42 protein-coding genes and 2 pseudogenes (2 of these 44 only partly in view) are annotated in these 57,671 nt (G+C 53.0%); 18 read left to right on the forward strand and 26 right to left on the reverse strand.

All coding sequences use genetic code 11. The features are described from left to right. Positions 1-459: the 5' end (the start) of a BapA/Bap/LapF family large adhesin gene (locus tag HV213_RS18280; protein WP_228288554.1), read on the reverse strand. Its footprint begins 2,445 nt before the window's first position; 459 of the gene's 2,904 nt are visible here — the first part of the coding sequence; the start codon lies at positions 457-459; its stop codon lies off the left edge, out of view. A gap of 928 nt (positions 460-1,387) precedes the next feature. On the opposite strand from HV213_RS18280, the gene HV213_RS18285 reads away from it, so the two are divergent. Together HV213_RS18285 and HV213_RS18290 are read left to right on the forward strand one after the other, a co-directional pair. Continuing rightward, positions 1,388-2,616, forward strand: a protein-coding gene (locus tag HV213_RS18285; RefSeq protein WP_110129298.1) for an IS3-like element ISEc36 family transposase whose coding sequence is annotated in 2 segments (ribosomal slippage) — positions 1,388-1,703 and positions 1,703-2,616 — 1,230 coding nt in all. Because the reading frame shifts where the segments join, the coding sequence is not laid out codon by codon here. A 9-nt stretch (positions 2,617-2,625) separates the two neighbouring features. Beyond that, a pseudogene (locus tag HV213_RS18290) lies at positions 2,626-3,330 on the forward strand (IS3-like element ISEc27 family transposase); the annotation flags it as partial. Between the two features lie 275 nt (positions 3,331-3,605). Here the strand turns inward: HV213_RS18290 and HV213_RS18295 are convergent. The 4 genes from HV213_RS18295 to HV213_RS18310 all read right to left on the reverse strand — a co-directional run bounded on the left by HV213_RS18295 (position 3,606) and on the right by HV213_RS18310 (position 10,911). Beyond that, positions 3,606-4,834, reverse strand: a protein-coding gene (locus tag HV213_RS18295; protein WP_110129298.1) for an IS3-like element ISEc36 family transposase whose coding sequence is annotated in 2 segments (ribosomal slippage) — positions 3,606-4,519 and positions 4,519-4,834 — 1,230 coding nt in all. Because the reading frame shifts where the segments join, the coding sequence is not laid out codon by codon here. Positions 4,835-4,909: 75 nt separating this feature from the next. After that, positions 4,910-9,085 (reverse strand): Ig-like domain-containing protein, encoded by a 4,176-nt coding sequence (locus HV213_RS18300; protein WP_181485151.1) that lies wholly within the window; start codon positions 9,083-9,085, stop codon positions 4,910-4,912. Between the two features lie 708 nt (positions 9,086-9,793). Continuing rightward, positions 9,794-10,252 carry an IS200/IS605-like element IS1541B family transposase gene (gene tnpA, locus HV213_RS18305; protein ID WP_141132629.1) on the reverse strand — a complete coding sequence of 153 codons (459 nt, stop codon included), beginning with the start codon at positions 10,250-10,252 and terminating at the stop codon, positions 9,794-9,796. Between the two features lie 245 nt (positions 10,253-10,497). Then, a complete protein-coding gene (locus tag HV213_RS18310) occupies positions 10,498-10,911 on the reverse strand; it encodes a CoA-binding protein (protein WP_014228669.1) in 414 nt (137 codons plus the stop codon). A 155-nt stretch (positions 10,912-11,066) separates the two neighbouring features. Between HV213_RS18310 and mgsA the strand changes: the two genes are divergently transcribed. Continuing rightward, positions 11,067-11,525 (forward strand): methylglyoxal synthase, encoded by a 459-nt coding sequence (gene mgsA, locus HV213_RS18315; RefSeq protein WP_181482794.1) that lies wholly within the window; start codon positions 11,067-11,069, stop codon positions 11,523-11,525. A 28-nt stretch (positions 11,526-11,553) separates the two neighbouring features. On the opposite strand, the gene helD is transcribed toward mgsA, so the two are convergent. Further along, positions 11,554-13,608: a DNA helicase IV gene (helD, locus tag HV213_RS18320; RefSeq protein ID WP_181482795.1), complete on the reverse strand. Its 2,055-nt coding sequence runs from the start codon at positions 13,606-13,608 to the stop codon at positions 11,554-11,556. Positions 13,609-13,730: 122 nt separating this feature from the next. Between helD and HV213_RS18325 the strand changes: the two genes are divergently transcribed. Next, the gene (locus HV213_RS18325) at positions 13,731-14,177 is read left to right on the forward strand and encodes a YccF domain-containing protein (protein ID WP_110275078.1); all 447 of its coding nucleotides are present in this window, start codon (positions 13,731-13,733) and stop codon (positions 14,175-14,177) included. A gap of 17 nt (positions 14,178-14,194) precedes the next feature. Next, positions 14,195-16,330, forward strand: coding sequence for a YccS family putative transporter (gene yccS / locus HV213_RS18330; RefSeq protein ID WP_181482796.1), 2,136 nt, complete (start codon positions 14,195-14,197; stop codon positions 16,328-16,330). Here the strand turns inward: yccS and HV213_RS18335 are convergent. Then, positions 16,318-16,941, reverse strand: a complete 624-nt coding sequence (locus HV213_RS18335; protein WP_181482797.1) for a TfoX/Sxy family DNA transformation protein — start codon at positions 16,939-16,941, stop codon at positions 16,318-16,320. The genes yccS and HV213_RS18335 overlap by 13 nt on opposite strands. A gap of 472 nt (positions 16,942-17,413) precedes the next feature. On the opposite strand from HV213_RS18335, the gene sulA reads away from it, so the two are divergent. Continuing rightward, positions 17,414-17,923, forward strand: coding sequence for an SOS-induced cell division inhibitor SulA (sulA, locus tag HV213_RS18340; RefSeq protein WP_181482798.1), 510 nt, complete (start codon positions 17,414-17,416; stop codon positions 17,921-17,923). Positions 17,924-18,276: 353 nt separating this feature from the next. Continuing rightward, entirely contained in the window at positions 18,277-19,347 is a 1,071-nt protein-coding gene (gene ompA / locus HV213_RS18345; RefSeq protein WP_181482799.1) for a porin OmpA, read from the forward strand. 118 nt (positions 19,348-19,465) lie between these two features. Here the strand turns inward: ompA and matP are convergent, their stop codons facing one another. Then, positions 19,466-19,918: a macrodomain Ter protein MatP gene (gene matP / locus HV213_RS18350; RefSeq protein WP_110275084.1), complete on the reverse strand. Its 453-nt coding sequence runs from the start codon at positions 19,916-19,918 to the stop codon at positions 19,466-19,468. Positions 19,919-20,103: 185 nt separating this feature from the next. On the opposite strand from matP, the gene HV213_RS18355 reads away from it, so the two are divergent. Together HV213_RS18355 and fabA are read left to right on the forward strand one after the other, a co-directional pair. Further along, positions 20,104-21,861: an AAA family ATPase gene (locus tag HV213_RS18355; RefSeq protein WP_181482800.1), complete on the forward strand. Its 1,758-nt coding sequence runs from the start codon at positions 20,104-20,106 to the stop codon at positions 21,859-21,861. 69 nt (positions 21,862-21,930) lie between these two features. Continuing rightward, positions 21,931-22,449, forward strand: a complete 519-nt coding sequence (gene fabA / locus HV213_RS18360) for a bifunctional 3-hydroxydecanoyl-ACP dehydratase/trans-2-decenoyl-ACP isomerase (RefSeq protein ID WP_100685616.1) — start codon at positions 21,931-21,933, stop codon at positions 22,447-22,449. Between the two features lie 65 nt (positions 22,450-22,514). Here fabA and rmf read toward each other — a convergent pair whose 3' ends face one another. From rmf to rlmKL, 6 genes are all read right to left on the reverse strand, one after another. Next, positions 22,515-22,682 (reverse strand): ribosome modulation factor, encoded by a 168-nt coding sequence (rmf, locus tag HV213_RS18365; RefSeq protein ID WP_110275088.1) that lies wholly within the window; start codon positions 22,680-22,682, stop codon positions 22,515-22,517. A gap of 257 nt (positions 22,683-22,939) precedes the next feature. After that, positions 22,940-23,503 carry a membrane integrity-associated transporter subunit PqiC gene (pqiC, locus tag HV213_RS18370; protein WP_181482801.1) on the reverse strand — a complete coding sequence of 188 codons (564 nt, stop codon included), beginning with the start codon at positions 23,501-23,503 and terminating at the stop codon, positions 22,940-22,942. After that, positions 23,503-25,140, reverse strand: a complete 1,638-nt coding sequence (gene pqiB / locus HV213_RS18375; protein WP_181482802.1) for an intermembrane transport protein PqiB — start codon at positions 25,138-25,140, stop codon at positions 23,503-23,505. The genes pqiC and pqiB overlap by 1 nt, the downstream gene beginning before the upstream one ends. Then, positions 25,130-26,398, reverse strand: a complete 1,269-nt coding sequence (pqiA, locus tag HV213_RS18380; protein ID WP_181482803.1) for a membrane integrity-associated transporter subunit PqiA — start codon at positions 26,396-26,398, stop codon at positions 25,130-25,132. Before pqiA ends, pqiB begins: the two co-directional genes overlap by 11 nt. A gap of 14 nt (positions 26,399-26,412) precedes the next feature. After that, positions 26,413-28,320, reverse strand: a complete 1,908-nt coding sequence (locus HV213_RS18385; RefSeq protein ID WP_112214606.1) for an ABC transporter ATP-binding protein — start codon at positions 28,318-28,320, stop codon at positions 26,413-26,415. Between the two features lie 12 nt (positions 28,321-28,332). Next, a complete protein-coding gene (rlmKL, locus tag HV213_RS18390; protein WP_181482804.1) occupies positions 28,333-30,438 on the reverse strand; it encodes a bifunctional 23S rRNA (guanine(2069)-N(7))-methyltransferase RlmK/23S rRNA (guanine(2445)-N(2))-methyltransferase RlmL in 2,106 nt (701 codons plus the stop codon). Positions 30,439-30,536: 98 nt separating this feature from the next. Here rlmKL and HV213_RS18395 point away from each other — a divergent pair, with 98 nt between their 5' ends. Further along, complete coding sequence (locus HV213_RS18395) at positions 30,537-31,646, forward strand: YcbX family protein (RefSeq protein WP_181482805.1); 1,110 nt, start codon at positions 30,537-30,539, stop codon at positions 31,644-31,646. On the opposite strand, the gene zapC is transcribed toward HV213_RS18395, so the two are convergent. Together zapC and pyrD are read right to left on the reverse strand one after the other, a co-directional pair. Next, positions 31,643-32,185 carry a cell division protein ZapC gene (gene zapC / locus HV213_RS18400; RefSeq protein WP_181482806.1) on the reverse strand — a complete coding sequence of 181 codons (543 nt, stop codon included), beginning with the start codon at positions 32,183-32,185 and terminating at the stop codon, positions 31,643-31,645. The two genes, HV213_RS18395 and zapC, sit on opposite strands and share 4 nt — an antisense overlap. 167 nt (positions 32,186-32,352) lie before the next feature. Further along, the gene (gene pyrD, locus HV213_RS18405; protein WP_112214610.1) at positions 32,353-33,363 is read right to left on the reverse strand and encodes a quinone-dependent dihydroorotate dehydrogenase; all 1,011 of its coding nucleotides are present in this window, start codon (positions 33,361-33,363) and stop codon (positions 32,353-32,355) included. A 248-nt stretch (positions 33,364-33,611) separates the two neighbouring features. Between pyrD and ssuE the strand changes: the two genes are divergently transcribed. Genes ssuE through ssuB form a run of 3 tightly spaced genes read left to right on the forward strand, consistent with a single transcriptional unit; the run spans position 33,612 to position 35,791 of the window. Beyond that, on the forward strand, positions 33,612-34,187 hold the full coding sequence (gene ssuE, locus HV213_RS18410; protein WP_181482807.1) for an NADPH-dependent FMN reductase: 576 nt from the start codon (positions 33,612-33,614) through the stop codon (positions 34,185-34,187). Positions 34,188-34,229: 42 nt separating this feature from the next. After that, on the forward strand, positions 34,230-35,021 hold the full coding sequence (gene ssuC / locus HV213_RS18415) for an aliphatic sulfonate ABC transporter permease SsuC (RefSeq protein WP_112214612.1): 792 nt from the start codon (positions 34,230-34,232) through the stop codon (positions 35,019-35,021). After that, positions 35,018-35,791 carry an aliphatic sulfonates ABC transporter ATP-binding protein gene (ssuB, locus tag HV213_RS18420; protein ID WP_181482808.1) on the forward strand — a complete coding sequence of 258 codons (774 nt, stop codon included), beginning with the start codon at positions 35,018-35,020 and terminating at the stop codon, positions 35,789-35,791. Before ssuC ends, ssuB begins: the two co-directional genes overlap by 4 nt. A gap of 65 nt (positions 35,792-35,856) precedes the next feature. On the opposite strand, the gene pepN is transcribed toward ssuB, so the two are convergent. Continuing rightward, entirely contained in the window at positions 35,857-38,472 is a 2,616-nt protein-coding gene (gene pepN, locus HV213_RS18425) for an aminopeptidase N (protein WP_181482809.1), read from the reverse strand. A gap of 328 nt (positions 38,473-38,800) precedes the next feature. Between pepN and pncB the strand changes: the two genes are divergently transcribed. The 3 genes from pncB (at position 38,801) to HV213_RS18440 (ending at position 42,728) form a co-directional block, all read left to right on the forward strand. Next, positions 38,801-40,003: a nicotinate phosphoribosyltransferase gene (pncB, locus tag HV213_RS18430; RefSeq protein ID WP_181482810.1), complete on the forward strand. Its 1,203-nt coding sequence runs from the start codon at positions 38,801-38,803 to the stop codon at positions 40,001-40,003. 311 nt (positions 40,004-40,314) lie between these two features. Beyond that, entirely contained in the window at positions 40,315-41,715 is a 1,401-nt protein-coding gene (gene asnS / locus HV213_RS18435; protein ID WP_181482811.1) for an asparagine--tRNA ligase, read from the forward strand. Between the two features lie 158 nt (positions 41,716-41,873). Next, the gene (locus HV213_RS18440; RefSeq protein WP_181482812.1) at positions 41,874-42,728 is read left to right on the forward strand and encodes an AraC family transcriptional regulator; all 855 of its coding nucleotides are present in this window, start codon (positions 41,874-41,876) and stop codon (positions 42,726-42,728) included. Between the two features lie 105 nt (positions 42,729-42,833). On the opposite strand, the pseudogene ptsP reads toward HV213_RS18440, so the two are convergent. From ptsP to HV213_RS18465, 5 genes and pseudogenes are all read right to left on the reverse strand, one after another. After that, positions 42,834-45,334: pseudogene (gene ptsP / locus HV213_RS18445) on the reverse strand (phosphoenolpyruvate--protein phosphotransferase). A 26-nt stretch (positions 45,335-45,360) separates the two neighbouring features. Further along, the gene (gene ypdE, locus HV213_RS18450; RefSeq protein ID WP_181482813.1) at positions 45,361-46,398 is read right to left on the reverse strand and encodes an aminopeptidase; all 1,038 of its coding nucleotides are present in this window, start codon (positions 46,396-46,398) and stop codon (positions 45,361-45,363) included. Then, positions 46,398-47,480, reverse strand: a complete 1,083-nt coding sequence (gene ypdF, locus HV213_RS18455) for an aminopeptidase (RefSeq protein ID WP_181482814.1) — start codon at positions 47,478-47,480, stop codon at positions 46,398-46,400. The genes ypdE and ypdF overlap by 1 nt, the downstream gene beginning before the upstream one ends. An 18-nt stretch (positions 47,481-47,498) precedes the next feature. Then, the gene (locus HV213_RS18460; RefSeq protein ID WP_110275126.1) at positions 47,499-48,746 is read right to left on the reverse strand and encodes a PTS fructose transporter subunit IIC; all 1,248 of its coding nucleotides are present in this window, start codon (positions 48,744-48,746) and stop codon (positions 47,499-47,501) included. 20 nt (positions 48,747-48,766) lie between these two features. Further along, entirely contained in the window at positions 48,767-49,093 is a 327-nt protein-coding gene (locus HV213_RS18465) for a PTS fructose transporter subunit IIB (protein ID WP_181482815.1), read from the reverse strand. A gap of 767 nt (positions 49,094-49,860) precedes the next feature. Between HV213_RS18465 and HV213_RS18470 the strand changes: the two genes are divergently transcribed. Both HV213_RS18470 and HV213_RS18475 read left to right on the forward strand, forming a co-directional pair. Continuing rightward, positions 49,861-50,943, forward strand: a complete 1,083-nt coding sequence (locus HV213_RS18470; protein ID WP_275944287.1) for a porin — start codon at positions 49,861-49,863, stop codon at positions 50,941-50,943. Positions 50,944-51,130: 187 nt separating this feature from the next. Next, positions 51,131-52,321: an amino acid aminotransferase gene (locus HV213_RS18475; protein WP_181482816.1), complete on the forward strand. Its 1,191-nt coding sequence runs from the start codon at positions 51,131-51,133 to the stop codon at positions 52,319-52,321. 64 nt (positions 52,322-52,385) lie between these two features. On the opposite strand, the gene HV213_RS18480 is transcribed toward HV213_RS18475, so the two are convergent. The 4 genes from HV213_RS18480 to mukB form a co-directional block, all read right to left on the reverse strand. Then, positions 52,386-53,033, reverse strand: a complete 648-nt coding sequence (locus HV213_RS18480; protein WP_112214626.1) for an MBL fold metallo-hydrolase — start codon at positions 53,031-53,033, stop codon at positions 52,386-52,388. 13 nt (positions 53,034-53,046) lie between these two features. Next, the gene (locus HV213_RS18485) at positions 53,047-53,598 is read right to left on the reverse strand and encodes a YcbK family protein (RefSeq protein ID WP_181482817.1); all 552 of its coding nucleotides are present in this window, start codon (positions 53,596-53,598) and stop codon (positions 53,047-53,049) included. Between the two features lie 300 nt (positions 53,599-53,898). After that, on the reverse strand, positions 53,899-55,692 hold the full coding sequence (ldtD, locus tag HV213_RS18490) for a L,D-transpeptidase (RefSeq protein ID WP_181482818.1): 1,794 nt from the start codon (positions 55,690-55,692) through the stop codon (positions 53,899-53,901). Between the two features lie 183 nt (positions 55,693-55,875). After that, a protein-coding gene (mukB, locus tag HV213_RS18495; protein ID WP_181482819.1) for a chromosome partition protein MukB crosses the window boundary here: on the reverse strand, positions 55,876-57,671 show its 3' end. The gene runs 2,653 nt beyond the window's last position; the window shows 1,796 of its 4,449 coding nt (coding positions 2,654-4,449); its start codon lies off the right edge, out of view; the stop codon is at positions 55,876-55,878.

The following is a 57,671-nucleotide window of genomic DNA, read 5'->3' on the forward strand; positions in this document are numbered from 1 at the left end:
GAAGGTTGCCACCTGAGCCGCGGCCAGCGCGTTTATCAGCGATACCAGGGTGCCGGTACTATTCGGCGAAGAGATGACCATGGTGTAATCGCCCGCCGGCAGGTTCGCGAAGGACGCCGTGCCGCTATAGGTGAGCCCACCAAGCAGGCTCGCCGAGATAGACACGCTATTTGCCGCAATCGCTACCACTTCACCGGTAGCGGTATTAACAACCGAGAGATCGGCGTTCAGCGTGTTTCCGGCCCCCAGCAGGTTGACGATCGAGGTCAGTAATCCGCTAGCCGTCAGCAGCGAGTTGCCGTTCACCGATACCGTCATATCTTCGACGGTTCCAGAGCCGACGCTGAAGCGGAAGTCACTACCCGACAGCAGTGAGACATTCACGGAGCTGAGTAACGTCACGCCAACCAGTTGGCCGCTGGTGCCGCTGTAACTGTTCAGGTTACCTTCCAGTGCCACAACGTCCGGGCTGTTGCTATCCGGGATAGCCTCGACATCGCTGTCGGAGTCACTGTCAGAGTCCGAATCGCTGTCGGAGTCCGAATCACTATCAGAATCGGAGTCGCTGTCTGAATCCGAGTCGCTGTCAGAGTCCGAATCACTGTCGGAATCCGAGTCGCTGTCGGAATCAGAATCGCTGTCGCTATCCGAGTCGCTGTCAGAATCCGCATCGCTGTCAGAGTCCGAATCACTGTCAGAGTCCGCATCGCTGTCCGAGTCGGAGTCACTGTCAGAATCAGAGTCGCTGTCAGAGTCCGAGTCGCTGTCAGAGTCCGAGTCGCTGTCAGAGTCCGCATCGCTGTCCGAATCCGAATCGCTGTCGGAGTCGGAATCGCTGTCTGAATCCGAGTCACTGTCTGAATCCGAGTCGCTGTCAGAGTCAGAATCACTGTCAGAGTCAGAATCGCTGTCCGAATCCGAATCGCTGTCGGAGTCCGAGTCGCTGTCCGAATCCGAATCGCTGTCGGAGTCCGAGTCGCTGTCCGAATCAGAATCGCTATCGGAGTCCGAATCGCTGTCAGAATCCGAATCGCTGTCAGAATCCGAGTCACTGTCGGAATCCGAATCGCTGTCAGAGTCGGAATCACTGTCAGAGTCCGAATCACTGTCCGAATCCGAGTCGCTGTCAGAGTCCGAATCGCTGTCTGAATCCGAGTCGCTGTCAGAGTCCGCATCGCTGTCAGAGTCGGAATCACTGTCCGAATCCGAGTCACTGTCAGAGTCAGAATCGCTGTCTGAATCCGAATCGCTGTCGCTATCCGAGTCACTGTCAGAATCCGAGTCGCTGTCGGAATCTAGACTGGCCCCCTGAATCTCCAGACAGTTGGTATCACTTAAGTTAGTGATAGTCTTAATACTAGTTTTTAGACTAGTCGTTGGAGTCCGAATGATTGATGTTTTAGGTCCAGAGAAGCGCAGACGGCGAAGTGTTCAGGAAAAAATCGCCATTGTTCAGCAGAGTTTTGAGCCCGGAATGACCGTGTCGCTGGTCGCCCGTCAGCATGGCGTTGCTGCCAGTCAGCTGTTCCTGTGGCGTAAGCAGTATCAGGAAGGCAGCCTTACAGCCGTTGCCGCAGGAGAACAGGTTGTGCCCGCGTCGGAGCTGGCATCTGCGATGAAGCAAATTAAAGAGCTGCAGCGCCTGTTGGGCAAGAAAACCATGGAAAACGAGCTGCTAAAAGAAGCCGTTGAATATGGCCGACAAAAAAAGTGGATAGCGCACGTGCCCTTGTTGCCGGAGGATGGCGAATAAGCCTTGTCAGTCGTTGCCTCCGGGTCTCACGTGCGCAACTGCATGCCATGGCCCGTCGGTCGAAGGACTGGCAGGATCGTCGGTGCAAGCGCAAGCCTGATGATACTGACGCGCTGGCCCGTATCCATACCGTTATCGGCGATCTGCCCACCTATGGTTATCGTCGGGTATGGGCACTGCTGCGCAGACAATCAGAAACTGACGACATGGCGGTGATCAATGCCAAACGCGTATACCGCATCATGCGTCAGAATGCGCTGCTGCTTGAGCGTAAACCGGAAATACCGCCATCGAAGCGGGCGCATACAGGGAAAGTGGCCGTTGGAGAAAGTAACCAGCGGTGGTGCTCTGACGGCTTCGAGTTCAGCTGTGATAACGGTGAAAAACTGCGGGTCACGTTCGCTCTGGACTGTTGCGATCGCGAGGCACTTTACTGGGCGGCCAGTAACGGTGGATATGACAGTGAAACCGTGCAGGACGTCATGCTGGGTGCCGTGGAGCGTCGCTTCGGTAACAGCCTGCCGACATCCCCAGTTGAGTGGCTGACAGACAACGGTTCAGCCTACCGTTCTTATCAGACGCGTCAGTTCGCCAGAATGGTAGGACTGGAGCCTAAACATACGGCGGTACGTAGCCCGGAAAGCAACGGGATGGCAGAGAGCTTCGTGAAAACGATGAAGCGCGATTACATCAGCATCATGCCGAAACCCGACGGGTTAACAGCGGTAAAGAACCTTGCGGAGGCCTTCGAACATTACAACGAATGGCATCCGCATAGTGCACTGGGGTATCGTTCGCCACGGGAATATCTGCGGCGACGAACCAGTCATGGGTTAAGTGATAAAAAGTGTATGGAAATATAGGGGCCAATCCATCGTCGGGTATGGGCACTGCTGCGCAGACAATCAGAAACTGACGACATGGCGGTGATCAATGCCAAACGCGTATACCGCATCATGCGTCAGAATGCGCTGCTGCTTGAGCGTAAACCGGAAATACCGCCATCGAAGCGGGCGCATACAGGGAAAGTGGCCGTTGGAGAAAGTAACCAGCGGTGGTGCTCTGACGGCTTCGAGTTCAGCTGTGATAACGGTGAAAAACTGCGGGTCACGTTCGCTCTGGACTGTTGCGATCGCGAGGCACTTTACTGGGCGGCCAGTAACGGTGGATATGACAGTGAAACCGTGCAGGACGTCATGCTGGGTGCCGTGGAGCGTCGCTTCGGTAACAGCCTGCCGACATCCCCAGTTGAGTGGCTGACAGACAACGGTTCAGCCTACCGTTCTTATCAGACGCGTCAGTTCGCCAGAATGGTAGGACTGGAGCCTAAACATACGGCGGTACGTAGCCCGGAAAGCAACGGGATGGCAGAGAGCTTCGTGAAAACGATGAAGCGCGATTACATCAGCATCATGCCGAAACCCGACGGGTTAACAGCGGTAAAGAACCTTGCGGAGGCCTTCGAACATTACAACGAATGGCATCCGCATAGTGCACTGGGGTATCGTTCGCCACGGGAATATCTGCGGCGACGAACCAGTCATGGGTTAAGTGATAAAAAGTGTATGGAAATATAGGGGCCAATCCACAGAGTCAGAATCACTATCCGAATCCGAGTCGCTGTCGGAATCCGAATCGCTGTCAGAATCGGAATCGCTATCGGAATCGGAATCGCTGTCGGAATCTGAGTCGCTGTCGGAATCTGAGTCGCTGTCGGAATCCGAGTCGCTGTCGGAATCCGAGTCGCTGTCCGAATCACTGTCTGAATCGGAGTCACTGTCAGAGTCGGAATCGCTGTCACTATCCGAGTCGCTGTCAGAGTCGGAATCGCTGTCGCTATCTGGATTGGCCCCTATATTTCCATACACTTTTTATCACTTAACCCATGACTGGTTCGTCGCCGCAGATATTCCCGTGGCGAACGATACCCCAGTGCACTATGCGGATGCCATTCGTTGTAATGTTCGAAGGCCTCCGCAAGGTTCTTTACCGCTGTTAACCCGTCGGGTTTCGGCATGATGCTGATGTAATCGCGCTTCATCGTTTTCACGAAGCTCTCTGCCATCCCGTTGCTTTCCGGGCTACGTACCGCCGTATGTTTAGGCTCCAGTCCTACCATTCTGGCGAACTGACGCGTCTGATAAGAACGGTAGGCTGAACCGTTGTCTGTCAGCCACTCAACTGGGGATGTCGGCAGGCTGTTACCGAAGCGACGCTCCACGGCACCCAGCATGACGTCCTGCACGGTTTCACTGTCATATCCACCGTTACTGGCCGCCCAGTAAAGTGCCTCGCGATCGCAACAGTCCAGAGCGAACGTGACCCGCAGTTTTTCACCGTTATCACAGCTGAACTCGAAGCCGTCAGAGCACCACCGCTGGTTACTTTCTCCAACGGCCACTTTCCCTGTATGCGCCCGCTTCGATGGCGGTATTTCCGGTTTACGCTCAAGCAGCAGCGCATTCTGACGCATGATGCGGTATACGCGTTTGGCATTGATCACCGCCATGTCGTCAGTTTCTGATTGTCTGCGCAGCAGTGCCCATACCCGACGATAACCATAGGTGGGCAGATCGCCGATAACGGTATGGATACGGGCCAGCGCGTCAGTATCATCAGGCTTGCGCTTGCACCGACGATCCTGCCAGTCCTTCGACCGACGGGCCATGGCATGCAGTTGCGCACGTGAGACCCGGAGGCAACGACTGACAAGGCTTATTCGCCATCCTCCGGCAACAAGGGCACGTGCGCTATCCACTTTTTTTGTCGGCCATATTCAACGGCTTCTTTTAGCAGCTCGTTTTCCATGGTTTTCTTGCCCAACAGGCGCTGCAGCTCTTTAATTTGCTTCATCGCAGATGCCAGCTCCGACGCGGGCACAACCTGTTCTCCTGCGGCAACGGCTGTAAGGCTGCCTTCCTGATACTGCTTACGCCACAGGAACAGCTGACTGGCAGCAACGCCATGCTGACGGGCGACCAGCGACACGGTCATTCCGGGCTCAAAACTCTGCTGAACAATGGCGATTTTTTCCTGAACACTTCGCCGTCTGCGCTTCTCTGGACCTAAAACATCAATCATTCGGACTCCAACGACTAGTCTAAAAACTAGTATTAAGACTATCACTAACTTAAGTGATACCAACTGTCTGGAGATTCAGGGGGCCAGTCTACTATCCGAGTCGCTGTCAGAGTCCGAGTCGCTGTCGGAGTCCGAGTCGCTGTCAGAGTCCGAATCACTGTCAGAATCGGAGTCGCTGTCAGAGTCCGAATCGCTGTCAGAGTCCGAATCACTGTCTGAATCAGAATCACTGTCGGAATCAGAGTCGGAATCGCTGTCACTATCCGAGTCGCTGTCAGAGTCAGAATCACTGTCCGAATCCGAGTCGCTGTCAGAGTCCGAGTCATCGCTGAGATCGACTGTCAATTCAAATATCGGAGAATGCTCACTCACGTTCCCGGCCAGGTCAGTCACTGTGGTGCTCAGGTTGTGAGTACCCTCACCCAGCGCGTCCGGGGTAAAACTCCAGTGACCGTCCTCACCTGCCACGACCGTGCCCAGCACAGTATCGCCGTCGTAAATTGTGACGGTACTACCGGCTTCTGCCGTGCCGCTCAGCGTCGGCGTGTCATCATCAGTGACGTTACCATTGTTCAAAATACCTGTTTCTTCGCCTACATTATCAGATACCTGCAGATCGCTGACCGGGGCCACCACCGTGTCCACCGTCAGCTCAAAGGCCGGCGAACGCTCGCTGGTATTCCCGGCCGGGTCAGTCACCGTGGTACTGAAACTGTGGGTACCTTCACTCAGCGCATCCGGGGTAAAGCTCCAGTGGCCGTCTTCACCCGCAATCACTGTGCCCAGTACGGTGTCGCCATCGTAGATCGTCACCGTGCTGCCCGCTTCCGCCGTGCCGCTCAGGGTCGGCGTGGCGTCGTTGGTCAGATCCCCGCTGCTCAGCGGGCCGGTGTGCGGGTTAACATCGTCGGTTACCTGAAGATCGCTGGTATCCGGCGCAGTCGTGTCTATCGTCAGCACAAAAGCCGGCGAGTGCCCGCTGGTGTTCCCGGCTTTATCCGTCACCGTGGTGCTCAGGCTGTGGGCACCGTCCCCCAGCGCTGCCGGGGTATAGCTCCAGTGGCCGTCTTCGCCCGCAATCACGGTGCCCAGTACGGTGTCGCCATCGTAGATCGTCACAGTGGAACCCGCTTCCGCCGCGCCGCTCAGGGTCGGTGTCGCATCGTTGGTCAGATCCCCACTGACCAGCGGACCGGTGTGCTGGTTAACGTCGTCGGTCACCACCAGGTCGCTGACCGGGGCCGCCACCGTGTCCACCGTCAGCTCAAAGGCCGGCGAGTGCCCGCTGGTATTCCCGGCCTTGTCAGTTACCGTGGTGCTCAGGCTGTGGGCACCTTCACCCAGCGCGTCCGGAGTATAGCTCCAGTGGCCATCTTCGCCCGCAATCACGGTGCCCAGCACGGTGTCGCCGTCGTAAATTGTGACGGTGCTACCGGCTTCCGCCGTGCCGCTCAGGGTCGGCGTGGCGTCGTTGGTCAGATCCCCGCTGCTCAGCGGGCCGGTGTGCTGGTTAACATCGTCGGTTACCTGAAGATCGCTGGCATCCGGCGCAGTCGTGTCTATCGTCAGCTCAAAGGCCGGCGAGTGCCCGCTGGTGTTCCCGGCTTTATCGGTCACCGTGGTGCTCAGGCTGTGCGCACCGTCCCCCAGCGCCGCCGGGGTATAGCTCCAGTGACCGTCTTCGCCCGCAATCACGGTGCCCAGCACGGTATCGCCATCGTAGATCGTCACCGTGCTGCCCGCTTCCGCCGTGCCGCTCAGGGTCGGTGTCGCGTCATTGGTCAGATCCCCGCTGCTCAGCGGGCCGGTGTGCTGGTTAACATCGTCGGTTACCTGAAGATCGCTGGCATCCGGCGCAGTCGTGTCTATCGTCAGCTCAAAAGCCGGCGAGTGCCCGCTGGTGTTCCCGGCCTTATCGGTCACCGTGGTGCTCAGGCTGTGCGCACCGTCCCCCAGCGCGTCCGGGGTATAACTCCAGTGACCGTCTTCGCCCGCAACCACGGTGCCCAGCACGGTGTCGCCGTCGTAAATTGTGACGGTACTGCCCGCTTCCGCCGTGCCGCTCAGAGTCGGCGTGGCGTCGTTGGTCAGATCCCCGCTGCTCAGCGGGCCGGTGTGCTGGTTAACATCGTCGGTCACCACCAGGTCGCTGACCGGGGCCACCACCGTGTCCACCGTCAGCTCAAAGGCCGGCGAGTGCCCGCTGGTGTTCCCGGCTTTATCCGTCACCGTGGTGCTCAGGCTGTGCGCACCGTCCCCCAGCGCGTCCGGGGTATAGCTCCAGTGACCGTCTTCGCCCGCAATCACGGTGCCCAGCACGGTATCGCCATCGTAGATCGTCACCGTGCTGCCCGCTTCCGCCGTGCCGCTCAGGGTCGGTGTCGCGTCATTGGTCAGATCCCCGCTGCTCAGCGGGCCGGTGTGCGGGTTAACATCGTCGGTCACCACCAGGTCGCTGACCGGGGCCACCACCGTGTCCACCGTCAGCTCAAAGGCCGGCGAGTGCCCGCTGGTGTTCCCGGCTTTATCCGTCACCGTGGTGCTCAGGCTGTGCGCACCGTCCCCCAGCGCTGCCGGGGTATAGCTCCAGTGACCGTCGTCACCCGCAATCACGGTGCCCAGCACGGTATCGCCATCGTAGATCGTCACCGTGCTGCCCGCTTCCGCCGTGCCGCTCAGGGTCGGTGTCGCGTCATTGGTCAGATCCCCGCTGCTCAGCGGGCCGGTGTGCGGGTTAACATCGTCGGTTACCTGAAGATCGCTGGTATCCGGCGCGGTCGTGTCTATCGTCAGCTCAAAAGCCGGCGAGTGCCCGCTGGTGTTCCCGGCCTTGTCCGTTACCGTGGTGCTCAGGCTGTGCGCACCGTCCCCCAGCGCGTCCGGAGTATAGCTCCAGTGGCCGTCGTCACCCACAATCACGGTGCCCAGCACGGTATCGCCGTCGTAAATTGTGACGGTACTGCCCGCTTCCGCCGTGCCGCTCAGGGTCGGCGTGGCGTCATTGGTCAGATCCCCGCTGCTCAGCGGGCCAGTGTGCTGGTTAACGTCGTCTGTCACCACAAGATCGCTGACCGGGGCCGCCACCGTGTCCACCGTCAGCTCAAAGGCTGGCGAACGCTCGCTAACGTTTCCGGCTTTATCGGTCACCGTAGCGCTCAGGCTGTGAGTACCCTCGCTCAGTTCCGGCAAAGTGAAACTCCAGTGCCCATCTTCACCTACAACGACAGAACCTAGTACGGTATCACCGTCATAAATCGTTATCGTGGTGCCAGCTTCCGCCGTCCCTTTAATCTCCGGGGTTGTATCATCGGTGACATCACCGGAATGCAGCACGCCGGTGATAGGCCCCACATTGTCATTGACCGTTATGTTCTGGGCTGCGGTAGGTAATTCTGTATCTGAGTCGCTATCCGAATCTGCATCGCTGTCAGAATCCGAGTCACTATCGGAGTCAGAGTCGCTGTCAGAGTCAGAATCGCTGTCGGAATCGGAGTCACTGTCAGAATCCGAATCGCTGTCAGAGTCCGAATCGCTGTCAGAATCTGAATCACTATCGGAGTCCGAGTCGCTGTCAGAATCCGAGTCACTGTCAGAATCCGAGTCGCTGTCCGAATCCGAGTCACTGTCCGAATCCGAGTCACTGTCGGAATCCGAATCGCTGTCAGAGTCAGAATCACTGTCTGAATCGGAGTCGCTGTCAGAATCCGAGTCACTGTCCGAGTCCGAGTCACTATCGGAGTCAGCATCGCTATCGGCATCGGAGTCGCTGTCAGAGTCCGAGTCACTATCAGAATCTGAATCATCAGGAGAAATTGAGGAGTGGTGATCTTTATTTGAAGTACCGGCAAACATCGCCGCAATGCCCAGTAGAGCCGCACCCGCCATGGCCCAACCGGCAATGCTTTGCCCTGCGCCACCGGTAGCAATGACTTCTGAAAGATCGCTAATCAGGGAATAATGGGCACCATCAGTACCAGCGCCCTCTAGCCACCATAATGCGCCCGTCTCATCGTCCATAAGAACCAGGTCACTGTGCTGTCCATGCTCATCCACAACGAAAAAGTTTTTAATTGTAACGGTGTCACCGTTATGGAGTTTTAGAACAAGATCATTACCTTGCCGGGCATATGAACTAATCTCTTCACGCTTGACATGCAGGAGAACCACTGACTGCGTATTTAGATTAACTAGATTGCCATCAACGGTGCGTTCAACACCCGTTTCTTTCACTGTCACATTTATATTTTTCATCAGGTTGCACCCTTGAGATGAAGACGCAGTCAGAGGTATGAGATAATTCTTAATAATCCATCTTATTAGATATACCAGTTCCTGGAGTCCCGCAAGGGCATGACAAAATAAGAAAATTACATCCTGAAATAACATAAAAACGTTATTTTACATACAATTAAAATAATACGCTTACATTTTGAGATGTTAATAACGACCATAAGAAAAACGGTTGCTCACGGTTATTACAATAAAGATAAAATCATGAATAATACATTTCTCATATTGAGAAACATCCATTTAACCACTGATTCAAAAATATCTGTGATATTAGTCATGTAAATAACAGATAAAAAGCAACGGTTTTTTTAAAGTTTAAAAAAAAATCATAACAGATAAGCCCCACACTCACAGTGGTTTATTAAGAAAAATAAATTGCCTGGCGGAGGAAATTTTAAGAATAAGGAAAGAAAAAGAGACAAAACTTGCCAGTTAAAAACGGGAAGACAACGCGTAAAAGTAAAATTTAGACTGGCGTTCGTTTTACTTTAAAATAAAGAAACGTTTCGATGTGGTTTTAATTAAAACACTTACCATAAATAACTTAATAAATATCGCTAAAATAAATATCCTCCGGCATAGCCGGAGGTTTTTCATATGCGCCTATAAGGCTCTGTTGCCAGCCGCGCCCTAACAGGCGCATCGCGATCTGACATTTGCATTTATGGATTACTTACGGCCCGTAAACGGGCTGCCCGGATAGGGGATCGAGAGTTGCTCACCCATTTTATCCTCTTCCAACTGGTGCTTTATGTATTCTTGTATCCTGGCTGTATTTTTCCCAACCGTATCAACGTAATACCCTCGGCACCAGAATTCCCTGTTACGGTATTTGAACTTCAAATCGCCAAACTGCTCATAAAGCATCAGGCTGCTCTTTCCCTTCAGGTATCCCATAAAGCCCGACACACTCATTTTGGGCGGGATTTCCAAAAGCATATGGATGTGATCCACACAGCATTCTGCTTCCAAAATATTCACGTTTTTCCATTCGCACAGCTTTCTTAAGATACTGCCTATCGCTTTGCGCTTTTCCCCGTAGAACACCTTTCTTCGGTACTTCGGCGCAAAAACTATGTGATATTTACAGTTCCATCGCGTGTGCGCTAAGCTCTTTTCGTCCCTCATTGGGACCCCCTTTTGATTTCTTGTTGAACGTTTGCAGTTGCCAGACCGCAAACTGTTTTAACAAATCAAAAGGGGTTTTTATAACTGGCTCAAAGCTGAAAGCTTTACAGAACCTCCAGCCTAGCTGGAGGTTTTCTGTGCACAAGAAAACGGCTCCCTTTCATGGAAGCCGTTATTGTGCCGCAGTTAAACTCGGTCAACCGTTCCTTAACTGCTCAGCATTGCCGTCTTGCGCGGCTTTGGATTTATCTGGCTAATCCTAGTCGTGGGATCTCAATTGCCGGACAGCGATCCATCACCACATTAAGCCCGGCATCACGCGCCAGAACCGCAGCCTGCTCATTTATAACGCCCAACTGCAACCACAGCGTTTTCGCCCCAATAGCCACGGCCTCCTGCGCAACGCCCCACGCCGCTTCCGAATTGCGGAAAACATCAACCATGTCTACTTTTTCCGGCACATCGGCAAGCGTGGCATACCCTTTTTGCCCCAGTAACGTAGTGCCTGCAACCTTGGGGGAAACGGGGATGACGTGGTACCCCTGCTCCAGAAGATATTTCATCACCCGGTAGCTTGGACGGTCAGGTTTGTCACTCGCGCCCACCAGCGCAATGGTCCGAGTCGAGGTCAGAATGCCTGCAATATCGTTCTCTTTCATTTTCATCCTCCTGCTATTTAGCCCAAGTGTATGCTAATCCGGCTGAACCAGCCATCCACTCTAACCTACAGATACATCAAATTTTTTCACCCTGGAGCTTGCAGCATCAGCCACTTCCAGTAATCTGTCTGCAGGCCAAAATGTGGAATGAAATAATGGAACTGACAACACGTACATTACCCGCGCGCAAACATATCGCGCTGGTTGCTCACGATCACTGTAAAGATATGCTGATGAAATGGGTTGAGCGTCACCAGCACCTGCTGGCTCAGCATACGCTATCAGCAACCGGCACGACCGGTAACCTCGTCGCCCGCGCAACCGGGCTTGAGGTCCAGGCACTTCTGAGTGGTCCAATGGGCGGCGACCAGCAAGTAGGCGCACTGATTTCGGAAGGTAAAATAGATGTGCTAATTTTCTTCTGGGACCCGCTGAATGCGGTGCCGCACGACCCGGATGTTAAAGCGCTGTTGCGTCTGGCAACGGTATGGAACATCCCGGTCGCTACTAATGCTTCTACCGCTGACTTTATTATTCAGTCTCCGCACTTCAGCGATCCTGTCGATATTCTGATCCCGGATTATCAGCGCTATCTCGCCGATCGTCTGAAATAAACCGCGCTGGCGGCCAGGCCGCCAGTTGTTATGGTTTTCTCGCTATTGGTACATCCAGCGCCTCTAACATTTCGACAAACGGTGAAGGTTGTTGTTTGTTAAATAGCAACCAGACACGTAAACGAGCACGGGTGATTGCGACGTACAGCAAACGTCGTTCTTCGGCATCAGGAAAATCTTCCGGCTGAGGCAACAATGCCTGCTCCATTATCGATTCACGCGCCGGTGCCGGAAATGCATCATCCCCATCCTGAAGCCCCAAAACAATAACGTAATCCGCCTGTTGCCCTTTGCTGGCATGGATAGTCATAAAATCGAGCTGCAGGTGCGGCCAGCGTGTTGCGGCTTTCTCCAGCGCCGTAGGTTTCAAATGATGGTAACGGGCCAGCAGCAAAATTCGCTGTTCTCGTTTGACATAACCGCTCAGTTTATCCAGCAACTCGTCGAGTTTGTCCTCGGCCAATAACGTCACTGCCTTTTTATCCCCTGCGACCAGGCTATTTAACGGTTTGGTTAACTGGTGCGGATTTTGCTGAATAAACTCGTTGGCGACTTCGCCTATCCGGCCATTAAAGCGGTAGGTGGTATCCAGCGCGCAACAGTCACCTTCACCAAAATAGTGATTAAAGGCCGTCGTCAGGGAAAGTTGAGCGCCGCTGAAACGATAGATAGCCTGCCAGTCATCGCCGACGGCAAATAGCGTGGTCTGCGTATTTTGCCGACGCAACGCTGCCAACAATGATGCCCGCTGCGGAGAGATATCCTGAAACTCATCAACCAGAATATGTTTCCACGGACTGACAAACCGCCCCTTATCAAGGATATTAATCGCCTGATGAATCAGGCCGGAAAAATCGACGGCATTCTCATCTTTTAACGCCGTTTTCCACGCTTTGAGCAACGGCGCCATCAGCTTGACCCGTTTACTAAAAAGATCGCGCACCTCTTCCGGCGCACCCGCAATCATCTCGGCCTGCGCTCCTCCGTGCATTCGCATCAAGCTGACCCAACGGTCGAGGCGACTCGCCATCCGACGCTGGAGCTTTTTGTCCTGCCAGAAATCCCCTTCCGGAATCTGCCAGTCCATCTCCTCTTCCAGCCACAACCGCCAGCCTTTCGCCTGCGCTTTTTTCTCCTGACACTGCTGCTGCCAGCTCTGCACTAATAGCTTTTGTCGGGTAGCTGTATCGCTTTCCAGCTTACTGATCGTTGGCACTTTTTTACTGCCTTGCTGAATAATATGCAGGGCCAGGGAGTGAAAAGTACGAGCGGATATCTCTTCTGTGCTCAAACGCTCACGGATACGTTCATCCATCTCCTGTGCCGCCTGGCGACCAAATGCCAGCAGCAGAATCTGGTCGGCTGCGGCTTCGCCACGCGTCAGTAACCAGCCCGCACGCGCCACCAAAACGGAGGTCTTACCGCTTCCGGCCCCGGCCAGAACTAATAACGATCGCTCACCGTTCACCACCGCACGGGCTTGCGCCGGGTTCAATGGTGATGATTCCACGCTGCCAAAAAAGCCACGGTACTGTTCCAGCATCGATTCAGTAAATACCTGATTATGAGCGAGCCTGGCCTTTTCCGTATCACTCAGCCAGCCCAGGCACTGCCGCCACAGTTCACGGCAGTTATCGAAAGCCTCAAGGCGACCGGTCGGCATAGGTAATCCACTTAGCGCACTTCGGATTTTACTCTGAATATCAGTCACCTGCTGGCGAGTTAGCCATTTACCCTCAGCGCTTGAACGCGCCACATCTGCCAACTGCTGGTGAAGTAGATCGGCAGCAATGTCGCTCATTTCCGCGCTCCACTGCAGCCAGAGAGTATTCAAATAATGATAAAAACGCTGGGTTTCGTTCCATTCGGTACCATGCAAACGCACAACTTTATCGTCTGGCAGGACAAATTCCAGTTCGCCCCATACCAGTCCGCGCTTGCAATGAACCGACAATAACTGATTGAAAGGTATAAGATACTCATGGCTGTCGCCGGAAACCTTTACTCCGGCATTGAGGAGTTGCACCCTGTCATAAGGATGCTGCGCCATGCGTTTGCCTAATGTTGTCGCTTTAAGTTCCATATAATGTCGAATTTCAATCAGGTTGGTTGTTTTTAAGTTTAACCGCCAGTGGCCGAGTGCTCCAGCGTAAAAAACGCTACAATGGGCTGGTCTTATTATCCACAGAATTAAACAGAGGGTTTATGCGTACCATTCTGAATATTTTAAACTTTATCCTTGGCGGTTTCGCCACCACGCTCGGCTGGCTGCTGGCAACACTGGTGAGTATCATTTTGATCTTTACACTACCGCTCACGCGTTCCTGCTGGGAGATTACCAAGCTCTCTTTGCTGCCATACGGAAATGAAGCGATTCATGTTGATGAACTTGAACCTCAAGGAAAGAATAGCCTGTTAAACGCAGGCGGTACACTACTGAATATATTATGGTTTATTTTCTTTGGCTGGTGGTTGTGTCTGATGCATATCTTCTGTGGTATTGCACAATGTGTGACCATCATCGGCATCCCGGTCGGTATCGCCAATTTTAAAATCGCCGCAATTGCTTTGTGGCCAGTGGGCCGTCGAGTCGTTTCTGTTGAGACCGCCCGCGCCGCGCGTGAAGCCAATGCCCGTCGCCGCTTTCAGTAATTGGATGGAACAAAGAAATGCTTAGCCCTCTGCTACGCCGCTATACCTGGAACAGCGCCTGGTTATATAACATCAGGATCTTTATCGCACTCTGCGGCACGACTGCATTTCCATGGTGGATTGGTGAAGTAAAACTGACTATTCCCTTAACACTCGGAGTAGTAGCTGCGGCGTTGACTGACCTTGATGACCGCCTGACAGGACGTCTGCGCAATCTGGCCATCACTCTGGTGTGCTTCTTTATCGCTTCGGCATCGGTGGAGCTTCTCTTTCCCTGGCCCTGGCTGTTTGCGATTGGCCTGACCCTCTCCACTATAGGCTTTATTTTGCTCGGTGGATTAGGACAACGCTATGCAACAATCGCCTTTGGTGCTTTATTAATTGCTATCTATACCATGCTGGGCGTAACGCTTTACAGCCATTGGTACCTCCAGCCGTTGTTTTTGTTAGCCGGTGCGGTCTGGTATAACTTACTTACCCTGGCCGGACATCTTATCTTCCCTATCCGCCCTCTTCAGGACAATCTGGCCCGCAGTTACGAGCAGTTGGCTCACTATCTGGAGCTTAAATCGCGGCTGTTTGATCCAGATATCGAAGATGAAAGCCAGGCGCCGCTGTACGACCTGGCAATAGCCAACGGCCAGTTAGTCGCCACGCTTAATCAGACCAAAGTCTCTCTGCTGACTCGTCTACGCGGCGATCGCGGCCAGCGCGGTACCCGCCGCACTTTGCAGTATTACTTCGTGGCTCAGGATATTCACGAACGCGCCAGCTCATCGCATATTCAGTACCAAACGTTGCGCGACCACTTTCGCTATAGCGACGTGATGTTTCGCTTTCAGCGTATGTTGTCTATGCAGGCGCAGGCATGCCAAAAACTCTCACGCGCTATCCTGCTACGCGAACCCTATCAACACGATGCCCACTTTGAGCGGGCATTTATGCATCTTGATGCCGCACTCGATCGCGTACGGGCTAGCGGAGCACCTACGGAACAGCTTAAAGCGCTCGGCTTTTTGCTCAATAACCTGCGAGCGATAGATGCCCAGTTGGCGACCATTGAATCCGTACAGACTACCGTACAGACCAATAACAATACTGAAAATCTGCTCGCTGACGATCAACCTAACGGTTTTAGCGATATCTGGCTACGTTTGCGCAATAACATGTCACCGGAGTCAGCTCTATTCCGTCACGCGGTTCGGATGTCGTTAGTCCTGTGCGCGGGCTACGCCTTTATTCAGCTTACCGGGCTGAACCACGGCTACTGGATATTGCTGACCAGCCTGTTTGTTTGCCAGCCAAACTACAACGCCACGCGCCATCGGCTGGCGTTAAGAATAATCGGTACGCTGGTTGGGGTTGCGATAGGACTCCCGATCCTGCTCCTGGTACCTTCAGTAGAAGGCCAGCTACTTCTGATTGTTCTGACTGGCGTGCTGTTCTTTGCTTTTCGCAACGTACAATACGCCCACGCAACGATGTTTATTACCCTGCTGGTCCTGTTGTGCTTTAACCTGCTGGGTGAAGGCTTTGAAGTCGCCTTACCACGTATATTTGACACGTTGATCGGTTGTGCGATCGCCTGGGCAGCCGTAAGTTTTATTTGGCCCGACTGGAAATTTCGCAATTTACCGCGAGTCCTCGAACAGGCAATCAACGCCAACTGCCGATATCTGGATGCCATTCTTGAGCAATATCATCAGGGACGTGATAACCGTCTGGCTTATCGTATCGCGCGGCGTGCGGCGCATAACCGCGACGGTGAACTGGCATCAGTAGTCTCAAATTTGTCCACTGAACCCCGAGCTGACTCAGCGATGCGAGAAACCGCATTCCGCTTACTGTGTCTGAACCATACTTTTACCAGCTATATTTCAGCGTTGGGTGCCCATCGGGAAAAACTGACAACACCGGATATTCTGGCGCTGCTGGACGATGCCGTTTGCTATGTTGATGATGCGCTGCACCATACACCCGCTGATGAACTGCGGGTACAGCAAGCTTTGGCAAGCTTGCAGACCCGGATCCAGCACCTTGATCCTCGAGCTGACAGCAAAGAGCCTTTGGTGCTCCAGCAAATTGGATTACTGCTGGCGCTGCTGCCAGAAATATGTCGGCTACAGCGACAGGTCGAGGTTCAACCTGAGTAAGTCTCTATCTCTCGTTGCTGTTCTACCGCCCACTCTTCGAGGTCCTGACGCAGTTGCATCGGGAGTGTGGCGGCATGCACGCCATTGATTGCCCCAGCTAACGAATAAAGCACATTGACCGTTAGCGCTTTATTCAATCTTAATAGCCTCAGCCAGGCTTTTTTCGCTCCAATTTCGCGCAACGTTTTTTCATCAGGAATGCCTGAATTAATCAACTGCAGCTCCATGTGGAAACTAATATTTGGCAAATTTTTTAATCTCCCTGAGTTTTTCTGCTTCTGCTTTTCATTACGTGCGGTCTGAAATGAAAAAACTGATAGCTGGAAAAGCATATTGCTGTCACGCCAAAGCGCTTCATCTATATGATAATATTTCAGTGCAGCTGGTCGACCATTCTTTCGCATTATCAAAAGAGGGGTTTTATGTTCAACGCGATACTCCGCACTCTGCTCACAAACCCTAAGATAAATTTCCCCCTCAGCAACCATAGCAAAAACGGTATTATCTATTGCCAGACTATAGCCGCCAAATAAAGGCCGACAACTTATTTTTCCTAATGATGATAAGCACTTCCGGAACTGTTGAATCCGTAGACCTGGAAATTTCTTCATGATTATTCCTTTGTTAATCATGTAAATAAAAAATAGTTTCGTTAACGGATCCGCTAATTAAGAAAATAAGTGACTTCTCTTGATGCGGCAAGATGAATTATGCCTTCATTTTAACCAACTTATGTTTTTGCGAGCCGCTTTCAAAAAAATATCGCTCAATGAAGTCAAAATGCAGAAAGGTAAAGTATTTGATAAATATTAATAACAAAAGAAACCAGAATACTTAGCATCGGTAGTACATCCAAAACGGATAACACTCTTACAGAGGAGAAAAATTCACTCAAGTTAAAATGTTTTCAACCATGAATTCACATCATATGCATACCGACATCAAGTCATACTCGCCAATCTGCCGATCTGAAGGGGAAAAATGAAGTACAGATTTCAGTCAACAGAAGAGAAAATGTGGTTGATCTTTTTACCTGTCGCATATACTGTACATACATACAGTAACTCACAGGCGGGATAGACTATGTTTACTTCAGCTCACGCAAATCGTTCACCACTGACTTCTACTTCAGTACGCCGTCACACTCATGACGCAGTCGAACACCCAACCAATGGGCTGATCAGTGAAATTGTCTATCGCGAAGATCAACCCATGATGACGCAACTATTATTGCTTCCTCTATTACAGCAACTTGGTCAGCAATCGCGCTGGCAACTGTGGCTAACGCCTCAGCAGAAACTGAGCCGCGAATGGGTACAGTCCTCAGGTTTACCATTATCAAAGGTGATGCAGATCAGCCAAATGTCGCCCAACAATACGCTGGAATCTATGATCCGCGCACTGCGTACCGGTAATTATAGTGTTGTGATTGGCTGGTTGTCAGATGAACTCACAGTTGAAGAACATGAACGACTGGTTGTCGCTGCGCAAGAGGGTCATGCAATGGGGTTCATCATGCGTCCAGTGAGAAATACTGGTCAGCCTGGCAGACAACTTTCGGGGCTAAAAATTCACTCAAACGTGTATCATTAAATGAATTTAGGATTAATCCTGGAATTTTTTTTGCCCTGGTGGATGGCTTAATTTTTTAATGCCCATTTTTGTTAAAATGCCTGTCTGATGCGGTCTCGCGACTTTTTTTGCCATATGAAATTCAACCCTACGTTGTTAAACATTGGGTACACAACCCTTTTTTTTCATATGCCTGACGGAGTTCACACTTGTAAGTTTCTAACTAAGTTGTAGACTTTACATCGCCAGGGGTGATCGGCTTTCGCTGCATGTATCAGCATAGTTAACAACAAGTCACGCCCCGGGTGAAGGATTTAACCGTGAGGTCTTTTGTACCTTCATGGCGAATTTTGGATGATAATGAGGCGCAAAAAATGAAAAAGACAGCTATCGCGATTGCAGTGGCACTGGCTGGCTTCGCTACCGTAGCGCAGGCCGCTCCGAAAGATAACACCTGGTATGCAGGTGCTAAACTGGGCTGGTCCCAGTATCACGACACCGGTTTCTACGGTAACGGTTTCAAAGGCAACAACGGTCCGGTTCGTAATGACCAACTGGGTGCTGGTGCGTTTGGTGGTTACCAGGTTAACCCGTACCTCGGTTTTGAAATGGGTTACGACTGGCTGGGCCGTATGGCTTACAAAGGCAGCGTTGATAACGGTGCTTTCAAAGCTCAGGGCGTTCAGCTGACTGCTAAACTGGGTTATCCGATCACTGACGATCTGGATATCTATACCCGTCTGGGTGGTATGGTTTGGCGCGCAGACTCTAAAGGCAACTACGCTTCTAACGGCGTTTCTCGCAGCGAACACGACACTGGCGTTTCCCCAGTATTCGCGGGCGGCTTAGAGTGGGCTGTTACTCGTGACATCGCAACTCGTCTGGAATACCAGTGGGTTAACAACATCGGCGACGCAGGCACCGTTGGTACCCGTCCTGATAACGGCATGCTGAGCTTAGGTGTTTCCTACCGCTTCGGTCAGGAAGATGTTGCTCCGGTTGTAGCTCCGGCTCCGGCCCCGGCTCCAGAAGTGACTACTAAGCACTTCACCCTGAAGTCTGACGTTCTGTTCAACTTCAACAAATCTACCCTGAAACCGGAAGGCCAGCAGGCTCTGGATCAGCTGTACACCCAGCTGAGCAACATGGATCCGAAAGACGGTTCCGCAGTTGTTCTGGGCTACACTGACCGTATCGGTTCTGATGCCTACAACCAGCAGCTGTCTGAGAAACGTGCTCAGTCCGTTGTTGATTACCTGGTGTCTAAAGGTATCCCGTCTAGCAAAATCTCCGCTCGTGGTATGGGTGAATCCAACCCGGTTACTGGTAACACCTGTGACAACGTGAAAGCTCGTGCAGCTCTGATTGACTGCCTGGGTCCGGATCGTCGCGTAGAGATCGAAGTTAAAGGCTACAAAGACGTAGTAACTCAGCCACAGGCTTAAGTTATCGCGTTAAAAAAACCCCGCTGATGCGGGGTTTTTTTTGTATTAAATTCATGTTTAAAGCAACAAACCAGAGGAATACCAACTCTCACTTTAGCGCTTAATTTAATGGCTACTCTTACTCTTTACCCAGCAACACTTGCAAGTCATGCTTCAAACTGGACATCTTACTGGCATATTTTTCTTTATGTTCAGCGTCCTCAATCAGCTGTACGATCGTTTCCGAAAGGGTCATACCCCGCCTTTGCGCCAGACCTGCCAGCCGCTGCCAGACCATGAACTCCAGATCGATAGATTTTTTACGAGTATGCTGATGCTCCGCATTAAAATGTCGCTTGCGACGAGCGCGTATGGTCTGCTTCATACGGTTCGCTAACTCTGGATTCATATGCTGCTCAATCCAGGTATTCACCAGAACAGGTTCATTTTCGAGCGTGAGTAAGACATCGACCGCAGCTTGTGCAGCGCTGGCTTCAATGTAGCGGGTTATCGGTTCACCTTCCCGGCACTTTTTTACCAGATATGTCCATTTCCAACCGCTTTCAAGATTTTCCAGTTGTTGATATTTCATTGCGATCTCAATGTGACCGTGTAACTCTTTTCAGGATATCAGTTTTTTCTTGATCTGCTGAGAATAAATCATCTTTCGTGATGTGGGTAGATTCGTTATCACTGCGACCAACGCAATCACTCGTGTGCTCAGACGCCGCATAATGTATAATCGCGCGTTTTACATCTGACTAAAAAACAGCGACTTTGACCATTACGAAACTTACCCGAAACGACCTCGCTCCTGATACGGAAAGTTATCAGGCGCTGTTTGCACAAGCCGACTTAGCACAAGCAGAGGCATCTCTCTCTGGCGAACTGCAACCCCGCTTATTCTATGCCCTGGAGCAACTTCTGGTGACTCCAGCCATTTCGCCGTTCATGCTGGTTAAAGCACCAGAAGAGCCAGAGTATCTGCAATGGTTGGCGAACGAAACTCGTACTTTACATCAACCATCTGAACCGCTTTATGGCGTACGTTATCAGATTGCTGGTGGAAACATCACCAGCATCCCGGTACAAACCGCAGAAGATAATTTCGCGAGCATCGCGCCGGTTGAAGCAGCCGACTGGATAGAAGCAGAGCAACTCTTTGGTTGCTTACGCCAGTTCAATGGTGAAATTAGCCTGCAACCAGGTCTGGTTCATCGTGCCAACGGTGGTGTATTGATCATCTCCCTGCGCGCATTGCTGGCTCAGCCCCTGCTGTGGATGCGGCTAAAAAATATGATTGCCCGCCAGCGTTTTGACTGGCTGTCAATCGATGAGTCCCGCCCTCTTCCGGTTAGCATCCCCTCAATGCCACTCAACTTGAAAGTCATTCTGGTTGGCGAGCGGGAATCACTAGCAGATTTCCAGGAGATGGAACCTGAGCTTTCTGCCCAGGCTATTTACAGCGAATACGAAGACAATTTACAAATTGTCGATGCCGACACCCTGAAACAATGGTGTCAGTGGGTCTGGCAAAACGCACACCAACTCGAACTCCCTGGGTTAGCTGCCGAAACCTGGCCGCTGTTGATTCAGGAAGGTGCACGTTACACTGGCGATCAGGCAACCCTACCGCTGTGTTTGCTATGGATTGCACGCCAGCTTAAGGAGGCGGCGGCCTTCTGTGAAGGTGAAGAGATTAGCGCCGAAGAGATGCAAACCATGCTGGAACGTCGTGAGTGGCGCGAAGGCTATCTCGCGGAGCGGATTCAGGACGAAATCCTGCAAGAGCAAATCCTCATTGAGACCGAAGGCGAATGCATCGGCCAAATCAACGCGCTATCGGTTATTGAATTCCCAGGCCATCCGCGCGCATTCGGCGAACCGTCTCGCATTAGCTGCGTTGTTCACATTGGCGATGGTGAGTTTATTGACGTCGAACGCAAGGCTGAGTTGGGTGGCAATATCCATGCGAAAGGCATGATGATCATGCAGGCGTTTTTGATGGCTGAGCTGGAGCTTGATCAACAACTCCCCTTCACCGCCTCGTTAACCTTTGAGCAATCCTACAGTGAAGTGGATGGCGATAGCGCCTCCATGGCTGAACTGTGCGCATTAATCAGTTCGCTGGCCAATGTTCCCATTAACCAGAGTATTGCTATTACCGGCTCTGTCGATCAGTTTGGTCGTGTACAACCTGTTGGTGGACTCAATGAGAAAATTGAAGGTTTCTTTGCTATATGCCAGCAGCGTGGTTTAACCGGTAAACAGGGCGTCATTATTCCAGCCGCCAACGTCCGTCATCTGAGTTTGGCAAAGGAGCTACAACAAGCCGTTGCTGAGGAACAGTTCTTTATCTGGGCCATTGATGACGTCACTGAAGCATTACCCCTTCTGACCCAACTATTGTGGGATGGAGAAGGACAAACTTTACGGCAAACCATCCAGGAACGGATTGCACAGGCGACACAGCAAGAAGGTCGCCATCGCTTTCCGTGGCCGCTGCGCTGGTTAGGCGGTTCAGGTTCTAACTGATCGGACTTGTTCAGCGTACACGTGTTAGCTATCCTGCGTCCCGAACTCAAAATAAGGCTTACTGAAAACATGGTAGATAAACGCGAATCCTATACAAAAGAAGATCTTCTTGCCTCTGGCCGTGGTGAACTGTTTGGCGCTAAAGGCCCACAGTTACCAGCGCCAAATATGCTGATGATGGACCGCGTCATCAAGATGACCGAAACAGGTGGTAACTACGATAAAGGTTATGTTGAGGCAGAACTCGATATTAACCCTGACCTGTGGTTCTTCGGTTGCCACTTCATTGGCGATCCGGTTATGCCTGGCTGCCTGGGCCTGGATGCCATGTGGCAACTGGTTGGCTTCTACCTGGGCTGGTTAGGCGGCGAGGGTAAAGGGCGTGCGTTAGGCGTAGGTGAAGTTAAACTCACCGGCCAGGTACTGCCAACGGCTAAGAAAGTGACCTACCGCATTCATTTCAAACGCGTGATAAACCGTCGTTTGATTATGGGCCTGGCGGATGGTGAAGTACTGGTTGACGATCGTCTGATCTACACCGCAACCGATCTGAAAGTGGGTTTATTCCAGGACACCTCTGCGTTCTGATAAAACAGTGACACTTTAAAAGGCGAAGCCCCCGCACAGCGGAGGCTTCATTTTTAAAGAGACAGTCAGGCAATTTGCACCCTGTCCTCCATGGCTTCTCGCCAGCCTCCTAGCCACCAGGACCTTTGATTCAAGGTCTGATAAGGACACATTTCTTTCGATCTTCCGGTAATACCGGCTTGATATCCACGTTGATGTGCCCGTTCCAGGCGATCTCGTTTTTGTCTCTTCATGCCTCGTTTCCCTCATTCTTTGATCTGGTGGAAAAGAAAACAATGGTCACTAAATACGCAACCACGGTTAACGAATACCGCGAATCAGAGACAGCGTCAATGCGCAAAATTCACGCCATTGTCATATTTGTGAGCTACATGAAAGTTCATTTGTACAAAAAATGTGAACTGGCACAAGTTAACAAGCTGATGAGACAAATAAAAAAGCCGCTGCGATTTTGTTACCCGCAGCGGCTTTTTACTTTCATTAATTTTGCTTATGGCAGGCGATTCAACTCGCTGGCAATTGCAGTCGCTTCCTGAGTCCAGGCCTGAGCAAGGGTTTTAACCATTGCGTCATAACCATCCTGTTGTTGCTTAAGCTCAATGTTGAACGGACGCTTAATCAGCTGCCCCTGATGCTTCAGCAACCACTCACCGCTAACGATCACCCGACCATCGTAACGACCGTGAAATCCGCTGACGGACACGTTTAGCGTATCCTGCTCGCTCCCTAAAGGCTGAGAGGCCACCACCCAACCCGGCAGTTGGTTGCTAAGATTCGCCACCAGCGTGGTACGCAGTTGCTGATCTAGCGGGCTCGCCCACAGATTGTTATTGGCGATCACATACTGGACGTCAGTGGTCTGGTAAACCACGCCATTGCCCGCCAAATAATCAGGAATGCTGACTTGTTCAACCCACAGCAAATTTTTGCTTTGGTGAGCGGCGCTTTGTGCGCCACTCTGGACCACCGGAAGCTGGTAGTACGTTTTGCTCTCACCACCACTGCTGCACGCGGTCAGTGCGCATACTGCCGCCGCTATTAGCCATCTTTTCATTATTTCGCTCCCTTCGGCTGCGGATCTTTTTTATCCTTCGCCTCAAATACCAGCGCATTGCTCTTGTCGTTGAGCGTTTTCAGTACCGGTTGCAGTTCACGAAGAACCTGATCCAGGCGCTGCATATCTGCCACCATCTTATTGTATGCCGCAGAGCCCGGCTGGAAGCCTTGCATACTACGATTCAGTTCACGCAATGTGCTCTGCATATCGCCCGGCAACTGCTGCATGGACTGGCTTGAAGTTATCTTATTCAGGCTATCCAGCGTCGTTTGCACGTGCTGCATGGTCTTCTCGCTTTGCGCCAACGTACTGGTTGCCTGCTCCAGCAGAGGATTAATCGGCAGATTGTTAATCTTATCCAGGGCATCCATCAGACGCTGCTGGATCTGCGCCAGGCCACCGCTCACAGTCGGTATAATCGGATAACCACCAAACTCCTGAATCTTGCCGCGCGCAGGCGCTTTCGGATAGAAGTCGAGATCGATATACAGCGCACCGGTTACCAGGTTGCCCGTCTTAAGGGAACCCCGCAGTCCGCGATTCATCAGATCGTCAATATGCTGGCGAATATTTGGATCGCTACCTAATTGATTGATCAAACGTTCTGGTTCAATCCGCACTTCAACTGGGATACGGTAATCGTCGTTTAAATTCTGTTTCAAGCCTGGGATAAAGAACGGCACTTTACCTACGGTACCGAGGCGAATACCGCGGAACTCAACAGGCGCACCAGGCTGCAGGCCGCGGATAGAATCTTTAAAGAACATCACGTAGTCGATATGCTGGGTAAAGATCGAGTCCTGTATACTTTTTTGATCGTCGAAAAGGTGATATTCGGTTTTATTCGCTACCGGCTCTCCTAACGGCAACCCCTCAGGAATATCAAAGCTGACGCCGCCGCCAAACAGGGTTGACAGCGATCCCATTTCAACACGCATACCCGCAGCGGTAAGATCCACCGCAATACCGCTGTCTTTCCAGAAACGTACGTTGTTGGTCACCAGACGATCGTTTGGCGCGCTGATAAACAGCTGGTAGGTAATATTGCGTTTTTGCGCATCGAAGGTGCTGGTCTCAACTGAACCGACGCGATAGCCCCGAAAGAGCACCGGATCGCCTGGAGAAAGCTGACCTGCTTTACTGCTTTCCAGCAGAATGCGAATGCCTTTGGCATCAGGGGAAGCCAGAGGGGGTGAATCCAGCAGCGGATATTGCGCAGGCACAGATCCTTTCGAACCAGGCTGTAATTCGATATAAGCACCGGATAATAGTGTGCCTAGCCCGCTAATCCCTTCGCGTCCGACCTGCGGTTTAACCACCCAAAAAACCGAATCCTTATGTAGCAATTTTTCCATGCCTGAATTCAGCCGGGCTTTAATTTCTACGTGAGTCAGGTCATCAGTCAGCGTTGCGCTTTCTATCACGCCAACATCAACGCTGCGGCTTTTAATTCGGGTTTTACCCCCTTCAATACCTTCAGCATTGGTGGTGATTAACGTCACCTCCGGCCCCTGATGGCTATAGTGATAAAATAGAATCCATGCGCCGATAAGCGCCGTGACTATTGGGAAGATCCACACCGGTGACCAGTTCTTCACCTTTTGCACTTTCGCTTCTCCGCTCTTATTTTCCATGCTGCAGTCTTTCCTCATGGCTTGAGTCTGGCTCACGGTCCCACAACAAACGAGGGTCAAACGTCATGGCCGAGAACATTGTCATAACAACGACCAGCGCAAACATCACCGCTCCGATCGCCGGATAGATATTCATCAATCCGCCGATGCGCACCAGAGCTGAGAGGACTGCGATGACAAAAACATCGATCATCGACCAGCGGCCGACGAATTCGACAACTTCATAAATCAGGTGCATGCGCTCAGAGTCACGCGATCCTTTGCCGCTGGCATTCCAGCACAGCCAGCCAATAGCGATCATTTTTAACGTCGGCACCATAATGCTGGCGATAAATATCACCATCGCCACCGGATATGATCCCTCGCTCCACAGCAGGATCACCCCCGCCATAATGGTGGAGGGCATTTTATCGCCCAGCAGATCGGTAATCATGATCGGCAGAATATTGGCTGGCATATAGAGGATTATCGACGTCATCAGCAGCGCCAGCGTCCATTGCAGACTGTTTTTACGTCGGGCAGTTCCTTTGGTATGACAGCGCGGGCAAACGGCTTCGTCAACGGGTAAAACTGCCGTACAGCATGAGCATGAACGCAGTCCCTGCCGAAGGCCGGAAACACCAACTTTCAATGGCTGTTTAATCAACGGCATTGGCGCAATGTCGTCCCACAGCCAACGGCGGTCCACGCACTGGAATGTGCGTAGCTGCAATACGCAAAACATACACCAGGGAATAAAGCTTAAACCGATACCAATATCACCGTAAGCCATCAGCTTAACAAAGCTGACCAGGACTCCGGCGAGGAAGATTTCCGCCATTCCCCAAGTTTTGAGGTGAAACAGGATCCGTGCCAGAAACGCTTTCAGCGCAACCGGCATACGAACCCGGTTCACCAGCAGCAGTATCGTCACCAGGCAGAAAGCCGGCACCAGCTGCACAAAGAGCAAAAAGAAGGTGCCAAGGCTGGCGTAATCCTCGGTAAAAAGGACATTAGGGATTTCCAGCAGCTCAATTTCGCTACTGATGCCACCGACCTTCATGTAGATGAAAGGAAACAGGTTTGCCAGCAGCAGCATAAACAATGCGACCAGCGCATAGGCAGTGGGACGTTGCCGAGGCGCGTCCCACGAAGTCGTCAATGTCGTTCCGCAGCGCGGACACGCAGCTTTCTGGCGATGCTCCAGCTGCGGCAAAGCCACCAGCAGATCACATTGTCGGCACAGAATATGCCGCGCAGCATGATGATGATCGCACATGAAAACTCCTCAGCTTATGCGCCGTTTTTTAATCCTTCAAGATATTCCCAGCGTTCGAAGGCAGTTTCCAGCGCCTGCTCCGCTTCGCTCATCTGCGCCAGCACCTGCTGCGTATGATCATGCGACTGACCAAAGAAAGAAGGATCGGCAACCTGCTCCTGCAGAGTCTGCAATTGGGCCTCAAGCTCTTCCAGTTTCTGCGGCAGTTGTTCCAGTTCGCGCTGCAGGTTATAGCTTAGTTTGCTGGCCGCGCGTTTGACACTTTCTGCTTTCGGTTGAGCAACTTCTACCGTTTTTTTGGCAACTGACTGCTTTTGTGCCAGATACTGAGATTGCTGACCTCGGGCATCGTGATAACCGCCAACATATTGGCCAATTCTCCCTTCCCCTTCAAAGATCCAACACTCGGTTACGGTGTTATCAACAAACTGACGATCGTGGCTGACCAGCATCACGGTGCCCTGATAGCCGTCGACTAACTCTTCCAACAGTTCCAGGGTTTCGACATCCAGATCGTTTGTCGGTTCATCGAGGATCAACAGGTTACTGGGCTTGAGGAACAGGCGCGCCAGCAGCAGACGGTTACGCTCACCGCCGGACAGTGCACGTACCGGCGTCATCGCCCGTTTCGGATGGAACATAAAGTCTTGCAGGTAGCCCAGAACATGGCGCGGCTTGCCGTTCACCATCACTTCCTGCTTACCTTCAGCAAGGTTGTCCATCACCGTTTTGTCCGGGTCAAGCTCAGCACGGTGCTGATCGAAGTAAGCAACCTCCAGCTTAGTACCCACGTGGATGCGCCCGCTATCTGCCTTCAGCTGGCCGAGCATCAGTTTCAACAGCGTGGTTTTACCACAGCCGTTCGGGCCAATCAGCGCAATCTTATCACCGCGCTGGATCTGGGCGGTAAAATCCTTCACCAGCACTTTGCCATCAACCTGGTAGTTAACGTTCTCCATTTCGAAGACAATTTTGCCCGAACGCGCGGCCTCTTCGACCTGCATCTTCGCACTACCCATCACTTCGCGACGCTCACCGCGTTCACGGCGCATCGCTTTCAATGCACGCACGCGCCCTTCATTACGGGTACGACGGGCTTTAATCCCCTGACGGATCCAGACTTCTTCCTGCGCCAGCTTGCGGTCGAATTCAGCATTCTGTAGGTCTTCAACGCGCAGCGCTTCTTCTTTATCTAACAAATATTGATCGTAATTGCCTGGATAGGTCACCAGCTTACCGCGATCGAGATCGACAATCCGCGTCGCCATATTGCGAATAAAAGAACGGTCGTGCGAGATAAAAATAATGGTGCCTTTGAACATCTTCAGGAAACCTTCCAGCCAGTCGATCGTTTCAATATCGAGGTGGTTAGTCGGTTCATCCAGCAGCAGCACGCGCGGCCCGCTGACCAGCGCGCGCCCCAGGGCCGCCTTACGCAGCCAACCACCGGAAAGCGAGGAGAGCTCGGCGTTAGGATCCAGATTGAGCTGCTCAAGCACTTCATTAATACGGCTATCCAACTGCCAGAGCCCTAAATTATCAAGCTGCTCCTGAAAGCGTGCCAGTTCGTTTAAGTTCTTGTCGCTCGGGTCGGTCATCACCAGTTGTGAAGCATCGTGATAGCCTTTGAGGTAGGCCGCCTGTTCGGCAATCCCTTCCGCAACGAAGTCGTAAACGGTTCCGGTAATGTTACGCGGCGGATCCTGCTGCAGACGCGCGACAACCAGATCCAGCTCATAGATAATGCGCCCGTCATCAAGACCCTGTTCACGGTTGAGGATCTTCATCAGAGTCGATTTACCCGCACCGTTACGCCCTACCAGGCACACGCGTTCGTTATCTTCGATATGCAGTTCAGCATTATCCAGCAGCGGCGCATCGCTGAATGAAAGCCAGGCGCCGTGCATACTAATTAATGACATTCTTTATTCCTTTCAGGCTGAGGTGATCAGCCAGCAGTTGTGAATCTGACGGTTGCGGGCAAAATCTTGAGACTGCGTTTTTTGCGTAATCTCCTGCGCCTTCAGGCCCAGTTGCGCTAGCCCGTCATGATCCATACGGAAACCGCGTTTGTTATTCGAGAACATAATCGTGCCGCCTTTACGCAGCAGACGTTTTAGATCGGTCATCAGACGCAGATGGTCGCGCTGTACGTCAAACGCGTCTTCCATGCGCTTAGAGTTAGAGAAGGTCGGCGGATCAATGAAGATCAGATCAAACTGTTCGGTGCTCTCACGTAGCCAGCCCAACACATCGGCCTGCATCAAACGATGCGCGCGACCGGTTAAGCCGTTGAGGCGCAGGTTGCGCTCCGCCCATTCGAGATAAGTGCGCGACATATCGACCGTCGTGGTAGAGCGCGCGCCGCCGAGGCCTGCATGTACGCTCGCGCTGCCGGTGTAGGCGAAAAGATTGAGGAAGTCCTTGCCTTTGCTCATCTCACCCAGCATGCGACGAGCAATGCGGTGGTCAAGGAACAGGCCAGTATCCAGGTAGTCGGTCAGATTGACCCACAGACGCGCGTTATACTCCTGCACCTCAAGAAAATCACCCTTCTCAGCCATTTTCTGATACTGATTTTTCCCTTTCTGCCGTTCACGGGTTTTTAGCACCAGCTTATTCGGTGCAATCCCCAGTACGGCAATCGTGGCGGCGATAATATCAAACAGACGCTGACGAGCTTTGTGCGCATCCACGGTTTTCGGCGGAGCATACTCTTGCACCACCACCCACTCGCCGTAGCGGTCAATGGCTACGTTATATTCCGGGAGGTCGGCATCATAAAGACGATAGCACTCGATACCTTCCTGACGCGCCCACTTCTCATATTTTTTCAGATTCTTACGCAGACGGTTGGCGAAATCTTCCGCCAGCGTCGCGGTTTTTCCGCCCTCGCTTTCGGCGAGATGGTAGTTCTTCTGCACGCAGTCTAGCGGGCCGTTTTTGGCTTTGAACTGCTTATCAGCGCGTAATTGCAAACAGCTGAGCAGATCCGGCGAGGCGCTGAACAAAGAGAGGTTCCAACCGCCGAACTGATTTTTCATGATCCGGCCCAGCAGGCTATGCAGAGCAATCAGCGCCGGTTCGCTCTCCAGACGCTCGCCGTATGGCGGGTTACTGATAACCGTACCGTAAGGCCCTTTCGGCAGCGGATTGTCCAGTTTGGCAACATCTTTAACCTCGAACGTCACCAGTTCGCCGATGCCAGCGCGACGGGCGTTGCTGCGCGCACGTTCAATCACCCGCGCATCAATGTCAGAACCGTAGAAACGGGATTCATACGCCGCCAGACCCTGACGGGCGCGGGTTTGCGCTTCGGCTTTCACCTCTTTCCAGATAGCATCATCGTGCTGCGCCCAGCCGCCGAAACCCCAATGACCGCGGTGTAAACCCGGCGCACGGTCGGTTGCCAGCATAGCGGCTTCAATCAGCAGCGTGCCGGAGCCGCACATCGGATCAAGCAGCGGTGTCCCCGGAGCCCAACCTGAACGCATCACGATAGCCGCAGCCAGGCTCTCTTTGATCGGTGCCATACCGGTGCCATCGCGGTAGCCGCGCAGATGCAAACCCTCGCCGCTAAGATCTAAAGAAATATGTGCGGTTTCTTTATTCAACCAGACGTTGATGCGCAGATCGGGGCTTTCACGATCGACATTAGGACGCGGCAGATTCTTACGCGTAAAGCTATCAACAATGGCATCTTTGACCTTCAATGCGCCGTACTGACTGTTACGAATCTCTTCGTTAAGCCCGCTAAAGTGCACGGCGAAAGTGGCGTCTGGGGTGAAAATCTCCGTCCATGGAATGGCCTGTACGCCGAGGTAAAGGTCCAGATCGCTATACACGCTGCACTGACCCAGCGGCAGCATGATCCGCGAAGCCAGCCGACTCCACATCAGGCTTTGATACAGCAGGCGCGTATCTCCCTGAAAATGGACCCCGCCCTGGACTACCTGGCAGTCCACCGCGCCAAGCCCTTCCAGTTCAGTTTTTAACAGCTCTTCAAGCCCACGAGCCGTACTGGCAAACAGAGAATTCATATCGTCACTTTTACTAAAAGAAAATTGGTGCGCATTATAGCCAATATGTGCCCTATGTCATAAAGTTAAAGGCTTATTTTTGAACCCAGGGGCAGCGTATGGTAACGCTTTCGCGACTTTTTATTCATCCCGTTAAATCGATGCGGGGAATTGGCCTGAGTCACGCCTACGCAGGCATCAGTGGTCTGGCCTTCGATCGTATATTTATGGTGACGGAAACCGATGGCACCTTCATTACCGCTCGTCAGTTTCCGCAAATGGTTAAGTTTATCCCCGCCCCGCTCCACGATGGCCTCCATCTGACGGCCCCGGACGGCAGCAGCGCGATGGTGCTCTTCAGCGATTTTGCGCCGCAGCAAGAGCCAACTGAAGTCTGGGGCAACCATTTTACTGCCCAGGTTGCGCCGGAGTCGGTTAACCAGTGGTTAAGCGGCTTCTTTAATCGTAGCGTTCAGCTTCGCTGGCTGGGGCCACAACTCAGCCGTCGGGTGAAACGCCATGATGCCGTTCCCCTCTCCTTCGCCGATGGTTTTCCCTACCTTTTAGCTAATGAAGCCTCCCTGCGCGATCTGCAAAATCGCTGCCCAGCCAGCGTAAGCATAGAACAATTTCGCCCGAATATGCTGGTCACTGGCGCGGCTGCCTGGGAGGAAGATACCTGGAAAGTCGTACGTATCGGCGAGGTTGTTTTTGATGTGGCAAAACCGTGCAGCCGCTGCGTGTTTGCGACCGTCAGCCCGGAACGCGGACAAAGGCACCCTTCTGGTGAACCCTTAAGCACGCTGCAAGGTTTTCGCACTGCGCTGGATAACGGTGATGTCGATTTCGGCCAGAATCTAATCGCCCGTAATAGCGGCGTGATCCGCGTAGGTGATGAATTGGAAGTACTGGCCCGAGGACCGGCAAAAGCCTACGGCGCCGGCGATAGCGACGATACGCTGATGCCCGATGTTCAACAGGACGCAACGGTAGAGATTGAGTGGCAAGGGTTAAGTTTTAGCGGCAACAATCAGCAAATTTTGCTGGAGCAGTTGGAGCAACAGGGGATCCGCGTTCCTTATTCCTGCCGGGCGGGCATTTGCGGCAGCTGCCGCATCCGACTGGAAGAAGGAGAAGTTAGTGCGCTGAAGAAAAATGCGATTGGTACAGATGGCACCATTCTGTGCTGCAGTTGCGTGCCAAAAACCGCGCTACGGCTAGCGCCTTAAACTGCCTGGCCCAGGCTGTAGCTGGCTGCACCCGGCGCTGGCTGCAGCCGGTCGTTCATAATTTTAATCACGTCGCCAAGCTGCATAACCCGCCCGGCAAGCGTCAGACCGGGCTGCGCTAACAGACATAATGCCGCGTTTTCACCAGCTTCAACCACCAACAGATTCACCTGCTGCCCGGTATCGCTAAGCCAGGCGCTGGCAGCATCGCCGCCGCCGGGCTGCCAGCACTCTTCATGGGTAGTGAAATGCCAGCTTTTCGGCATCTGCGGCTTGAGAAAGCGAATAGCGACCAGCGCATTCAATACTAATTCAGCGCGCTGCTCTTTTGATAATTCAAGATTGCGGCATTTTTCTTCAAATGAAAAATAAAGCGCGGCATCTTCGACGCAAAATCCGGACGGAGCAAAGGCGTCGGGGGTCAGCATTCGGCGTGCGAAACGTGAACGAAATAACATGCCATTAGCCAAATCGAGCATCATACGATCGTGCTCTTCATCGTAATACCAACGCCAATTATCGTCAGGTTTAATCCGCATTTCTTCCCCCGTCCTCTATCACTTCCATCTGTAATTAACAGGTAAACTGCTACAGAATATTTCCAAAATTAAGAAAAGACTAAAATGTCTAAATAAGCAACAATGAAGGAATATAAAACAACCAGGGCTATAAATAAAGCCCTGGTAGGATATAAGAAGGGAAAAGATTAGATATGGGTAACAATTTCTTTAATCAGTGGCGGACCTTTAAAAATAAATCCGGAATAAATCTGCACCAATGTAGCGCCCGCAGCAATCTTTTCACGCGCTGCAATCACCGAGTCAATACCGCCAACTCCGATAATGGGCAGACGCCCCTGTAATTCCGCTGACAGCATACGGATTATTTCTGTACTCTTCAGTTGTAAAGGACGACCGCTAAGCCCGCCAGTTTCGTCGCAATTTTTCATGCCCTGAACCAGCGACCGATCCAACGTGGTATTAGTCGCAATCACCCCATCAATATTATGTCGAACCAGACTATCGGCAACCTGGATCAATTCCTCAACAGAAAGATCCGGCGCGATCTTCACCGCCACGGGGACATATTTCTGGTGCTTCTCTTGCAGTTCGCGTTGCTTATTTTTAATACCGGAAAGTAAATCATCCAGCGCATCACCGTATTGCAAAGTACGCAGGCCAGGGGTATTCGGCGAAGAGATATTAATGGCGATATATCCGGCGTAGGCATAGATTTTATCCATACAAATCAGATAATCATCTTTGCCTTGTTCAACTGGGGTATCTTTATTTTTACCAATGTTAATCCCCAGGATCCCGTCAAAATGGGCCTTTTTCACGTTCTCAACCAGGTTATCAACGCCGTGGTTATTAAAGCCCATGCGGTTGATCAAACCTTCGGCATCGACCAGACGGAAGATCCTCGGCTTATCGTTACCCGGCTGCGGACGCGGCGTCACGGTACCAATTTCAATTGAGCCAAAACCCATTGCTCCGAGCGCATCAATGCACTCGCCATTTTTATCCAGCCCGGCGGCCAGACCCAGCGGGTTCTTGAATGTGAGCCCCATGCAGGTTACCGGCTTTGTCGGCACCTTTTGACGAACCAACATTTCCAGAGGTGTGCCTGAAACAAGGCGTAATTGTTTAAAGGTTACTTCATGAGCGCGCTCAGGATCGAGCTGAAAAAGGGCTTTACGAACGAAGGGGTAGTACATGAACTCTCCTGGATTCCCGGTGTGCAAACCGGGGGCGTATTATGTGCGATCCACCCCGGAAAGGGAATTGACCTGCGACAAAAAATCGCATCTCAGACGCAAACGTTTACTTTTGTCTCCCTCTTTATGCACTTTCTGACAATTCAACGCTGGATAAATCATTTAGGGAAATAAATGCGCTCTGTCACACTGCAGCTAAATGTTATCAATTATAGATAAATGAAAATATTTAGTTATAAGGAGAGAATATGCGAGTCATAACACTTGCGGGTAGCCCGCGTTACCCTTCCCGTTCCAGTGCGCTTCTGGAATACGCCAGAGAGACACTCTCCGCTGCGGATATCGAAGTCTGCCACTGGCATCTGCAAAATTTTGCCCCGGAAGACCTGCTCTACGCACGCTTTGATAACCCCGCTCTGCATGCGCTGAATGAACAGCTTGCTGATGCTGATGGGCTGATTATCGCCACCCCGGTTTATAAAGCCTCTTTTTCCGGCGCGTTGAAGACCCTACTGGACCTGCTGCCGGAACGTGCTCTGGAAGGCAAAATCGTTCTGCCTCTGGCCACTGGCGGGACTATCGCGCATATGCTGGCGGTAGATTACGCTCTAAAACCAGTACTTAATGCTCTGAAAGCGCAAGAGATCCTTCATGGCGTCTTTGCTGATGATAGTCAGGTGACAGATTATCAACATAAACCGCAATTTACCCCAAACCTGCAAGGTCGACTCGACCTGGCGTTAGAAACCTTCTGGCAGGCACTGCATCGCCCCAGTAGCCGCGCTCCGGCGCTGAAAAGCTTGCAACGGGTAGAGCATGTTTAAAGGCTAACGTTGACGCTCACACGGAAATAAAAGGAACACATCATGGCGACCCTTTCGCAAAAATTCCTGATACGCGTGGCACCCTGGCTTCTGCCGGTGGGCAGCGTGATTATCTGGCAATTCGCCTCTTCGATGGGCTGGCTATCCACCCGCATTTTGCCGTCGCCGGAAGGGGTACTTAAGGCTTTCTGGACGCTCTCCGCCAGCGGTGAACTTTGGCAACATCTGGCGATAAGCTCATGGCGAGCATTGATTGGTTTCAGCATCGGCGGATCCATTGGCCTGGTGCTGGGATTAATCAGCGGCCTGTCGCGCTGGGGTGAACGCCTGCTGGATACCTCCATTCAGATGCTGCGTAATGTGCCGCATCTTGCGCTGATTCCGCTGGTTATCTTGTGGTTCGGTATCGATGAGAGCGCCAAAATCTTCCTCGTGGCGCTGGGGACGATGTTCCCAATTTACATCAATACCTGGCACGGGATCCGCAACATCGACAGAGGACTGGTCGAGATGGCCCGTAGCTACGGTTTATCCGGCTTTGCTCTATTCCGTCATGTGATCCTCCCCGGCGCACTCCCCTCTATTATGGTCGGCATTCGCTTTGCGCTTGGCCTGATGTGGTTAACGCTGATTGTTGCCGAAACTATCTCTGCTAACGCCGGTATCGGCTACCTGGCGATGAACGCCCGCGAGTTTCTGCAAACCGATGTCGTGGTGGTTGCCATTATTCTTTATGCCATTCTCGGCAAACTGGCCGACTTCAGCGCCCAGCTTCTGGAACGCGTCTGGCTGCGCTGGAATCCGGCTTATCACCTTCAGGAGGCTAACGCATGACGACTGCGCGTCTTAATCCGGGGATCCCGTTACTGCTTAACGGCGTGAGCAAGCGTTATGGTAGCAACACGATCCTGAATGAACTCGATCTTCATATTCCCACCGGGCAATTCGTTGCGGTAGTTGGGCGCAGCGGCGGTGGTAAGAGTACCCTGCTGCGGTTGCTGGCCGGGCTGGAAAAGCCCAATGGTGGTCAGTTGCTGGCAGGCTCAACGCCGCTGGCACAGATTCAGGACGATACCCGCATGATGTTCCAGGATTCGCGCCTGCTGCCGTGGAAATCGGTTATCGACAATGTTGGCCTCGGGCTGAAAGGCCAGTGGCGTGAGGCTGCGCTTAAGGCGCTGGCGAGCGTCGGTCTGGAGGATCGCGCCAGTGAATGGCCTGCGGCGCTTTCCGGAGGGCAGAAACAGCGCGTGGCACTGGCTCGCGCGTTAATTCATCGTCCCGGATTATTGCTGCTTGATGAGCCGCTAGGTGCACTGGATGCCCTCACCCGCCTTGAGATGCAGGATCTGATCGTCTCGCTGTGGCAGGAGCATGGATTTACCGTTCTGTTGGTGACCCATGACGTCAGCGAGGCGGTGGCCATGGCCGATCGCGTTTTGCTGATTGAAGAAGGAAAAATTGGCCTGGATCTGCTGGTAGATATTCCACGGCCCAGACGCACAGGCTCAGCGAAGCTGGCGGAACTCGAAGCGGAAGTATTGAATCGGGTGATGCAGCGCGGCAAGAATGAATCCTCGCCGCGCTTAGTGAGTCACGGTTAACAACTGCGACGTTCCCCCGCTCGCGCTGCGCTTCGCGGGGCTACAGGTTTGGACCCGCGCTGGCGTTACGCCAGCGCTTTGCTGATTTTCTCGAACAGATCCCCGGAAAGATTCTCCAGGCCTTTCAACTGCTCCAGCGCCGCGCGCATCAGCGCCTGACGCTTCTCATCATAGCGTTTCAGGCGAATCAACGGCTCAATCAGACGTGAAGCCACCTGCGGATTGCGGCTGTTCAGTTCAGTCAGCATCTCAACCAGGAACTGATAGCCGCTACCGTCTTCAGCGTGGAATGCCGCCGGATTGCTGCCGGCGAAAGCACCAATCAGCGAACGGATGCGGTTCGGGTTGCTCAGACTAAATGAACGATGATTCAGCAAGCTACGTACCGTCTCCAGCACGTTATCCGCCGGGCTGGTGGACTGCAGGATAAACCATTTGTCCATCACCAGGCCGTCCTGGTGCCATTTGTCGTCATACTCCTGCATCAACGCATCACGACACGGCAGCTGAGCCGCGACTGCCGCCGACAGCGCTGCCAGCGCATCGGTCATGTTGTCGGCATGATGATACTGCGCGGTAACCAGCTTATCCGCCAGCTCCGCATCGCCAAACGCCAGATAACGCAGACAGGTATTACGCAGAGAGCGCTTGCCGATATCGGCATGCTCAACACGATAGCTGGCAAGCTTATTGGCGTTGTAAATCACCAGGAACTCGTCTGCCAGCTCTTTCGCCAACGTACGGGTAAGCGCCTCGCGCACCGCCGAGATAGCGATCGGGTCAATAGTCGCGAACAGCTCGGCGATTTCGTTGGCTGAAGGCAGGGTCAAAATCTCTGCCGCCAGCGCCGGATCGATCTTCTCATCCAGCAGAATTGCCCGGAATGCATCGGCAACGTGGACAGGCAACGACAGTGGTTGTCCCTGCTGATGACGGTTAACGTTGAGCTTGATATAAGTCGCCAACAGGCTCTGTGCTGCATCCCATCGGGAGAAATCGTTACGCGCGTGGCGCATCAGGAAAGTGAGCTGCTGATCGCTCCACTTGTACTCCAGTTTCACTGGCGCAGAGAATTCACAAAGCAGCGCGGGTACCGGCTGGAAGTAAACGTTATCGAAAACAAAGGTCTGCTCCGCCTGGGTCACATTCAGCACGTGATGTACCGGATGACCGCCTTTCTGCAACGGAATCACTTTTCCTTCGTTATCATAAAGTTCAATGTCGAACGGAATGTGCAGCGGCAGCTTCTCTGCCTGTTCAGACGTCGGCGGTGTGCGCTGGCTGATGGTCAGCGTGTACTGTTCCGTTTCCGGGTTGTAATCGTCATGAACGGCGACAATCGGCGTACCGGACTGGCTATACCAGCGGCGGAAGTGGGACAGGTCAACGTTGGAAGCATCCTCCATCGCCTGAACAAAATCGTCGCAGGTGGCGGCGCTGCCGTCGTGGCGTTCAAAGTACAGCTGCATTCCTTTCTGGAAATTCTCTTCGCCCAGCAGAGTGTGCAGCATGCGAATGACTTCCGCGCCCTTCTCATACACCGTCAAGGTGTAAAAGTTGTTCATTTCGATAACCATATCCGGGCGGATCGGATGCGCCATCGGGCTGGCGTCTTCAGCGAACTGCATACCGCGCATGGTGCGCACGTTATTGATGCGGTTAACCGCTCGCGAGCCAAGGTCAGAGCTGAACTCCTGATCGCGGAAAACGGTCAGGCCTTCTTTCAGGCTGAGCTGGAACCAGTCGCGGCAGGTCACGCGATTGCCGGTCCAGTTATGGAAATATTCATGACCAATAACGCGTTCGATATCCAGATAGTCTTTATCAGTCGCAGTATCAGTACGCGCCAGCACGTATTTGGAGTTAAAGACGTTAAGCCCTTTGTTCTCCATCGCCCCCATGTTAAAGAAGTCGACGGCGACAATCATATAGATGTCGAGGTCATACTCGAGACCAAAGCGCGTTTCGTCCCACTTCATGGAGTTTTGCAGCGAGGTCATCGCCCACGGGGCGCGGTCAAGGTTACCGCGGTCAACGTACAGTTCCAGCGCCACTTCACGCCCGGAGCGGGTTTTGAAGGTATCGCGCAGAACATCGAAATCACCGGCCACCAGCGCAAACAGGTAGCACGGTTTCGGGAACGGATCCTGCCACTGAATCCAGTGACGACCGTTTTCCAGCTCACCCTGGGCCACGCGGTTACCATTGGAGAGCAGGAACGGATATTTTGTTTTATCGGCGATGATTTTGGTAGTGAAGCGCGCCAGAACGTCCGGGCGGTCCAGATACCAGGTAATATGGCGGAAACCTTCCGCTTCGCACTGGGTACACAGCGCTTCACCCGACTGGTACAGCCCTTCCAGCGCGGTATTGGCCGCCGGGCTAATTTCGTTGACGATGGTCAGGGTGAAATGTTCCGGCAACCCACAAATTACCAGTTGGTTATTTTCTTCCTTATAGTCGCTCCACGGTTGGCCATCAACCAGCAGAGAGACCAACGTCAGGTCTTCGCCATCCAGACGCAATGGCACATCAGACGTAGCCGCGTGGCGGGAGACCTTGCTCTCAGCCGTAACAACGGTTTTCGCGGCATCCAGGTCAAAGGTCAAATCAATATCGCTAATCAGATAATCCGGCGCACGGTAGTCGTGGCGGTATTTGGCTTGGGGCTGTTGTGTCATAAAAAACCTTTAGCATGTCCTGTAAAGTGTCGACTCAGTCTATTCCTGTTGCGCAAATCTCGCTATGCAGAATCTTCATCTTTTCAATGCCAAACGTGTAAATCGCTACATTTCCATAACATCAGAGGCACGAAATGCACTCGACCAGGCGCAAAGCTTGTGGTGTGATGCGTGTTCAATATATTAAACTAGGCCTCGCAAATGACCGTCAGCGTCGTCATCAGCCGTCGCCGCGGGACAGAGTCGGGTATTACAGGTATACTCCGGCTCCTTTTTACCGCTTTGGTTTTGATGGAAACGCTCCAGTGAGAGGATGCTACTGCGCACCATGACCCAATTCACTTCTCCTGTACTGCACTCGCTGCTTGATACGGATGCCTACAAGCTGCACATGCAGCAGGCTGTCTTCCACCGCTACAATGATGTACAGGTCGCGGCAGAGTTCCGCTGCCGTGGGGACGATTTGCTCGGCATCTATGCCGATGCGATTCACGAACAGGTTGAGACGATGCGCGACCTGAAGTTACAGGACGATGAATATCACTGGTTGTCGAGCCTGCCATTCTTTTCGCAAGACTACCTCGACTGGCTGCGCGACTTCCGCTATGACCCGCGCCAGGTTTCCGTCACTAATGATAACGGTAAGCTCAATATTCGCCTCTCAGGCCCATGGCGTGAAGTTATCATGTGGGAAGTTCCGCTGCTGGCGGTGATAAGCGAGCTGGTCCATCATTATCGTTCGCCTGAAATTAGCGTTGATTTAGCGCTGGAAACCCTCGAGCAAAAGCTTACCGATTTCAACCATTTCACCGCGGATATTGATATGTCCGGCTTCCGCCTGATGGATTTCGGTACCCGCCGCCGATTTTCGCGCGAAGTGCAGCAGGCCATTGTTAAGCGCTTGCAGCAGGAGAAGTGGTTTGTCGGCACCAGCAACTATGATCTGGCGCGTCGTCTGGACCTGACGCCGATGGGAACCCAGGCGCATGAATGGTTCCAGGCGCATCAGCAAATCAGCCCAAATCTTGCCAGTAGCCAACGCGCCGCTCTCGCCGCCTGGCTGGAAGAGTATCCTGACCAGTTGGGTATTGCCCTGACCGACTGCATTACAATGGATGCTTTCCTGCGTGATTTCGGCCCGGAATTTGCGACCCGCTATCAGGGACTACGCCATGATTCCGGAGACCCGGTTGAATGGGGCGAGAAAGCAATTGCCCACTACCAAAAACTGGGCATTGACCCGCTAAGTAAAGTGTTGGTGTTTTCCGATAATCTCGACCTGACGAAAGCGGTCGACTTATATCGCCACTTCTCATCGCGGGTGAATCTGAGCTTTGGTATCGGTACCCGTCTGACCTGCGATATTCCGCAGGTTAAGCCGCTGAATATCGTTATCAAGTTAGTGGAGTGCAACGGTAAGCCGGTGGCGAAACTTTCCGACAGCCCGGGGAAAACCATTTGTCACGATAAAGCGTTCGTGCGCGCGCTGCGTAAGGCGTTTGACCTGCCGCCGATTAAAAAGGCCAGCTAAGTTTGGATGAAAAAATGCGTCCGCAGAAACGGACGCATTTTATTAACCTCGGTTTATCACCCCGCATATCATCAATCTTTCAGAGCCATGTTTCCGATGTAAAACGCCATATATAAGATGACGGCGATAGTTGCATCACGCTTAATATCAGGCTCTAACGCGGCAAAGAAGACCATCTCCCCATTTATTTACTAAAACTCCCCCTTCTCGTGCGAAATCTGCTTGTCTGATGGAAGATGACAGGTAACATAGATATCCCCCCACTGAAGGGGGATACAGATTTTTCTATTGGACTATAAAGAGAGACTATTATGAGCGTTGTGCCTGTAGCCGACGTACTCCAGGGCCGCGTTGCCGTTGACAGCGAAGTCACCGTGCGCGGATGGGTGCGTACCCGCCGAGATTCTAAAGCTGGCTTTTCTTTCCTCGCCGTCTATGACGGTTCCTGCTTTGATCCTGTACAGGCCGTCATCAGTAATTCTCTTCCCAATTACAATCAGGAAGTGCTGCGCCTGACCACCGGTTGCTCGGTCATCGTCACCGGTAAAGTCGTGGCCTCTCAGGGCCAGGGCCAGAGCTTCGAAATTCAGGCCAGCAACGTTGAAGTCACCGGCTGGGTTGAAGACCCGGATACCTACCCGATGGCGGCAAAACGCCACAGCATCGAGTACCTGCGTGAAGTCGCTCACCTGCGCCCGCGTACCAACCTGATTGGCGCGGTTGCCCGCGTGCGTCACACGCTGGCACAGGCGCTGCACCGTTTCTTTGACGAGCAGGGATTCTTCTGGGTCTCCACCCCGCTGATTACCGCTTCCGATACCGAAGGTGCCGGCGAGATGTTCCGCGTTTCGACGCTGGATCTGGAAAACCTGCCACGCAACGATCAGGGCAAGGTCGATTTCGATAAAGACTTCTTTGGTAAAGAGTCGTTCCTGACCGTTTCTGGCCAGCTGAACGGCGAAACCTATGCCTGTGCGCTGTCAAAAATCTACACCTTCGGCCCGACTTTCCGTGCGGAAAACTCTAATACCACCCGCCACCTGGCAGAGTTCTGGATGCTGGAGCCGGAAGTCGCCTTTGCTAACCTGAACGATGTTGCAGGTCTGGCGGAAGCGATGCTGAAGTACGTTTTCCAGGCGGTGCTGACCGAGCGCGCTGACGACATGCAGTTCTTTGCCGAACGTGTGGATAAAGACGCGGTCGATCGTCTGCAGCGCTTCGTTTCCGCTGATTTCGCTCAGGTCGATTACACTGACGCGGTCACCATCCTGGAAAACTGCGGTAAGCAGTTTGAAAACCCGGTGTACTGGGGCGTGGATCTCTCCTCCGAGCACGAACGTTATCTTGCTGAAGAGCACTTTAAAGCGCCGGTGGTTGTCAAAAACTATCCGAAAGAGATCAAGGCGTTCTACATGCGTCTTAACGAAGATGGTAAAACCGTTGCCGCCATGGACGTCCTGGCTCCGGGCATCGGCGAAATCATCGGCGGCTCACAGCGTGAAGAGCGTCTGGACGTGCTTGATGCGCGTATGGCGGAAATGGGTCTTAATAAAGAAGACTACTGGTGGTATCGCGACCTGCGTCGTTACGGCACCGTGCCGCACTCAGGCTTCGGTCTGGGCTTCGAGCGTCTGATCGCTTACGTGACCGGCGTGCCGAACGTGCGTGATGTTATCCCGTTCCCGCGTACCCCGCGTAACGCAACATTCTGATTTATCTTCATGACAGCCAAAGGCCAGCGCAAGCTGGCCTTTTTCGTTGATGCATCCCATATCGATAAACGTAAAATTCTGCAATTTGAAATTTCACCTGGTGGGAGTAAAGTGAAAAAGTTCAAATAATTAATGCAGTTATCATATGAGAGCGGGCAATGAAAGAACCAGGCTTACCAGCAGATCAACAATTTTTTGCCGATCTCTTCAGCGGCCTTGTACTTAACCCGCAGCGCCTTGGCCGCGTGTGGTTTGCCACCCAGCCCGTATCGCTGCCAACGGGGAGCTTGTGCATCGAGCTTCCACGCCTTGATATCGTCCTGCGCGGCGAATACGGCAATCAACTGGAGAAACAGCAGCACAGCCTCACCGAAGGCGAAATGTTGTTTATTCCCGCCCGAGCGGCCAACCTGCCCATCAGCAATAAGCCCGTGATGCTGCTAAGCCTGGTGTTTGCCCCGGCCTGGCTGGGCTTGTCGTTTTACGATAACCGCACTGCGTCGCTATTGCGCCCGGTGCGCCGTATTGAGCTGCCGCACCCGCAGCGCGGTGAAGGTGAGGCCATGCTTACTGCGCTAACTCACCTCAGCCGCTCCCCTCAGCTCCAGGATATCATTCAACCGCTGGTGCTCAGCCTGTTGCATCTGTGCCGGGGAGTGGTGAATGCGCGTCCTGATACGCATCGCCCGCGTTCGGAATTTCTCTATCACAGCATGTGTAACTGGGTGCAGGATAACTATGCCCAGCCGCTAAGCCGCGAAAGCGTGGCGCAGTTTTTCAATATCACGCCAAACCATCTATCTAAGCTTTTTGCTCAGCATGGAACGATGAGTTTTGTGGAATATGTCCGTTGGGTACGAATGTCCAGAGCGCGCATTATTTTACAGAAGTATCATCTGCCGATCAGCGAAGTGGCACAGCGGTGCGGATATCACGACAGCGACTATTTTAGCCGTCTTTTCCGGCGCCAGTTTGGCCTGACGCCGGGGGATTACTGCGCTCGGTTTCAGTAAAACCGGTTGCCGGATGGCGGCGTGAACGCCTTATCCGGCCTACGGGCAAGATGCCGTTTGTAGGCCGGATAAGATGCACCAGCATCGCCATCCGGCATTTCAGTATCAGAACGTCAACTCCGCTTCCAGCAGCGCCAAAATGCTTTCGGCATTTTCAGCAGCGAACAGCGACTGACGGAAGTTTTTATTCACCAGTTTGCGCGCCAGCTGCGAAAAGACCTTCACATGGTTAATACCTTCGTCAGCACCGAGCGTCAACATAATGACCAGCTCCACCTCTCCCATTTCTGACTGCCAGTCGATGGGCTGAGTGAGGCGAGCAATGCTGATGCTGGAGTGGCGAATCCACTGTGATTTTGTATGCGGTATCGCCACGCCAAACCCGACCGCCGTAGTGACAATCTCCTCACGCTGCCAGACATCCTCTTCCAGCTCAAACGGATGTTCGGTACGCCCGTTAACGCCGAGGTTACCGCACAGGAACTGAATGACCTGCTCTTTGTTGGTGAGCGCTTCGCCGACGAAGATATTTTCCCGCGCCAGTAGTGGACGGACATCGTCTTGCGGCGCGAACTGATTGAGCAATTCCTCGATCTCCTGCGCACTGCGACATTCGCACGCCCGCAACGCCAGCTCCCGGCAGGCCTGGCTATCGAGCTGACGCAGCTGGCTTTTCACTGCCGGAATACGCGGACTGCTCATACTGAGCTCATCCAGCTCCAGCCCGAGAAGCAACGGCAAATAGCGGCGTTCACCGCCCAGCTCGCCGCATATACCAACCCATTTTCCATGCTGATGCGCCACGCGGATAATCTGCTGTAGCATACGCAGGAATGAGGGCGTAATCGGGTTATACAGCGTTGAGACGCGCGGATTGTTACGATCGACGGCGTACAAATATTGCGTCATATCGTTCGAGCCGATGCTGAAGAAATCCACCTCATCGCAGAAGTGATCGATGATGTAGCAAACCGAAGGCACTTCAACCATGATGCCCAGCGCAAGGGCCTCGACGTGGCGTAAGCCTTCTGTTTTCAGCTCTGCTATCGCTTTTTGCAGTTCGCTCTTGACCCATAAAACCTGATCGAGGCTGTGGACCATTGGGATCATCAACTGCGCATTGCCAAACGTGGCCGCCCGCAAGACAGCGCGAAGTTGGGTACGAAACAATCCGGCGAATTCAGGGTAAATACGCACCGCGCGATAGCCAAGGAACGGGTTATCCTCCTGTGGGATCTTGAGATAGGGTATATTTTTATCACCACCAATATCCATAGTGCGAAAAATCACCGTTTTCTCACCGGCCGCCAGCAATACCTGCTGGTAGGCCTCAAACTGCTCCTGTTCGTCCGGGGCGCTGTCGCGGTCCATAAACAGCATTTCTGTACGAAACAGACCGATACCTTCAGCACCATTAACAAATGCGCCTGGGGCCTCCAGCGCAGTGCCAATGTTCGCCGCGATATCAATACGCTGATTATCTCGCGACAGTCCAGGCTGGGCGGCATCTCGCGCCTGCCGCTGCTGACGCTTACCCGCCAGATTCTGGGCGACCGCATAATAACCACTAACGGCGGCATCCGGATTAATCGCCAGCACGCCGCACTGGGCATCCAGCACCGCAGGCTTACCGGCATAACGCCCGATAGCCTCCAGCGGCAATCCGCTCAGCACCGGGATGGCAGAGGCGCGAGCCAGAATCAGGGTATGCGAGGTGCGCCCGGTTTTCTCCAGAATCATCCCGGACAGATGCTGTAAATCAAGGCTCAAAAACTGGCTTGGCGTCAGGTCTTCTGCCACAAGGATCGTCGGCTGATTCAAGACCAGCGCATTGCGCGGGCGCCGCTCGGGCCAGGTGATATGCAGTAGCTGTTCGCTGATATCACGGATATCGCTCACCCGTTCGCGCAGGTAGTCGCTGGCAGATGCCGAGAGCTTGTCGCACACCTCCTCCATATTGGCAATAATCGCCGCGCCCAGCCCCTTTTGCTGTTCAACCATCAGGCGGCGAATGTTGCCCGCAAACTCATCATCCTGAATCAGCGACAGATGCGCGCTGAGAATGGTTTTACTCTCACCGTCACGTTCACGCAGCTGTTGATTAAGCTGTTCCGCAAGCGTCGCCAGACTATGTTCCAGCCGGGTGTTATCTTGCGCATTCGCCGGGATCGCCCGAAAGCAGTCCAGGCTATCGCTCTGCCACAAAACAAGCTCACCCGAGCCAACACCGGTTGCCAGCACCGTACCGTACCGTACAGCACGTCCGGGTTTAGACGAGTCAGGGAGCGCGGCAGCGGGTGCGCCGCCAGTTCGGCTGCCGTCGGCTGGACGCTGTCGCTGTCAATAAAGCGGTGCTGAAGATAATCCTCCAGCGATCTTCTGGCCTGCTCTTCATCGCTGCCGTTAATGCTCAAGCTACAGCTGTCATTAAACAACGTACCGGTACCAATCAGCGCCAGCGAGCTTTTCGCATCCGCCCGCGCGTTGTGGCGATGATTGATAAACGTGATGTCGCTTTGCCACTGGCCGCACTGCTCTTTCAGCTCCCACGCGGGGCGCGCGTGCAGACCGTTTGGCAACGGGCAGAGAAATTGAATCGTTAACATAACCGCTCCTGATTAGCGCGAGGAAATCATCTGAAATCCTGCAAATGAGCCACCGTCTCGCGCGTAAGACGAGTAATAAGGGCCGATAAAAGTTGGTGCGTCCAGTTGATGTCCCGGCAATCGGCAATTGATACGGCACAGTGTCCATGACGAGTGGCCGGCCCTATCACCACCGTCGGGATCCCGGTTCCGCTCAGATGAACCGCCCCGCCATCCGTTCCGCCATTGCTGAACATATCCAGTTGAAGCGGCACGTTGATCTCTGCGGCGACGCTCTCTACCCAGGCGGTCAGTTTAGGCGGCGCAATTAACGATTTGTCGGCAAGCACCAGCATGGGTCCTTTACCAATTTGTCGATGATTCGCTGCGCCATAATCGAAGTTTTTCGCCCAGCAGGCGGTGTCCAGCACAATGGCGACATCCGGTGCGACCGCACGGGCCGCCGTTTGTCCACCGCGCAACCCAACTTCCTCACTGGAACTGGCTACCAGCCAGACTTCCGCGGGCAGTTCCGCTGCATGCCATTCGCGCAGCAGGCTGATTAACAGATAGCATCCCAGCCGGTCGTCAAAGGCTTTACCCATCACCCGCTGATGCGGCAGTTCCTGAAGTGCGGAGTCGAAGGTCACCCGATCCCCGGGATAAACCCCCGCCTGAATAACCTCATCATAAGAGCGAGCGCCGATATCGACGCGCAGTGCGCCAACCTCATTCCCGCTACGCTCGCCATCAAGCAATCCGGGGATTTTGCTGCCCTTACGAGTGGTGATTCGCACCGGCTGGAGCTGACGCGCCGCCATTCGCACGTTGCCTACCGGCAGCACGTCAATCGCCCCTTCAGCCAAGATGCTGCGCACGATAAATCCCACTTCATCCATATGCGCGCAGATCATCACTTTCGGACCGTCCGATTGATTCAGGCGGATCAGCACCGATCCCAAACCATCGAAACGCACCTCTTTATGTAGGCTTTCCGCTTCCGCCAGTAAAATCTGGCGAACCTCCTGCTCCGAGGAGGCAATCGCATCCGCCTCGCTCAGCGCTTTCAATAGCGATAAATCCATTACACGACTCCTGTCAGTAACACGGTTTTTGGCATGGCATAGAGCACCTCGGCACCGTCTGGCGTCACCAGCACTACATCTTCAATGCGCACGCCGCCCTGTTCCGGAAGATAAATACCAGGCTCGACGGTCAGCAGCATGCCCGCTTCCAGCACCGTGGTATCCGCTGGCGAAAAACGCGGGTCTTCATGCACCTCAATGCCAATGGCGTGTCCGGTATTGTGGCCAAAATAGTCACCATAGCCCGCTGCGGATATCACCTGACGCGCAGCGGCATCCACCTCGCAACAGCGCACGCCCGGACGAATTGCCGCTACCGCCGCGAGCTGGGCCTCAAGCACAATCTGATAGACAGGCCAAAGCGGGTTCTCTTGCGCCACGCCTGCTCCGGGCAGCAAAAAAGTGCGCGTCATATCAGAACAATAGCCACGATACTGCGCACCGAAATCCAGGGTGATAAACTCCCCTGCCTCAACGCGCTTGTCGCTGGCTTTCCCATGCGGCAGCGCACCGCGCCAGCCGCTGGCGACGATGGTATCGAATGAGGCTTTTTCCGCCCCTTGCATCCGCATAAACCACTCCAGCTCGGCGGCTATCTCCCTCTCACGCAGACCTGGCTGAATAAAGCGGCGGATATGTTCCGCACTCACATCAGCAATCCGACAGGCTTCGCGAATGCAGGCGATTTCTTCCACCGTTTTAATCCGTCTTAGCGTATCGAGAGGGGCGCTCACCAGCCTGCCCGGTAATGCCTCCTGCCATGCGCGCGCCGTTTCCCAGCTAACCTGCTCACCTTCAAATCCCACCGATTTCAGTTTTTCGGCATCGATGAGCGGGTTCACGATGGTCGTCATCGTCTGCTCGCCGCCGAGCAAGTGAAGTTGATAACCGCTAACACGAGCCTCGACGTCAGCGTAGTAGCGGGAATCGACCAGGATATGCGCACTTTGGCGGCTGACAAACACAAACCCAGAACTACTGGAGATCCCCAGATGCGGCTGCTTATTCTGTCGTGACGAAATCAGCACCGCATCCAGTTGCTGCGCCTCTAGCCATTCGCGCAGTGATGCAAGTAAGGTCATGATGGCAATCCCTTAAAATTAGAGGCTTTCGATCAGCAACTTGCCTCTGCGGTACATCATATTGCGTAAGAAGACGACCATCAGCGCCGTAATCACCGCCCCCAACAGGATCCCCGCCATATAAACGCCGAGATTGCTGACCAGCGGCCATGCCCAGATAGCCGATTCCGGGAACCACTGCACTGCCCCCAGCCAGACGGCAGTGGTCGACCCCACAATCGCGCCCACCATATACGACGGAATAGCGGTTATCGGGCTTTCCAGCGCGAACGGAATCGCCCCTTCGCTAATCCCCATAAAGGCGAGGAACATTGCTGTTTTACCTTGCGGATAGAGCTGGGCGCTGAACAGGCGTTTGCCGGTTAAGCGACGATCGATAATCGTCGCCAGCCCCAGACCAATTGGCGGAATAACGATAGCGATAGAACGCGCGGTCACCGGCAGCACGTGATCGGTGGTGAAGCTGAACGCCACAAATCCCGCCGCTTTGTTGATTGGGCCGCCGAGGTCGATAGCCGTTGCCGCTGAAATTCCCATCGCGTACATCAGCGTGCCTTTCTCTCCCGCCGCCGTCAGCAGCGCGCGAATGCCGCCGTTGATCCAGCCGCCGAACGGCGTAATCACATAATACATCGCCAGCATGACGAAAACTGCGGAGAGAATGGGCAGTAAAAAGGTGGTTTTGAACGCCAGCAGGAAACCGGGAAGCTGGATTTTTTGGTTCATCCACTTCACCAGATACCCGGCGACAACCGAAATAATCAGCGCACCAATGAAGGTTGATGGCACCGGTGCGCTCGTCACCCATTGCAGGCTTGCAGGGTCAAAATTGAGCAGTTGCGTGGGCTGGGTGGACATCAGGCCGCCGATAAACCCCGCAGGAAACGCCAGTTTGCCGCCGATGGAGTTAGCGACAAAGGCAGCAAACATCGGAATAGCAAAGCCAAACAGCACGCCGCCGAAAGATTGCGATAGCCATGCAAACTTGAGTAATGAAAGGTTAAAACCGTCGAATTTACCGCTGTTAAGCGCATCCATAATGCCGATGTCAGCGGGAATTTTCAGCCAGCTATAGGCAATCAATTGGGAAAAGGCGAGGATCACCCCGCCCATAATTAACGTCGGTACCATGCGCGAAATTCCCGACATCACATGCTGCGGTAATTCGCCCCAGAAGCTGTTGCGGGAGGCCTGAGGATTTTTTATAACCGCGGCCGCCCCTGATGCGCCAGGCACAACGGTTGCACTGCGTTTTTTAATGGCCATACGTGTATCCCTGTCGACAATTATTGTTGTTCTGCGGCAAGCATCTCTTCAATTTCTTTTATGATTCCGGCGGCGTTTTTGATCGCATCCTGTAGCGTGATTTCATAGACGTCGCGGGTCTCAAAACGCTCGTTGTCTTCTGGCGTTACGGCGACAGAATGGATAATTAACGTCGCTTCGGCGATATCCTGCGCCGTCAGGAGGTTTTGAATACCATCCGCCCCCTGGGTTTCAATTTTCACTTCATATCCGGCTTCAATCGCCGCCTCTTCCAGCGCCTGCGCCGCCATAAAGGTATGGGCTAGCCCCATCGGGCATGCGCAGACTGCAATCAGTTTTTTACTCATTTCAAACTCCTCGTGATAGTTAACGAGAGAAATTATGGCTGCGGGGAAGCGATCGTTGTTATCAGAGAAATAATGCTTTTACTGGACAAATAATCCCGTCATTCGGAATTGTGACGAGGGTCGGATTGACGATGCGAAGACAAAAAACACGCCTGATTCACGGTTTCATCAGCCTCATAAACAGCACAAAATTATGCCCGTAAAACCCTACGCCACTCCAGGCGCCCCCTAGTCGGCAACCTCTTTTGTCAGGAAACTTAAACATCAACCTTGTTTATTCACATTTATGTTACGCACTATTTCGATACCCTGCGGACACAAAAACCGCACCTTATGTTCATAAATTGCCAAACCGGCTGATTATTTTGCTCATTTTTCAACCAATGACCGCACAACTTGCAAAGACAGGAACTGAATAAAAAAGAAGCAAAATAGTGACAAAAAATGCATGAATGCTCTCTTATCTAAATTAATCATAATTAATTCATATAGATATATATGAAGAGTGAGTTTTATCGGTAAATCAGAGCGGAATGTTGATTGAGTTCACAAAGTTCCCTTAAATACACATTTAGTTACACACAGTTTCCTTTAGTTACTTATATGCGACATTGGTAGCATTTTCCGGCTAGCGAAACGTTGTTCTGGATGGAAAGATGCCTCCAGACACCAAACTATCATCAATAGTTCCGTAAATTTTTATTGACAGAACTTATTGGCGGCAGTGGCAAGTGTTCATATAAAAATATAAATGAGGGTAATAAATAATGATGAAGCGCAAAATTCTGGCAGCGGTAATTCCTGCCCTGCTGGTAGCCGGTGCAGCTAACGCTGCAGAAATCTATAACAAAAACGGCAACAAACTGGACTTTTACGGAAAAATGGTTGGCGAGCACGTTTGGACCACCAACGGCGACACCAGCAGCGACGACACCACCTATGCCCGTATCGGTCTGAAAGGCGAAACCCAAATCAACGAACAGCTGATCGGTTATGGCCAGTGGGAATACAACATGGATGCGTCCAATGTTGAAGGTAAACAGACCACAAAAACTCGTCTGGCTTTCGCAGGCTTAAAAGCCGGTGAATACGGTTCATTCGACTACGGTCGTAACTACGGCGCTATCTACGACGTTGAAGCTGCAACCGATATGCTGGTTGAATGGGGCGGCGACGGCTGGAGCTACACCGACAACTTCATGACTGCCCGTACTAACGGCGTGGCAACTTACCGTAACTCTGACTTCTTCGGCCTGGTTGATGGCCTGAGCTTCGCGCTGCAGTATCAGGGTAAAAACAAAGACCGCGACGTTAAGAAACAAAATGGCGACGGCTTCAGCACCGCGGCTACTTACGCGTTTGACAACGGCGTTGCGCTGTCCGCAGGCTACGCTAACTCCAGCCGTACTGGCGATCAGAAAGCTGATAAAAACGGCGATAAAGCTGAAGCATGGGCAACCTCCGCTAAGTACGACGCGAACAACGTCTACGCTGCAGTGATGTACTCCCAGACTTACAACATGACTCCGGAAAGCAGCGATGGTAACTACTTCGCGGGTAAAACTCAGAACTTCGAAGCCGTTGTTCAGTATCAGTTCGACTTCGGTCTGCGTCCGTCTATCGGCTACGTCCAGACTAAAGGTAAAGACCTGCGCTCTCGCGCAGGCTTCTCCGGCGGCGATGCTGACCTGGTTAAATACGTCGAAGTGGGTACCTGGTACTACTTCAACAAGAACATGAACGTTTACGCTGCGTATAAATTCAACCAGCTGGACGACAACGACTACACCAAAGCTGCTGGCGTTGCTACCGACGACCAGGCTGCAGTGGGTATCGTTTACCAGTTCTAATCAGCAGTACACCCCTTCGTGATATGCCTAAAAAGCAGGACTTCGGTCCTGCTTTTCTGCGTTCCTAAGATGAAGATCGTAACTTTTGAAAACCTTCTCGCTTTTTGTCGCAAACGGTTGGCAATTCACAGAACTCCCGTTAACCTGATAGCGGATTTCCCTTCAGTAATCACAATGGAACCTCGTCATGTTTGAGAAAATTACTGCCGCCCCCGCCGACCCTATTTTGGGCCTGGCCGATCTATTTCGTGCCGATGACCGCCCAACAAAAATTAACCTTGGAATTGGTGTTTATAAAGATGAAACAGGTAAAACACCAGTCCTGACCAGCGTAAAAAAAGCAGAGCAATATCTGCTGGAAAATGAAACCACCAAGAATTATCTGGGCATCGACGGTATTCCAGAATTTGGTCGTTGCACCCAGGAACTCCTGTTTGGCAAAGGAAGCGCGATTATTAATGATAAACGCGCGCGTACCGCCCAGACTCCGGGCGGTACCGGTGGCCTGCGCGTAGCCGCAGACTTCCTTGCGAAGAATACCGATGCTAAACGCATTTGGGTGAGCAACCCTAGCTGGCCGAACCACAAAAGCGTGTTTAACTCAGCCGGGCTGGAAGTTTGCGAATATGCTTACTACGATGCGGCTAACCACCGGCTCGACTTCGACGGTCTGCTGGCCAGCCTGAACGAAGCGCAGGCGGGCGATGTCGTTCTGTTCCACGGCTGCTGCCACAACCCAACCGGTATCGATCCGACGCTGGAGCAGTGGCAACAGCTGGCGCAGCTGTCCGTAGAGAAAGGCTGGCTGCCGCTGTTTGACTTCGCCTATCAGGGTTTTGCTCGTGGTCTGGAAGAAGATGCTGAAGGCCTGCGTGCGTTTGCCGCGCTGCATAAAGAGCTGCTGGTTGCGAGCTCCTACTCGAAGAACTTCGGCCTGTACAATGAGCGCGTAGGCGCCTGTACGCTGGTTGCTGCTGACCAGGAAACGGTAGACCGTGCTTTCAGCCAGATGAAGTCCGTTATTCGCGCTAACTACTCTAACCCACCGGCTCACGGTGCTTCGATAGTGGCGACGATTCTCAGCAATGACGCGCTGCGCGCTATCTGGGAACAAGAGCTGACCGATATGCGCCAGCGTATTCAGCGCATGCGTCTGCTGTTCGTAAATACCCTGCAAGAGAAAGGCGCGAGCCGCGACTTCTCCTTCATCATTCAACAGAACGGGATGTTCTCGTTCAGCGGCCTGACCAAAGAGCAGGTTCTGCGTCTGCGTGAAGAGTTCGCAATTTACGCCGTGGCATCCGGGCGTATTAACGTCGCCGGTATGACACCGGACAACATGGCCCCGCTGTGCGAAGCAATTGTTGCCGTGCTGTAACCTCGCTTCAAAAAAACAAAAGGCCGCATCTGCGGCCTTTTTTACATCCTTCATTCCAGCATCATTACCAGACCGGCATTTCATCCTGCAGAAAAGGGTTATGCAGGCGCTCATAGCCCAGAGTCGACATAGGACCGTGACCGGGAATAAACGACACGTCATCGCCCAGCGGCAATAATTTGCGTTTTATCGCCTCGATTAACTGATTATGATCGCCGCGCGGGAAGTCGCTGCGCCCTACTCCGCCTTTGAAAATCACATCACCTGAAATCAGTAGTCTGGAAGCACCGTCAAAGAAGACCACGTGCCCGGGGGTGTGGCCAGGGCAATGCAGCACCTGCAGGGAAATATTCCCTACGCTAACCACATCGCCTTCATTCAGCCAGCGATCCGGTTGCAGCGGTTGGCACTCATCCAGACCAAACATCCGGCTTTGCGCGGGTAACCCTTCCAGCCAGAACTCATCTTCTTTTTCCGGACCGATAATCGGCACGCCGTAATGTTGTGCCAGCTCCGCTGCCGCACCTACGTGATCGAGATGACCGTGAGTGAGCAGGATCTGCATCAGGCTAACACCTGCCGCCGTCACTTCCTGCTTGATTCGCTCAGCGTCACCGCCAGGATCGACCAGAGCCGCCAGCCGGGTTTGTTCACACCAGATCAAAGAACAGTTCTGCGCGAACGCGGTAACCGGAATAATACGATAGTTCATGATGCTCCTTTCGTTACCAGTGCCGTACTGGCCCGGTATCAATATGCACAAAGTTGCTACGTGGGTAATATCCTACACCACCTGCGCGCATAGATAATGCCGCTTTGCGAACATTGCTTAACGAAATGCCTTCAATATGAAAATCCATAGCCTGCCCTTTAGTGTGGTAGCTATGCTTTGCCACACCACGGCTTCGTGCACGAAGTTCATCGTTGGTATTGAGGGAACGATAACCAGAGATGAGCTGGACAGGTTTATTGGTGCCGACTAATCCCTGCAGGCGATAGAGTTGGTCGAACAAACCAGGATCGATGGATTTAATTTTATTCGCGCGGTAGTCGCGGAAAAAATGATTAAGTCTTGCTAATTCATCCTGAATATAGCCTCTGCCATCGAAAAACTCCGCCTTGAGTGATTCACCAGTATGCAGGTTGTTCAGCGTCAAAATACGCGGTCGGGGGGTCGAGAGGGTGGCAAATGCCGGCGCAGGCAGAATGGCAGCAGCACCGAGCGCAGCTCCACCTAACGCCAGCAGTTTGCGGCGATTAGCGTCAAATTTGTCCATGATAATCAGGTCTACAGGTAAATGAATCGTAATATACTTTTCCCGCAATCCGCCTGTTAGCCGCCAGCACGCGCTCACCTCCCTGACAGCCAATAAATATCAACCACAGAGAATTTGCTGCTTACCGCCACACGCATTTGCAGGATTATATGTATATGCACTTCTGGCGCACGAAAGGCACCTTACCGGGCATTATTGCCAACGTCAAGGTAGCCAAACCCCAGTAAACTCGGGCCTTGCAGACAACAAGGCCCGTTTTCACACAAAGGTAGGACAACCGAATCCGTTGAACTACTTCATTTATCTGATTAATTGTTCAGCTTTAGACAGGATTTGTGCGCTGGATCGCGCGGTGAGATCGTAATTGTAAATATCTGTTCGATATTGTGTACGTCCATCCGCACCAACAAAGGCGGTCAAATAATAGAGATTAACCGGGATATTCTGGCGAATATTCACGTAGCGGGTATTGCCCTGCTTGAGCGCATCTGAAATTCGCGCATCGTTCCAGCCAGCATCCTGCAGCAGCATATTCGCCAGCTCCGAAGCTTTATTAACACGCACGCATCCGGAGCTCAGAGCCCGACCGTCTCTCTGGAACAGATTATGGTTCGGCGTATCGTGCAAATAGATAGCATCCGAACTCGGCATATTAAATTTATAACGCCCCAGCGAATTACGCGCACCTGGCGCCTGTTGGAAGCGGAACGGTAAATTCGATGCCGTTATGGTCTCCCAATCAACCTGCCACGGATCAATCGCTTCTTTACTGTTCCAGCCACGCATAAGCGTATAACCATGCTGCTCAAGATAGCCTGGATTATTGCGCACCTTCGGCAGAATATCTTTACGTGCCAGCGTCGGCGGCACATTCCACGGCGGGTTAACCACCACGTTGTTCAGCGCGCTGCTCATCATCGGCGTTTTGCGATCCGGACGGCCAACAATAACCCGCGATGCCAGCACCTGGCTGCCATCCTGGTAGTAGACCAGCGAAAACGCCGGGATATTGACCATAATTCCGGTCGACAAGTTGCCTGGCAGCAAGCGCAAACGCTGAATATTCAGCGCCAGCACGCCTGCACGCTGCGCTGGTGAAACATTAAGCCAATCACGAGTTGCCGGGCCAATGACCCCATCAGCCCCTAAACCTTGCCACGCCTGGAAGCGCTTAACACCTTCAACTAATTGTCGATCGTAAACGCCGCGACCGCTGCTTTTGGCCGTTTTCTCAGCGGATGGGCTAACAGCTTCATCGCCAGGCAAAGCAATTTTGGCAGAATTATCCAACATGCCGGTGCGCTGTAAAATCTCGCGCAGCGCGCCAGTATCGTTGCTCCACTCCCCAGGACGCAGCGATGCCTTACTGGTGAGCTGCGGCCATGGACGCGAATCGGCAACCTGGGCTAATAGCGCCTGGTGCATAGCGGCATACTGCGGATGCTGTGGCGAAAGACCGGCGATAAACTGCGGTAGCGAACCGTTATCCAGAGCCTGCTGCCACAGGTTAATGACTGATAGCGGCGGCGTCGACATCGTGTACGGTTTTGTGCCATAAAGCCAGCGATTCCCCTGTGTCGGAATACCGCTAATAAAATGCAAATAACCCATCATGGCATCGGATAAGACAACATCACGCGCCAGGCCGTTGACCGCTGGGTCGGTCAGCAACTCTACCCATTTAGTGAACTGCGGTTGAAAACCGGCGATAGCGACTTCAGCCAGTTGTTGTTGAAACGCCTGCACCGCCTCACGATTATCCCACATCGGTTTCATGTCCCTGGCCGCATACAGCGATACCAGTGGATTCATAAATACCGGCTGATAACCGGACGGCAGAACGGCCTGAATATCGGCACGGCTTTTTATCGCCGCATCGGCGGGAAGCGCCTGCTCACCGGCCATTTTGGCGACCGTCGCAGATTGGCCTTCGCTCTGGCCCAGCGCAGAAGAGAGTTCTCCGACAGTTGCAGAGCTGTCTGTTGGTACCACTTCAGGCTCTTCGGCCTGGACATTGAACAGTGGAGCAAATGCAAAAGCCAGGCTCAGGCTGAGCACCGACAATTGACGACCATACCATTTCTTTAGCAACATCCCTTGCCCCCTGTTAACACATTGCCGCCCGCAAAATTGGGGCTCACTTTCAGTATATGAAGACGAAAACGCTTTTGCCTTCCCAAATGTAAAGAAGTTAAAAGATTATACAATCCTAAAATACAGGAACGGATAACAAAAAGGGCGACATCATGCCGCCCTTTGACTGGTCACCGAATAGACCTACGAAGCATCAGCCGTTCCCGGCAGCGTTTCAGGTAGCTGTGGGGCAAAGCCACGCAGCCCAACGACATGCACATGCTCGTGGTTATTCACCACTTTACGCACCAGTTTGTAAGTCGTCCCTTTTTCCGGGCTGATATTTTCAGGTGCCGCGATAATCAACTGCATTTCCAGACGATCGCACAGCTCGAACAGCGTCGCGATAGAACGGGCATCCAGACGCGCCGCTTCATCAAGGAACAGCAGACGACACGGCGAGATATCCTTGCCGCGCAGGCGCAGGGATTCATCTTCCCAGCTCTGCACCACCATCACCAGAATCGACATCCCGGTACCGATAGCCTCACCAGTTGACAGCGCCCCGGACTCCGCACGCAGCCAGCCGTCAGAACCACGGTTAACTTCGACTTCCATCTCCAGATAGTTACGGTAGTCGAGCAGCTCCTCGCCAATGGTTTGCGGCGTGCGCTGGCCCATATCTATCTGCGGGTTCAGGCGCTGATACAGCTTCGCCAACGCTTCCGAGAAGGTCAGACGGTTGCTGTTAAACAGGTCCTGATGCTGTTCGTGCTGCTCAGACAACACGTCCAGCAGCGTCGAGTGGGTCTCCCGTACATTGACGTTCAGACGCACGCTGTTGACCTGACCGAAGGAGACGCTCTGCAGCCCCTGGTTGAGCATACGAATACGGTTCTGCTCGCGCTGGATGGTCTTGCGGATGATATTGGCCACGCTGCGAGAGCTAATAGCCAGCTTCTGCTCGCGGTTGGTCAGCTCTTCCGTCAGACGGCTGAGTTCAATCTCCATCTGCTCAATCGCTTCGACCGGATCGTCGGTACGGATGATGTCCTGGCGGATACGCTCGCGCAGATGCTGATAGACGGCAACGAAGAACTGAATTTTACGTTCCGGGCGCTTCGGATCTTCAGAAACACGCAGCACATCGCGTAGATGCTCGTTATCCGATACCGCCAGACGCAGCGCGCCGAGCGCCTTATCCGACATTGAACGTAGCTCGTCAGCAGAAAGGTAAGCCAGCTCACGGCGATGCAGACGACGTTCTACACCGTTGTCTTTCACCAGGCGCATCACCGCGCACCAGCCCGCTTTGGCGCTCACCACCTGTTCGCGCATTTCGCAGTAATCGCGCTCCAGCTTACGCAGCTTGCGGGTCAGGTTGTCCATTTCTGCTTCGCAGAAGGTCAACGCTTTCTCGAGCTGATTACGCCGCGAACGGTTGTTGCTGAGCTGAGCATGCAGCTCGTCACGACGCAGACGGGCGCGCTCTTCAGCACCCGCATCAGCGCGTACGCCGATATCCTGCAATTCTTTATGCAGATCGTTGAGCAGCTCTTTTTTGGTGTCGTACGAGCTTTTCAGCGACGCCAGCACCTGATTGTACTGGTTGAGCTGCGCGGCGTGGGTACGTAGCGCTTCACGAGTTCGGGCGCGTTCCGCTTCCGCCTGCTCAAGACGCTGACGCAGCTTCTCGTTCAGATCGCTATTGCCACTCAGCATCTCTGCTGAATCCGAGTAGCTAAAGTGGGCACGGCGCTGCACCACTTCGGTCAGCGCAAACGCCTGCTGACGCGCATCGCGTTGAGTCTGCTGCGAATACGCGTAATCTTCTTTTAACTGTTCAAACTGTTCCGGGTCGCTCTGGAGAACGGAAACCATCGGCTCCAGTTTCGCCAGTTGATTTCCATGCTGCTGGACGAAACGCGCGGCTTCCTGCGCTTCATCAAGACGCTCCTGGATTTCATCAACACGATCGGCCAGCGAGTCGTCGGCCAGCA

Source organism: Klebsiella sp. RHBSTW-00484, from assembly GCF_013705725.1.
Taxonomy (GTDB): domain Bacteria; phylum Pseudomonadota; class Gammaproteobacteria; order Enterobacterales; family Enterobacteriaceae; genus Klebsiella.

Bases quoted from the DNA above. Each gene is read 5' to 3' on its own strand.
- HV213_RS18300 (WP_181485151.1), bottom strand. From the start codon at position 9,085: ATGAAAAATATAAATGTGACAGTGAAAGAAACGGGTGTTGAACGCACC.
- tnpA (WP_141132629.1), bottom strand. From the start codon at position 10,252: ATGAGGGACGAAAAGAGCTTAGCGCACACGCGATGGAACTGTAAATAT.
- HV213_RS18310 (WP_014228669.1), bottom strand. From the start codon at position 10,911: ATGAAAGAGAACGATATTGCAGGCATTCTGACCTCGACTCGGACCATT.
- mgsA (WP_181482794.1), top strand. From the start codon at position 11,067: ATGGAACTGACAACACGTACATTACCCGCGCGCAAACATATCGCGCTG.
- helD (WP_181482795.1), bottom strand. From the start codon at position 13,608: ATGGAACTTAAAGCGACAACATTAGGCAAACGCATGGCGCAGCATCCT.
- HV213_RS18325 (WP_110275078.1), top strand. From the start codon at position 13,731: ATGCGTACCATTCTGAATATTTTAAACTTTATCCTTGGCGGTTTCGCC.
- yccS (WP_181482796.1), top strand. From the start codon at position 14,195: ATGCTTAGCCCTCTGCTACGCCGCTATACCTGGAACAGCGCCTGGTTA.
- HV213_RS18335 (WP_181482797.1), bottom strand. From the start codon at position 16,941: ATGAAGAAATTTCCAGGTCTACGGATTCAACAGTTCCGGAAGTGCTTA.
- sulA (WP_181482798.1), top strand. From the start codon at position 17,414: ATGTTTACTTCAGCTCACGCAAATCGTTCACCACTGACTTCTACTTCA.
- ompA (WP_181482799.1), top strand. From the start codon at position 18,277: ATGAAAAAGACAGCTATCGCGATTGCAGTGGCACTGGCTGGCTTCGCT.
- matP (WP_110275084.1), bottom strand. From the start codon at position 19,918: ATGAAATATCAACAACTGGAAAATCTTGAAAGCGGTTGGAAATGGACA.
- fabA (WP_100685616.1), top strand. From the start codon at position 21,931: ATGGTAGATAAACGCGAATCCTATACAAAAGAAGATCTTCTTGCCTCT.
- rmf (WP_110275088.1), bottom strand. From the start codon at position 22,682: ATGAAGAGACAAAAACGAGATCGCCTGGAACGGGCACATCAACGTGGA.
- pqiC (WP_181482801.1), bottom strand. From the start codon at position 23,503: ATGAAAAGATGGCTAATAGCGGCGGCAGTATGCGCACTGACCGCGTGC.
- pqiB (WP_181482802.1), bottom strand. From the start codon at position 25,140: ATGGAAAATAAGAGCGGAGAAGCGAAAGTGCAAAAGGTGAAGAACTGG.
- pqiA (WP_181482803.1), bottom strand. From the start codon at position 26,398: ATGTGCGATCATCATCATGCTGCGCGGCATATTCTGTGCCGACAATGT.
- HV213_RS18385 (WP_112214606.1), bottom strand. From the start codon at position 28,320: ATGTCATTAATTAGTATGCACGGCGCCTGGCTTTCATTCAGCGATGCG.
- rlmKL (WP_181482804.1), bottom strand. From the start codon at position 30,438: ATGAATTCTCTGTTTGCCAGTACGGCTCGTGGGCTTGAAGAGCTGTTA.
- HV213_RS18395 (WP_181482805.1), top strand. From the start codon at position 30,537: ATGGTAACGCTTTCGCGACTTTTTATTCATCCCGTTAAATCGATGCGG.
- zapC (WP_181482806.1), bottom strand. From the start codon at position 32,185: ATGCGGATTAAACCTGACGATAATTGGCGTTGGTATTACGATGAAGAG.
- pyrD (WP_112214610.1), bottom strand. From the start codon at position 33,363: ATGTACTACCCCTTCGTTCGTAAAGCCCTTTTTCAGCTCGATCCTGAG.
- ssuE (WP_181482807.1), top strand. From the start codon at position 33,612: ATGCGAGTCATAACACTTGCGGGTAGCCCGCGTTACCCTTCCCGTTCC.
- ssuC (WP_112214612.1), top strand. From the start codon at position 34,230: ATGGCGACCCTTTCGCAAAAATTCCTGATACGCGTGGCACCCTGGCTT.
- ssuB (WP_181482808.1), top strand. From the start codon at position 35,018: ATGACGACTGCGCGTCTTAATCCGGGGATCCCGTTACTGCTTAACGGC.
- pepN (WP_181482809.1), bottom strand. From the start codon at position 38,472: ATGACACAACAGCCCCAAGCCAAATACCGCCACGACTACCGTGCGCCG.
- pncB (WP_181482810.1), top strand. From the start codon at position 38,801: ATGACCCAATTCACTTCTCCTGTACTGCACTCGCTGCTTGATACGGAT.
- asnS (WP_181482811.1), top strand. From the start codon at position 40,315: ATGAGCGTTGTGCCTGTAGCCGACGTACTCCAGGGCCGCGTTGCCGTT.
- HV213_RS18440 (WP_181482812.1), top strand. From the start codon at position 41,874: ATGAAAGAACCAGGCTTACCAGCAGATCAACAATTTTTTGCCGATCTC.
- ypdE (WP_181482813.1), bottom strand. From the start codon at position 46,398: ATGGATTTATCGCTATTGAAAGCGCTGAGCGAGGCGGATGCGATTGCC.
- ypdF (WP_181482814.1), bottom strand. From the start codon at position 47,480: ATGACCTTACTTGCATCACTGCGCGAATGGCTAGAGGCGCAGCAACTG.
- HV213_RS18460 (WP_110275126.1), bottom strand. From the start codon at position 48,746: ATGGCCATTAAAAAACGCAGTGCAACCGTTGTGCCTGGCGCATCAGGG.
- HV213_RS18465 (WP_181482815.1), bottom strand. From the start codon at position 49,093: ATGAGTAAAAAACTGATTGCAGTCTGCGCATGCCCGATGGGGCTAGCC.
- HV213_RS18470 (WP_275944287.1), top strand. From the start codon at position 49,861: ATGATGAAGCGCAAAATTCTGGCAGCGGTAATTCCTGCCCTGCTGGTA.
- HV213_RS18475 (WP_181482816.1), top strand. From the start codon at position 51,131: ATGTTTGAGAAAATTACTGCCGCCCCCGCCGACCCTATTTTGGGCCTG.
- HV213_RS18480 (WP_112214626.1), bottom strand. From the start codon at position 53,033: ATGAACTATCGTATTATTCCGGTTACCGCGTTCGCGCAGAACTGTTCT.
- HV213_RS18485 (WP_181482817.1), bottom strand. From the start codon at position 53,598: ATGGACAAATTTGACGCTAATCGCCGCAAACTGCTGGCGTTAGGTGGA.
- ldtD (WP_181482818.1), bottom strand. From the start codon at position 55,692: ATGTTGCTAAAGAAATGGTATGGTCGTCAATTGTCGGTGCTCAGCCTG.